Annotated in this window: 34 protein-coding genes and 1 pseudogene (1 of these 35 only partly in view); 24 read left to right on the plus strand and 11 right to left on the minus strand. The window is 69.5% G+C overall.

The annotated features are described in order from the left end of the window. The 7 genes from RNL97_RS00740 to RNL97_RS00770 form a co-directional block, all read right to left on the minus strand. Positions 1-155, minus strand: partial view of a 4-hydroxyphenylacetate 3-hydroxylase family protein gene (locus RNL97_RS00740; protein ID WP_158709177.1) — the 5' portion only. The gene continues 1,429 nt to the left of window position 1, outside the view; only the first 155 of its 1,584 coding nucleotides appear in the window; it begins with the start codon at positions 153-155; the stop codon falls past the left edge of the window. A gap of 41 nt (positions 156-196) precedes the next feature. Further along, on the minus strand, positions 197-406 hold the full coding sequence (locus RNL97_RS00745) for a DUF6052 family protein (RefSeq protein ID WP_030592601.1): 210 nt from the start codon (positions 404-406) through the stop codon (positions 197-199). Further along, entirely contained in the window at positions 375-1,685 is a 1,311-nt protein-coding gene (locus tag RNL97_RS00750) for a phenylacetate--CoA ligase family protein (protein WP_030592598.1), read from the minus strand. The genes RNL97_RS00745 and RNL97_RS00750 overlap by 32 nt, the downstream gene beginning before the upstream one ends. 82 nt (positions 1,686-1,767) lie before the next feature. Next, positions 1,768-3,321, minus strand: coding sequence for an MFS transporter (locus RNL97_RS00755; RefSeq protein ID WP_030592595.1), 1,554 nt, complete (start codon positions 3,319-3,321; stop codon positions 1,768-1,770). Positions 3,322-3,365: 44 nt separating this feature from the next. Beyond that, positions 3,366-4,364 carry a dTDP-glucose 4,6-dehydratase gene (rfbB, locus tag RNL97_RS00760; protein ID WP_030592593.1) on the minus strand — a complete coding sequence of 333 codons (999 nt, stop codon included), beginning with the start codon at positions 4,362-4,364 and terminating at the stop codon, positions 3,366-3,368. Next, positions 4,361-5,740: a nucleotide disphospho-sugar-binding domain-containing protein gene (locus tag RNL97_RS00765; RefSeq protein WP_030592590.1), complete on the minus strand. Its 1,380-nt coding sequence runs from the start codon at positions 5,738-5,740 to the stop codon at positions 4,361-4,363. Before RNL97_RS00765 ends, rfbB begins: the two co-directional genes overlap by 4 nt. A gap of 43 nt (positions 5,741-5,783) precedes the next feature. Further along, positions 5,784-7,139 (minus strand): FAD-dependent oxidoreductase, encoded by a 1,356-nt coding sequence (locus RNL97_RS00770; RefSeq protein WP_030592589.1) that lies wholly within the window; start codon positions 7,137-7,139, stop codon positions 5,784-5,786. A 251-nt stretch (positions 7,140-7,390) separates the two neighbouring features. On the opposite strand from RNL97_RS00770, the gene RNL97_RS00775 reads away from it, so the two are divergent. The 11 genes from RNL97_RS00775 (at position 7,391) to RNL97_RS00825 (ending at position 18,745) form a co-directional block, all read left to right on the plus strand. Next, positions 7,391-7,969: a dTDP-4-dehydrorhamnose 3,5-epimerase family protein gene (locus RNL97_RS00775; RefSeq protein ID WP_030592586.1), complete on the plus strand. Its 579-nt coding sequence runs from the start codon at positions 7,391-7,393 to the stop codon at positions 7,967-7,969. A 98-nt stretch (positions 7,970-8,067) separates the two neighbouring features. After that, the gene (locus RNL97_RS00780; RefSeq protein ID WP_243316624.1) at positions 8,068-9,390 is read left to right on the plus strand and encodes an acyltransferase family protein; all 1,323 of its coding nucleotides are present in this window, start codon (positions 8,068-8,070) and stop codon (positions 9,388-9,390) included. A gap of 18 nt (positions 9,391-9,408) precedes the next feature. Further along, the gene (gene sgcG, locus RNL97_RS00785; protein WP_030592581.1) at positions 9,409-10,080 is read left to right on the plus strand and encodes a 2-amino-4-deoxychorismate dehydrogenase SgcG; all 672 of its coding nucleotides are present in this window, start codon (positions 9,409-9,411) and stop codon (positions 10,078-10,080) included. After that, complete coding sequence (locus tag RNL97_RS00790; protein WP_030592578.1) at positions 10,077-11,531, plus strand: phenylacetate--CoA ligase family protein; 1,455 nt, start codon at positions 10,077-10,079, stop codon at positions 11,529-11,531. The genes sgcG and RNL97_RS00790 overlap by 4 nt, the downstream gene beginning before the upstream one ends. Positions 11,532-11,546: 15 nt before the next feature. Beyond that, positions 11,547-13,028, plus strand: a complete 1,482-nt coding sequence (gene sgcD, locus RNL97_RS00795; protein WP_313750226.1) for a 2-amino-4-deoxychorismate synthase SgcD — start codon at positions 11,547-11,549, stop codon at positions 13,026-13,028. Beyond that, complete coding sequence (locus RNL97_RS00800) at positions 13,025-13,687, plus strand: anthranilate synthase component II (RefSeq protein WP_030592571.1); 663 nt, start codon at positions 13,025-13,027, stop codon at positions 13,685-13,687. The genes sgcD and RNL97_RS00800 overlap by 4 nt, the downstream gene beginning before the upstream one ends. A gap of 73 nt (positions 13,688-13,760) precedes the next feature. After that, positions 13,761-14,918, plus strand: coding sequence for an epoxide hydrolase family protein (locus tag RNL97_RS00805; protein ID WP_030592568.1), 1,158 nt, complete (start codon positions 13,761-13,763; stop codon positions 14,916-14,918). A gap of 115 nt (positions 14,919-15,033) precedes the next feature. After that, complete coding sequence (locus RNL97_RS00810; protein WP_243316626.1) at positions 15,034-16,305, plus strand: class I SAM-dependent methyltransferase; 1,272 nt, start codon at positions 15,034-15,036, stop codon at positions 16,303-16,305. After that, positions 16,305-17,039, plus strand: a complete 735-nt coding sequence (locus RNL97_RS00815) for a class I SAM-dependent methyltransferase (protein ID WP_313750227.1) — start codon at positions 16,305-16,307, stop codon at positions 17,037-17,039. Before RNL97_RS00810 ends, RNL97_RS00815 begins: the two co-directional genes overlap by 1 nt. Before the next feature lie 11 nt (positions 17,040-17,050). Beyond that, positions 17,051-18,220: a DegT/DnrJ/EryC1/StrS family aminotransferase gene (locus RNL97_RS00820; protein WP_030592560.1), complete on the plus strand. Its 1,170-nt coding sequence runs from the start codon at positions 17,051-17,053 to the stop codon at positions 18,218-18,220. A gap of 93 nt (positions 18,221-18,313) precedes the next feature. Further along, a complete protein-coding gene (locus RNL97_RS00825) occupies positions 18,314-18,745 on the plus strand; it encodes an enediyne antibiotic chromoprotein (RefSeq protein WP_030592557.1) in 432 nt (143 codons plus the stop codon). Between the two features lie 131 nt (positions 18,746-18,876). Here the strand turns inward: RNL97_RS00825 and RNL97_RS00830 are convergent, their stop codons facing one another. Then, positions 18,877-19,944, minus strand: coding sequence for a glucose-1-phosphate thymidylyltransferase (locus RNL97_RS00830; RefSeq protein WP_030592554.1), 1,068 nt, complete (start codon positions 19,942-19,944; stop codon positions 18,877-18,879). A gap of 183 nt (positions 19,945-20,127) precedes the next feature. On the opposite strand from RNL97_RS00830, the gene RNL97_RS00835 reads away from it, so the two are divergent. The 3 genes from RNL97_RS00835 (at position 20,128) to RNL97_RS00845 (ending at position 25,388) form a co-directional block, all read left to right on the plus strand. Then, entirely contained in the window at positions 20,128-21,612 is a 1,485-nt protein-coding gene (locus RNL97_RS00835; protein WP_199814261.1) for a tryptophan 7-halogenase, read from the plus strand. Further along, positions 21,599-22,981 carry a cation:proton antiporter gene (locus tag RNL97_RS00840; protein WP_030592548.1) on the plus strand — a complete coding sequence of 461 codons (1,383 nt, stop codon included), beginning with the start codon at positions 21,599-21,601 and terminating at the stop codon, positions 22,979-22,981. Before RNL97_RS00835 ends, RNL97_RS00840 begins: the two co-directional genes overlap by 14 nt. 79 nt (positions 22,982-23,060) lie before the next feature. After that, positions 23,061-25,388, plus strand: a complete 2,328-nt coding sequence (locus RNL97_RS00845; RefSeq protein ID WP_313750228.1) for an excinuclease ABC subunit UvrA — start codon at positions 23,061-23,063, stop codon at positions 25,386-25,388. 91 nt (positions 25,389-25,479) lie between these two features. On the opposite strand, the gene RNL97_RS00850 is transcribed toward RNL97_RS00845, so the two are convergent. Further along, on the minus strand, positions 25,480-26,850 hold the full coding sequence (locus tag RNL97_RS00850) for an extracellular solute-binding protein (RefSeq protein WP_050500225.1): 1,371 nt from the start codon (positions 26,848-26,850) through the stop codon (positions 25,480-25,482). Between the two features lie 1,134 nt (positions 26,851-27,984). Here RNL97_RS00850 and RNL97_RS00855 point away from each other — a divergent pair. The 9 genes from RNL97_RS00855 (at position 27,985) to RNL97_RS00895 (ending at position 39,090) form a co-directional block, all read left to right on the plus strand. Then, positions 27,985-29,514, plus strand: a complete 1,530-nt coding sequence (locus RNL97_RS00855; RefSeq protein WP_030592539.1) for a DNA primase family protein — start codon at positions 27,985-27,987, stop codon at positions 29,512-29,514. 205 nt (positions 29,515-29,719) lie between these two features. Continuing rightward, positions 29,720-30,106 carry a DUF6009 family protein gene (locus RNL97_RS00860; RefSeq protein ID WP_030592536.1) on the plus strand — a complete coding sequence of 129 codons (387 nt, stop codon included), beginning with the start codon at positions 29,720-29,722 and terminating at the stop codon, positions 30,104-30,106. A gap of 137 nt (positions 30,107-30,243) precedes the next feature. Next, the gene (locus RNL97_RS00865; RefSeq protein WP_243316627.1) at positions 30,244-31,308 is read left to right on the plus strand and encodes a cobalamin-independent methionine synthase II family protein; all 1,065 of its coding nucleotides are present in this window, start codon (positions 30,244-30,246) and stop codon (positions 31,306-31,308) included. Positions 31,309-31,480: 172 nt separating this feature from the next. Next, positions 31,481-32,029 carry a carboxymuconolactone decarboxylase family protein gene (locus RNL97_RS00870; RefSeq protein WP_030592530.1) on the plus strand — a complete coding sequence of 183 codons (549 nt, stop codon included), beginning with the start codon at positions 31,481-31,483 and terminating at the stop codon, positions 32,027-32,029. 288 nt (positions 32,030-32,317) lie between these two features. Then, positions 32,318-34,219 (plus strand): FAD/NAD(P)-binding protein, encoded by a 1,902-nt coding sequence (locus RNL97_RS00875; RefSeq protein WP_313750229.1) that lies wholly within the window; start codon positions 32,318-32,320, stop codon positions 34,217-34,219. Beyond that, positions 34,220-35,467, plus strand: a complete 1,248-nt coding sequence (locus RNL97_RS00880; protein ID WP_030592526.1) for a putative PEP-binding protein — start codon at positions 34,220-34,222, stop codon at positions 35,465-35,467. Positions 35,468-35,901: 434 nt separating this feature from the next. Next, positions 35,902-36,993, plus strand: a complete 1,092-nt coding sequence (locus RNL97_RS00885) for a bifunctional DNA primase/polymerase (protein WP_243316629.1) — start codon at positions 35,902-35,904, stop codon at positions 36,991-36,993. Next, complete coding sequence (locus tag RNL97_RS00890) at positions 36,990-38,552, plus strand: DNA primase family protein (RefSeq protein WP_030592523.1); 1,563 nt, start codon at positions 36,990-36,992, stop codon at positions 38,550-38,552. Before RNL97_RS00885 ends, RNL97_RS00890 begins: the two co-directional genes overlap by 4 nt. 148 nt (positions 38,553-38,700) lie before the next feature. Then, positions 38,701-39,090: a DUF6009 family protein gene (locus RNL97_RS00895; RefSeq protein WP_030592521.1), complete on the plus strand. Its 390-nt coding sequence runs from the start codon at positions 38,701-38,703 to the stop codon at positions 39,088-39,090. Positions 39,091-39,310: 220 nt separating this feature from the next. Here the strand turns inward: RNL97_RS00895 and RNL97_RS00900 are convergent, their stop codons facing one another. After that, positions 39,311-39,826 (minus strand): winged helix-turn-helix transcriptional regulator, encoded by a 516-nt coding sequence (locus tag RNL97_RS00900; RefSeq protein WP_030592519.1) that lies wholly within the window; start codon positions 39,824-39,826, stop codon positions 39,311-39,313. Positions 39,827-39,910: 84 nt separating this feature from the next. On the opposite strand from RNL97_RS00900, the gene RNL97_RS00905 reads away from it, so the two are divergent. After that, positions 39,911-41,161, plus strand: a complete 1,251-nt coding sequence (locus RNL97_RS00905) for an MFS transporter (protein ID WP_032766731.1) — start codon at positions 39,911-39,913, stop codon at positions 41,159-41,161. Here RNL97_RS00905 and RNL97_RS00910 read toward each other — a convergent pair. Continuing rightward, positions 41,156-41,452 (minus strand): annotated as a pseudogene (locus RNL97_RS00910) (helicase associated domain-containing protein); the annotation flags it as partial. The gene RNL97_RS00905 and the pseudogene RNL97_RS00910 overlap by 6 nt on opposite strands. Between the last annotated feature and the right edge of the window lie 67 nt (positions 41,453-41,519).

The following is a 41,519-nucleotide window of genomic DNA, read 5'->3' on the forward strand; positions in this document are numbered from 1 at the left end:
AACGCGGGATGCGCGGTGACGTCCTTGACGCGGCTGCCGTCGAGGTACACCTCCCGCGCGTCCCGCAGACTCTCCAGGTACTCCTCGCCGGTCAGCGGCCGGGTACCGGGACTCTCCTCGGCCGGGCTCGCCTCGCGCTCTGCACCGTGGGACACCGGTCTCCCTTTCGTCTGACCCGGCGGACCGGGGGGTGGGTTCAGGCCACGAGACTGTCGTCGTGCCCCCGGTAGTAGTCGAACTCCACAGCCTGTCCGTCCAGGGCGATGCGAAGTTCCGCACGGGCTGCCCTGACCGCGGCGAGCACGGCCGGGACCGTGCAGCTCCGCTCCAGCAGGCCCAGGCTCCGGTAGTTCTCCAGGAGCTGCTCCACCTGCTCAGGCTTGAGGGGCGAGTTCGCGCTCGTCATGAAGTCGTGCCGCCTTCCACTTCGATCGGGGGAGGCTGCCCGCAGGGGTCAGCTCCACCTGGGGCCGTATGCCTATCTCGCGCTTGAACTCCTCGGTGATGCGGCCGCACAGTCTCTCGGCTGCCTCGCCCGAGATGTCTCCCGCCTCGACTTTGACGTGGATCGTGTCGAGTCCGCGGACGGTCCTGATGGACGAGTGGAACTCGTTCACCTCGTCGAAGCCGCGCAGCACGTCCTCGATCATCACCGGGGTGATCGAGACCCCGCGTATCTTGCGCATGTCGTCCACGCGCCGCAGGATGCCACCGTCGTAGAAATCCCACGTCCGGCCGCAGCCGCACTCGGTGTAGGGCCGCTTGATCACGACGTCCTCGGTCCAGTGCCGGAAGAGCTGCATCCCCTCACGGTTCAGCCCGGTGGTGACTCGGACGCCTTCCTCGCCGTAGCCGACGGGCTGCTCCGTCACCGGGTCGAGCACCTCCTCGATGCATGAAGGCTCGATGATGTGGCAGGCCTCGCGCCGGGCGGTGCACTCGAACATGAACACCCCCCCGAACTCGGTGGTGCCCGCGGCGTTGAAGACCCGGGCGCCGAAAGCCTCCTCGATGGTGCGGGTGGTGAACGCTGAGCGCGGCTCCGCCCCGGCCAGGATGATCTGGACGTTCGCCTCGCGGGCGAGGTCGATGCCCATCTCGCTGGCCGTCTCGATCAGCCGCATCGCATAGCTCGGTGTGAGGCCGAGCACCTCGATCTGGTAGTCGACCAGCAGCCGTACCCGGGAGCGGGAGTCGAGACCGCCGGCCGGGATGACCGTGGCGCCCATGCGCTCGAGGCCGTAGTGCATGCCCCAGAAACCGGCGAACAGCCCGTAGCCGAACGCCACCAGGCCCTTGTGGTGCGGGCGCACGCCCATGCTGTGCAGCGCCGTGCAGAACGTGTCCACACACCAGGCCCAGTCGCGTTCGGTGTCGAACGTCCGGATGGGGGGGTTGCCGCTGGTGCCGCTGGTCTGGTGGTGGCGCACTCCGAGCGCCGGATCCAGTGAGGGCCAGGTGCCGTAAGGGGGGGACGTGGCTTCCGCGGCAAGGAGATCGGCCTTGCGCAGGAGGGGCACCCGCGCCGCGTAGTCCTCCATGGAGGTGATGTGCTCGGGGAGGCGTTCTCGCCAGAAGGGGGAGAGCCTTCTGGCGTGATCCATGGCGGCCTGGAGCCTGCGCCACTTCCACTGTTCTAGTTCCTGGCGGGGCATGGTCTCCGCCGTGCTGTTCCAGTACTCCACTACGCCTCCGTTGCCGTGCATGTGCACCCCGGAAGGTGATCCTCATACCTCGACGGCGGCTGTTGCATCTCCGGAAGTGCGCTCATGTGGCCGGTTGGGCGTCGTTCTCGGCCGACTCCTCGCCGTGCCCGTGGTCCATCGCGGAGATGTCCCGCAGCCGGGTGCCGATGAGGACGGCCAGCGCGAGGGAGAAGACGGCGCAGACGGCTGCGACGGACTGCACGCCGCTGGTGAAGGCCGTGCGCGCGGAGTCCAGCAGGGCGTCGGCGCTGTCCGGTGCGAGCTGTCCGGCCGCGTGCAGGGCCCCGGCGATGCTCTCCTGCGCGGCGGGCCCGGCCTCGTCCGGCACCTCGACCCGGGCGCTGTAGACGACGGTGCCCAGACTGCCCAGGCCCGCGATGCCGAGCGCGACTCCGAACTCGCCGCCGGTGGCGGACAGAGACGAGGCGGCGCCCGCCTTCTCCGGAGGAGCGGCTCCCATGATCGCGTCCGTGGTGATCGGCCCCACCGGGGAGGCGCCGAAGTAGATCAGGGTGGTGGCCGTGATGAGGAGGACGGTGTCGTCGCTGTCGACCTGGGTGATCAGGAGCTGCCCGACGGCCGCGATCAGCAGGCCGCCCAGCAGCACCCGGGAAGGGGGCATCCGCTGGGACAGCAGGTTCGACAGCTGCACGCCCACGAGGAGCACGCAGGCGGGGATCAGCAGCCACAGCCCGGCCGCCAGCGGGGAGTGACCGGCGATCGTCTGGAGGTACAGGGCGACCATGAGCCCGGTTCCGCCCATGATGACGGCGTTGACCAGACTGACCGTCAGCCCCGCACGCAGGGTGCGGTCGGCGAAGAGGCCGAGGTCCAGCATGGGGTCGGCCAGCCGCCGCTGGCGCTGGACGAACAGCGCGCCGAAGATCACGCCGAGCACCACCGCGCCGGCTGCGAGCGGTTCCCACCCGCTCCGGGCGAGCTCCTTCAGACCGTAGATCACCGGCAGCACGGTCGCGAGGGAGAGCACCGCGCTCAGCAGGTCCAGCCGTCCGGCGTCCGGGTCGCGGGACTCGGTCAGCAGCACGGGGCCGGTGACCACCACCAGCAGCATTACCGGCACGGCGATGAGGAACACCGATCCCCACCAGAAGGCGGCAAGGACCAGGCCGCCGACCGCGGGCCCGATGGCGACCCCGGCCATCATCGCGCTCGCCCACATGGCGATGGCGGTGCCCCGCTCCTTGGGGTCCTGGAACATGTTGCTGATGAGCGCGAGCGTCGAGGGCATCACCGTGGCCCCGGCGACGCCGAGCACGGCGCGGCTGACGACGAGCATCGCCGCGCTGTCGGAGAACGCGGCGACGGCGGACACGACCGCGAACACGGTCGCACCGGCGAGCAGCAGCCTGCGGCGGCCGATCCGGTCGCCGAGGGTGCCCATGGTCACCAGGAAACCGGCGATCGCGAATCCGTAGACGTCGGTGATCCACAGCTGTTGCGTACTGCTCGCGCCGAGGTCCTCGCTCAATTGCGGCAAGGCCAGCATGAGGACGTTGATGTCCAGCATCAACAGCATCGTGGGCAGGGAGAGGACGGCGAGAGCGATCCACTCCCGCCGTCCGGCGCGGGGTGTCGGCTCCTTGACGGCTGTCACGGAGGTGGCTCCTTTCCTGGGGGTGTGCCGAGCGGTGAGTGCCGTCAGCCGACGGCGTCCAGGAGGCCGGCCGCATCCTTCAGCGGCTGCCACCACGAGCGGTTCTCGTGGTACCACTTCACCGTCGCGGCCAAGCCGTCCTCGAAGGCGACCAGGGGCTCGTAGCCCAGCTCCTGTTGGATCTTGGTGATGTCGAGCGAGTAGCGGCGGTCGTGCCCCTGCCGGTCGGCCACCCGGTCCACGCAGGACCAGCCGGCGCCGCACGCCGTGAGCAGCAGGCCGGTGAGCTCCTCGTTGGAGAGTTCCGTGCCGCCCCCGATGTGGTAGACCTCTCCGGCCCGCCCTGAGTTCATGACCATCTGGATCGCCCGGCAGTGGTCGGACACGTGCAGCCAGTCCCGGCGGTGGGCGCCGTCCCCGTACAGGGGCACCCGCATGCCGTCGAGGATGTTGGTGACGAAGAGCGGGATCACCTTCTCGGGGTACTGGAAGGGACCGTAGTTGTTGGTGCACCGGGTGACGACGACGTCCAGGCCCCGGGTGCGGTGCCAGGCCAGCGCCATCAGGTCCGAGCCCGCCTTCGACGCCGCATAGGGGACATTGGGGGCGAGCGGGGTGTCCTCGGTCCAGGAACCGGAGGCGATCGAACCGTAGACCTCGTCGGTCGACACGTGGACGAACCGGCCGACCCCGTGCCGCAGAGCCGCCTCCAGCAGCGTCTGGGTGCCGAGCACGTTGGTCGTGACGAACCGGGTGGCGGTGTCGATCGAACGGTCCACGTGCGACTCCGCCGCGAAATGAACGATGACGTCGTGGCCGGCCACCACCTCGTCGACCACGCGCGGGTCGACCGTGTCGCCCTGGACGAAGGTGTACCGCGGATGGGCCGCGACGGGGGTGAGGTTGGCCGGGTTGCCGGAGTACGTCAGCTTGTCCAGGACTGTCACCCGGGCGTCCTCGGAACCCGGCAGCTCGCCCCGCAAGGTGGCACGTACGAACTGCGAGCCGATGAAACCGGCCCCGCCCGTCACCAGTATCCTCATCGGTCCGCCTCCTCGTCACGGCGATGACGCTTCGTCAGTTCTACCAGGAGCGGCACGAGTTCGACTGGGCTAGGGGCAGAATTCCGGTCTTCCCGGATTCTCCGCGCGCCTTCACGGAAGGACGGTTCGGTGAGCACCCTGCGTAGTTGTTCGCGGATCTGTCCGGCGGACTGCTTCTGGTGGTCGATGCGCACCCCCGCCCCGTAGTCGGTCACGACGCGCGAGGTGAGCGTCGCGGTGAGCTGTTTCTGACAGGTGAAGTCCCACGCGATACCGCCGGGGGTGTCCTCGCCGAAGAGCAGGAGGGGCTCGTCGGTGTCGCAGACCACCTGGGGCAGCCCAGCCGCGCTCGCCGCGGCGAAGGTGCCCGTCGATCCGTGGTGGATGACGGCCGAGCAGGTCGGCAGCAACTGGTCGAGCGGTACGTAGTCGAGGGTGTGGACGTTGTCCGGCAACGGCCCGCTCTCCGCGAGTTGGTTGTCGTTGAGCGTGGCGATCACCTCGATGTCCAGCTCCGCGACCGCTTCCAGCAGTTTGGCGGTACGCCCCCAGTCCCCCTTGAGGAACGCCCGCGCCGATACCCCGAGCGACAGCGCCACCCGCGGCCGCGACGGCCGCGCGTACAACCACGTGGGCATGACGCTGGCACCGGTGTAGGGCACGTAGCGCACCGGGACGTTCGTGAGCCGGGTCGGCGGGTTCATGGGCGCCGGGAACGGATTGACCGTCCACTGCCCGAGCAGGAGATCGTCGTCGACCTCCACGCCGTACCGCTCGGCCAGCGGCCGCATTGTCTCGGCCAGGGGGTTGGCCACTGCCGGCGGCCCCACGGCGGCGAACCGCTCGGTGACCCAGCCGGTGTAGTCGGGGGCGACGAGCACCCGCGCGTGCGCCGCGCCGGTGACCCGCGCCGCGACCGCGCCGGAGGGGAACCAGGCGTCCCACAGCACCAGATCGGGCTGCCAGACCCGGGCGAACTCGATCAGCTGGTCCACGTCCTGCCGCGGCCGCGGCGGGTGGTAGTCGCGGATCGCCAGCAAGGTGAAATGGTAGAAGACGTCCCAGGTGGGGCGCTCCGTCTCGCTGATCCCGAGCGCGCGCACGAAGCTCTCCGACTCCGCCGCGGTCGGCAGCATCGCCGCGTAGCCGGGGTCGTCCCGGTCGTGGACCGCCAGCGGCTGCGGCTGTCCGCAGGTCACCGACTTCAGGCCGGCCGCGGTGACGGCCTCGTGGAAGTCGGGGTCGGCCACACCGGTGGGGTAGCCCGGGGGCGCCACGACGCACACCTCGTGGCCCGCGCTCTGCAGAGCCCAGGCATAGGGCACCAGGGGCAGGAAGTGCGCCCGTGCCGGGAACACCGTGATCATCACCCGCATGTCGGCTCCAGCCTCCGGCAACCGCCCCGGACGGCCCGCGCGGTCATGCGGCCGCGCCCGAAGGAGCCGACGGCTTCGCCGAGGAGTTCCGCATGACCCGCAGGGCGAGGGACGGCCGCAACAGGGCCTGCGGGGGGTCCACTAGTCCAGCTACGCGGAAGAACGCCCCGGTGACCGCACCGTCGACGGCAGCCGCCGCGTGCAGGCGGGCCATGTAGGCGTTGGCCACCTTCACCTTCATGGTCCGGGGGCCCTCCACCCCGGGGAAGTTCAGATCCGCTCCGGCAGCGATGTCCCACGGGACGTCGATGACCGTGGAGATCCGCCGGAAGAAGCGCAGGGCGTCCGGGACCGGGGCGTCACGCAGGTGGTCCCGCAGCGCCACGGCCTCCAGCGCGGCGACCGTCATGCCCTGGCCGTAGACGGGATTGAAGCTGCACACACCGTCGCCCATGACGAGGAACCCGCCGGGGAAACGGCGCAGCCTTTCGTAACGGCGGCGGACGCTCGCGGGGAAGCGGAAGGTGACCGGTTCGTCCAGGGGTTCGGCTTCACGGACGGCCCGGTAGATCTCCGGCGCGGCAAGCGATTTGGCGAACGCCAGGAAGCCCTCGTCGTCGGTGGGCGGGTGGTCGCCGAGGATTCCGGTGAGGGAGAGCTGGGAGCTGCCGTCGGCGAGCCGGGGGAAGAACGCGCCGCGCGGGTTGCTCGGCGATGCCACCGGGTTGATCGACAGGTCCGTGCCGTACGGGTCTTCCTTGAGCTTGAAGTGGCGCGTGGTGTAGGCCAGATCGATCTTGAAACGGTCCTCCGCGGGCCGCTCGTATCCGAACTCCTCCAGCCAGGCGGGAGTTCGCGAGCCGCGTCCCGTGACGTCGACGACGAGGTCGGCCTCCAGGCGTGCAGGGGTGTCCGTACCCGACTCGTCCACCACCTCGACACCGGTGACGCGGCTGCGGTCGGCCGAGGCGGTCAGACCGCGGATGACGCACCCGTCCATGATCGTCACCTGCGGCAGCGCGGCGACCCGCGCGCGCACGTGGGACTCCAGTTCGGGCCGCGTCGCCGAGACGCTGACCAGCCCGGTGTGGAAGGGCTGGAGCCGGCGGCCGTTGAAGTACCACCGCAGGTTCCCGGCGATGTCCCCGGCGGGGATTCCGGCGGAGGTGAGTTCGGTGTCGAGACCGGGGAAGAGCTCGTTGAGGATCTGCTGCCCCTTGGCCAGCAGCGCATGGGCGTGGCGTCCGTGCGGGACACCGCGGCGCTGCTCCATGCCACCCAACCGGTCCCGGTCGATCACCAGCACTTCCTGATATGTCTCGGACAGGACGCGCGCGGCGAGCAGCCCCGCCATCCCTGCGCCGAGGACTACCGCGCGGTCACGGGCGTGCTTGGTCATCTGCGGTCCGCCTCCGTTGGCTCCGATGGCTCCGATGGCTCCTGTGGGCCGTCGTCCGGGCAACCGGGCCTCGGACCGTTGCATCGTCACGTCGCGCGTCACCGACCTGCATCTCCCGGTGTGCTGAGCTGGAGCGGCCGGGAGCCGCACACCCCTGTCCGCCGTGCCGCCGCATCTAGACTGCGGCGTTCCTGCGGGCCCGGCGGACCGCTCGGCCGCCTCCCGCGAGTCGTCGAGAGAAGGGACGAGCGATGAAGCCGATCGGGATCTCGGGAGCATGGACGGACGAGAAGAAGATCTTCCGGGACGAACGGGGCTCGTTCCGCGAGTGGTTCCAGGGCGAGCCCTTCCGCCGCGCCGTCGGCCACCCCTTCGACCTGCGGCAGGCGAACTGCGCGATCTCCTCCCGCGGGGTGCTGCGCGGCATCCACTTCGCCGGAGGCGTACGCGGCCAGGCCAAGTACTTCAGCTGTCTGCGCGGCAGCGTGCTCGGCGCCGTGGTCGACATCCGGGTGGGGTCGCCTACGTTCGGCGATTGGCGGACCGTGGAACTCGACGAGGCCACCGGGCGGGCGCTGTACGTCTCCGCGGACCTGGGCTTCGGATTCCTCACGCTGAGCGACGAGGCGGTGATCGCCTACCTGTGCTCGGCGGCCTACGACCCCCGGCTCGAACATGGCTTGAATCCGCTGGATCCGGAGGTGGGTATCGACTGGCCGGCAGAGGTCACTCCGATCCTCTCGGAACGGGACTCCTCGGCCCCCGGTCTGGCCGAGGCGGGGCGGCTGGGGTGGCTGCCTTCCCACTCCGGCCGAAATAAGTCGTCCTGAGTACCGGAACAGCACGATTGGAGATGCGGCTCACACTCCGCAGACCTGACTATTTCGGGAAGTCAACGAGCAAGTGCCAAGGGAAAGGGGACTGTTCCATGGGGGACGTCCTTCGCGACACAGGTGGCGCAAAAAGTAAGCGAATACCGAAGTTCGAGGGACTGCGAGGTGTCCTCGCGCTGGGTGTGGTCGTCTACCACGTCGCGTTCCAGGCCGGAGTGGGCAGCTTCGTCGGTGAGCCGGGCAAACCGTTCTGGGGCGTCCTCGCGGACGGTCTGGGGGTATGCCTCCCTCCGTTCTTCGCTCTGTCCGGAATGATGCTGTACAAGCCCTACGCCCGCGTCACCATCAGCGGGACGAAGCGGCCCGCCACCGGACGGTTCCTCAAGCGCCGGGCCCTGCGCATCCTGCCCGCCTACTACCTGTTGCTGGTCTTCGCGATCCCCGGCTACAACTGGTTCGAGATCGACAGCGTCAGCGACGTCCTGCGGCCCGTGCTGCTCATGCACTTCTACCTGCCCGAGGGGCAGCCGATGCACGGCATCGAGCCCACCTGGACGGTCCCGGCCGAGTTCACGTTCTACCTGGTCCTGCCGCTGATCGCCTGGATCGGCCACCGGCTCGCGCGGGGCGGAAGCACCCCCGCGCAGAAGGCCCGCCGCCTGCTGCTGCCCCTGGCAGCGCTGGAAGTCATGGCGATCTGCTGGGTCACCTACACCAACCTCCCCTCCACCGGCGCGACGATGCAGTGGTACTGGCCGCCCTACTACGCCGGCTGCTTCGCCGCGGGCATGGCGCTGGCCATCTACTCCGCGTACGCCGAGGCGGCGCCCGGGACCCCGGGCTTCTACCGGTTCGTGATCCGGCGCCCGCTGATCTGCTGGGTGCCGCTCATCCCGCTGTACCTCCTCTACGCCACCAAGCCCATCGGCATCCCGGGCATGGGCGACAACGCGGCCCTGGCCCAGGAGCTCGTCGACCACTTCATCCTGACCTCCTTCACGCTGCTGCTCCTGGCGCCGATGACGGTCCCCGGCGCCGAGTCCCGGTTCTCGGACGCGCTCTTCACCAGCAAGCCGATCCTCTTCCTCGGCCAGATTTCCCTCGGCGTCTACCTCTGGCACGAGATCGTGATCAACCTCTGGCTCAGGAACGGCAGCATCTTCGGCAAGTCCCCCGTGCCAACGCCGGAGTTCCGAGGTGACATGGGGTTCTGGGAACTGTTCCTCTTCACGATCTCGATAAGCGTCGTGCTGGCGACCATCAGCTTCTACCTCGTGGAGAAGCCTCTCATCCGGTTCGGCGAACGCGGCGGGCCACCGCGGGGAAACCTTCCTCCCGCCCCCGCCGAGCCGGCTCTGCGGATCCCGGACCAGCGTCGGCCCGACAGTTCCCCGGAGCCGACCGCCGAGCGCACCTGACTCCCCAAGGAGGCCCCCGTGAGCGCACAACTCAAGATCCTCGCGATCAACGGTTCGGAACGTGACGGCAACACCGCCGACGTACTGCGGCACGCGGCACGCATCGCCGAGAACCGCGGCGTCGACTTCGAGGCCGTCGACCTTCGCTCGATCAAGATGGAGCGGTGCGGGCCGTGCGGGGACTGCAACGACAGGCCCGTGGCCTGCACCCTGGCCGACGGGGTGCCCGAGGTCGTGGCGAAGATGATCGCGGCGGACGGGATCATCTTCGCGGCGCCCGTGCACGGCTTCGGCACCGCCAGCCTCATGCAGACCTTCATCGAGCGCGCCGGTGTCGGATATCTGCGCTTCGACCGGCCGCTGAGCAACAAGGTCGCCGGGATCATCTCGGTCGCCCGGCGCTACAGCGCCGGTGAGGTGTGGGCCCAGCTGACCGTCAACGCCCTGCTCAACCGGATGATCCTGGTGGGCAGCGGCTTCCCGGCGACGGTGCACGCGCTGCACCGGGGCGACGCGCTCAAGGACGAGGAGGGCCTCACCAACGTCTCGCGCCTGGTCGAGAGGATGACGGACATGATGGAGCTGCTCGACGAACACCGCCGGCTTTCCGGCCGGCCGGACGCGCTGGCCTCCGGCGAGGTCAACGAGCGGGTCGGCCTCGCCCTCAACGAACTCCAGGCACAGCCGTGAGAGACGACCGGCGGCCCGGTCCCACCGGGACCGGGCCGCCGGGCACCGAAGCGGGCGACGACTTCTGGTCCGCCTACGGGCAGGTGAGCGACGCGTTCTACCGCGGTGACCTCACCGCCGCCGACCACGAACGCTGGCAGAGCGAGCGGCTGACGGCCGTACTGCGCCACGTCACCCTGCGCTCGCCGTTCTACCGCCGCCACCTGGCCGGCGTGGACGTCGAGGCCGTCACCCCCGCGAACCTGGCGGAACTGCCCTTCACCACCAAGGACGACCTGCGGCGGGAGATGCACGACGTCCTGTCGGGTCCGCTGCACGAAGCGCGCATCTACTACGAGACCACCGGAACCACCGGCGCCGCCACCCCGTGCCCGCGCGGCGAGAAGGACATCGCGACCAGCAACATCGCCGTCCGGGAGTCCTGGCGCCGCATGCTGGAGGCCCGGTTCCGGGACCGGATGCCCGTCGTGGGCCTGATGGGGCCGTCGGAACTGTACGCGTTCGGGGACGTGTTCACCGCGGTGGCAGCGGAGCTGGGAGCCTGTCACGTCAAGATCTGGCCCGAGTCCCCCAGGGTCGGGTTCCGCAAGGCGCTGCGGCTGATCGAGGAGCTGGAGGTCGAGGTCATCGTCTGCGCTCCGGCCCTGTGCCTGAGCCTTGCCAAGGCGGCCCTGCACTACGGCTACGACCTGGCCGAACTGCCGGTGAAGCTCTTCCTCACGCTGGGGGAGATCTGCACCCCGCAGTTCGCCGACAACGTGGCGACCCTGTGGCCGCAAGCCGTCGTACGGCCCACCCTCTACGGCTCCCAGGAAGCCCTGTGCATCGCCACCGGCGCGGACACCGGAGCGCTCCACCTCGCCCAGCCCAACTACCTGGTCGAACTGGTCGAACCGGACACCGGCACCGTGGTCGGCGACACGGGTGAGGGCGAACTCGTCCTCACCATGCTGGTGGACGGCATCAAACCACTGATCCGCTACCGCACCGGGGACCTGGTCCGCATCCTTCCGGCGAGCCCCGGGGACCCGCTGCCGGGACCGCGGATCCAGGTCATCGGCCGGGTCGCGGACCGCATCCCCCTGGGCGACGTGACCCTCCAGCCCGCCGAGCTGGAAGCCGCGATCCTCGACGGGGTCGGCGGCTGCCTCGGCTACCAGGTCGTCATCGACCGGCACGACGACGGCAGCGACGCCGTCACCGTGCGCATGGACCTGCTGGCCGGCGCCGACGGGGAACGGCAGGGCATCGGCGAGGCCGTCGCCGCCCGGCTCCGGGAGCGGACCGGCGCGCACGCCGGCATCGTCGTGGACACCGACCTCGACCCCGTGACCCACACCGGCTCCTTCGTCAGCTGGAAGGCCGCGCGCGTCGTCGACAACCGCTCCGGCCCCGACCGGGCGGTACTGACCGCCCGTCAGGTGGCACACCGCTACGCCATCACCACGTGATCCGGAGGACCCAGGATGACCGACCAGTGCACGGTCTCGGCCCCGGTGCGGGTGCGGACACGACGCCTCGATGTGAAGGAGACGGGCTCCCTGCCCGCCTACCGCGCGCTGGCCGAGCACTTCGGCCCCGACGAGGTCTACCTCCTGGAGTCCGCGGCAGGCCCGGCCCGCGACCGCAGGCACCAGTTCGTCGGCTTCGGCGCGCTGCTCTCGCTCTCGGTCACCGACCGGGCGGTGCGCGTCGAGGGCGTACCCGCCCTTCGGGGCCTGCTCCTGGAGCGGGCCGGCGCACTCCTGGAGGACGGCCCCCAGGGGCTGCGGCTGCGTACCGCGGGCGGGTTGTGGTCGCTGCTGCGGGCCATGCGGGACATGTTCGACGCCGAGGGGTCCGCGTCCGGCTTCCGCTTCGGGTTCCTCGGCTTCTTCGGGTACGACACGGCCCGCTACATCGAGGACCTGCCCCACCTCATCGAGACCCGGCCGGACCTGCCCGACGTACGCATGGTCCTGCACCGGGGCAGCGTGGTCACCGATCTCGCCAACGGCCGGAGCGAACTGCTGCTCCACGAGTCCCCGTACTGGCCCGGCCTCGCGGCGGAGACCGTCACCGGCCTCCTCGCCGACGCGGAGCGGTCCTGGCCCGATTCGTCCGTCGACGGCTTCCCCGCCTCGGCGGTCACCGACGACAGCGCCCCCGAGGTGTTCGCGAACGACGTCGAGCGGTGTCTGAAGCACATCGCCGTCGGCGACATCTACCAGGTGCAGATCGGCCACGAGCTCTCCATCCGCTCGTCGGCCGACCCCGCGGACGTCTACCAGCGCCTGCGTCGGCGGAACGCCTCCCCGTACATGTATCTGGCGGGCATCGACGGGCACCGCCTGATCGGCGCCAGCCCCGAGCTGTTCGTACGCATCGAGGACGGCGAGGTCACGATGCGGCCGATCGCGGGCACGGTGCCGCGGTCCGGCCCGGACGGCGGCACCGCCGCGGGAGTCCGGCTGCGGTCGGATCCCAAGGAGATCGCCGAACACACCATGCTGGTGGACCTCTGCCGCAACGACATCGGACGGATCGCCCGGCCGAACACGCTCGACGTACCCGACCAGTTGGACGTGGAGGGCTACTCCCACGTGATGCACCTGGTCTCCACGGTGGTCGGCCGGGCGCGGGTGGACACCGACGCCTTCGACAGCATCGCCGCCCTGTTCCCCGCCGGCACCATGACGGGCGCGCCCAAGATCCGCGCCATGGAGATCATCGAGTCTGTCGAGCGCAGCCGTCGCGGCCTGTACGCCGGGGCGCTCGGCCTCCTCGACGTGGGCGGTTACACCAACCTCGCGCTGTGCATCCGCACCCTGTTCCACCACGAGGGCGTCTACCGCACCCGGGCCTCGGCCGGGATCGTCGCCGATTCCGAACCGGGGGCGGAGTGGACCGAGACGCTGGCCAAGATGAGCGCCACGCACTGGGCGGTCACCGGAGAGGAGTTGCTGTGAGCTTGCGGTCTCCCGACGGATCCGGCGGAGGCGCCGACGCCCCGCGGGTCCTGGTGGTCGACGCCTTCGACAGCTTCGTCGACATCCTGCGCCAGTACCTGATGTCCGCCGGCGCGGAGCCCGTCATGGTGCGGTCGCACCGCATGACCCCGGACGAGATGGGGCTGATGCGACCGGACGCGGTCCTGCTGGGACCGGGCCCCGGCCACCCCGACACCTCCGGGCACGTCGAGATCGTCCAGGCCTTCGCCGGCCGGGTCCCGCTGCTCGGGGTCTGCCTGGGGCATCAGGCCGTCGCCCGCGCCTACGGCGCCGCCACCGTCCCCGCCCGGCATCTCATGCACGGAAAGACGAGCCGGATCACGCACGACGGGCGCGGAGTGTTCACCGGGCTGCCCGCGGGTTTCTCCGCGACCCGCTACCACTCGCTGATCGTGCCGGAGGGCACGGTCCCGCCGTCCCTCGAGGTCACCGCGCGCTCCACGGACGACGGCTACGTGATGGGCCTGCGCCACCGTTCGCTGCCGGTGGAGTCCGTCCAGTTCCATCCGGAGAGCTTCCGCACCGAACACGGAATGCCGATGATCCGCAACTTCCTGGCTTCCGTGCGGTCCTTCACCGCACGGGACTGCGCGGCCGCGCCGGCCGAAGCAGCCTGAGCACGGTCCCCGATCACCTCGGGACGGCCGCTTCGCGCCGCCCCGCTCCCACAATCACGAGGGTGGATTCACTGTGCGTCCCTTCCGTATCGAGATCGCCCAGTCCGACATCGACGACCTGCACCGCCGGATCGACGCGACCCGGTGGCCGTCGGAGATACCCGGATCCGGATGGGACCGCGGAGTACCGCTGTCCTACCTCAAGGAGCTCACCGGGCACTGGCGCCACGGCTACGACTGGCGGGCCGCAGAGGCCGAACTGAACGCGTTCCCCCAGTTCATCACCACGATCGACGGTGCCGACGTGCACTTCCTGCACGTGCGCTCGCCCGAGCCGGACGCCGTCCCGCTGATCCTCACCCACGGCTGGCCCGGCTCGGTCGCCGAATTCCTCGACGTCATCGGACCGCTGAGCGACCCGCGCGCGCACGGCGGCGACCCGGCGGACGCGTTCCACGTGGTCGTCCCCTCCATGCCGGGCTACGGGTTCTCCGGCCCGACGACCGAGCCGGGCTGGGACGTGCGGCGCATCGCACGCGCCTGGGCGGAGCTGATGAACCGCCTCGGCTACGAGCGCTACGTCGCCCAGGGCGGTGACTGGGGCAAGGTCGTCTCGCTGGAGCTTGGGCTGGCCGACCCCGAGCACGTGGCCGGCGTCCACCTGAACATGCTGGTCACCTTCCCACCGCAGGACGACACGGAGGCCATCGGGCGCCTGGACGAGAGCGACCTGGGCAAGCTGGCGCACAGCGGAGAGTTCGCCGACACCGGCATCGGCTGGCAGCGTATCCAGGCCACCCGCCCGCAGACGCTGGCCTACGGCCTCACCGACTCCCCGGTCGGCCAGCTCGCCTGGATTCTCGACAAGTTCCAGGAGTGGAGCGGCGGCAAGAACGTGGAGGAGGCCATCCCGCGCGACCGGCTGCTCACCCACGTGATGATCTACTGGCTGACCGCGACCGCCGGGTCCAGCGCCCAGCTGTACTACGAGTCGGCTCGCGGCATGGCGGACTTCGCCCGCACCTGGGGCGGACCCTGGCCCCTGACCGCCCCCGTCGGCGTCGCGGTGTTCCCGGATGACGCCACCCGGCCGATCCGGTCGTTCGCCGAGCGCATCCTGCCGACCCTGACGCGGTGGACCGAGTTCGACCGCGGCGGGCACTTCGCCGCCATGGAGCAGCCGCAGCTCCTCGTCGAGGACGTCCGGGCGTTCACCCGTCCGCTGCGCTGAGGCACTAGGGAGCACTAGGGCACACACGAAGTGGAGCGCCCGTCGGCCGGAACTCTAGATTGACGTCCCCGGACCGACGGGCCCGATGCGTCGGCTTTCGCCGTCAGGAGACTTCATGCTGGAGAAATGCAGGCGGGACGAGACCTGCCGTGTATGCGGTGCGGACGACTGGACCGAGGTCATCTCGTTCGGTTCGCTACCGCTCGCCAACGGTTTCGTCGACCCGGCCGACGCCGACGAGGCGCAGGACGTCTTCCCGCTCGACGTCATCGTGTGCCGGTCGTGCCGGCTGATGACGCTGCGGCATGTCGTCGACCCCGAGGCGCTGTTCAAGCACTACGTCTACGTCTCCTCCGACTCCGACCAGATCCGCGAGCACATGGCGCACATCGTCGAGCTGGCCACCCGCCGGGCGGGCCTCGCCTCCGGCGACCTGGTCGTGGAGCTGGGCAGCAACGTCGGCACCCAGCTCGCGATGTTCCAGGCTACGGGCATGCGGGTGGCCGGGGTCGACCCGGCGGCCAACCTCGCCGAGATCGCCAACGCGCGGGGCGTCCCCACCGACCCGGACTTCTTCGGCCCCGGCCCCGCAGGCCGCATCGCCTCCGAGCAGGGCCGGGCCAAGGCCGTCATCGGCCGCCAGTGCTTCGCGCACATCGACGACGTACACCGCATCCTGGACGGCGTCGACGCGGTGCTCGACGACGACGGCGTCCTGATCATCGAGGTGCCGTACCTGCTGAACCTGCTGGACGAGAACCAGTTCGACACGATCTACCACGAGCACCTGTCGTACTTCTCCCTGCACACGCTGCGGCACCTCTTCGGCGCGCACGGCCTGCGGATCATCGACGTGGAGCGGGTCGCCGTCCACGGCGGTTCGATCGCCGTCGTCGCCGCACGCGAGTCGGCCGCGCGGACCCCGGAGCCGTCGGTCGCCGCGCTGCTCGGCCTGGAGGAGGAGCGCGGACTGCTGACCGAGGCCCCCTACCGGGCCTTCGCCGAGCGGGTGACGCACGTGACCGAGGCGGTCCGCACGCTCGTCCGCGGCCTGGCGGCGGACGGCCACCGCGTGGCCGGCTACGGGGCACCGTCCAAGGGCACCCAGCTGCTGATGGCCTGCGGTCTGACCGCTGACGACATCACCGTCTGCGGCGACACCACGCCCCTCAAGCACGGCAAGCTGTTGCCGGGGAACCGCATCCCCGTCCTTCCGCCGGACGAGGTCGCCGCCACCGAACCGGACTACTACCTCCTCCTCGCCTGGAACTACACCGACGAGGTCGTCCGCAAGGAGCACCGCTTCCTCGAGGCGGGAGGGAAGTTCATCGTTCCCATCCCGGAGCCCAGGATCATCTCCGCCCAGTCAGCGAAGGAGCTCGTCTGATGGAGTACGGCCCCGAGCACGCGAAGTTCTACGACCTCGTGTTCCGCAGCCGCGGCAAGGACTTCGACCTGGAGGCCCGCGGGCTCACCGAGCTGATCCTCGCCGCCCGCCCCGACGCCGTATCGCTCCTGGACGTGGCCTGCGGCACCGGCGCCCACCTGGAGACGCTCGCCACGCTCTTCGGCCACGTGGAGGGCCTGGAGTACGCGCCCGCGATGCTGGAGCAGGCGGCCGGCCGGCTACCCGGCGTCCCGCTGCACGCCGGTGACATGCGCTCGTTCGACCTGGGCCGCACCTTCGACGCGGTCACCTGCATGGGCAACGCGCTCGGCGAGATGGGATCCGTCACCGAGCTCAAGGCCGCGGTGTCGGCCATGGCCCAGCACCTGAACCCCGGCGGTGTCCTCGTCGCCGAGCCCTGGTACTTCCCCGAGAACTTCCTCGACGGGCATGTCGGCGGCCATCTGCACCGTGAGGAGGGCCGCGTCATCACGCGGATGACGCACTCCGTGCGCCAGGGCGACAAGTCACGTCTGGAGGTCCGGTTCCGGGTCGCCGACGCCACCGGATTCAGCGAGTTCTCCGAGGTCCTGACCTCCAGCCTCTTCACCCGCGAGCAGTACGCCGACGCCTTCGAGTCGGCGGGCCTCTCGGTGAGGTTCGTGCCGGGCTTCCGGCTGGCCGACGGCCGGCCCAACAGCCCCGGCCTCTTCGTCGGCGTGCGCACGGCATGAGCGGCGGCCCGGTGCGTCTTGAATCCCTGCCCACGCCCTACTTCAGCGAACCGCTGCACGTCGGACGCCCGAACGTGGGCTCCCGCGACCGGTTGATCGAACGGATCGACGGAGCGCTGGAGCGGCTGTGGTTCACCAATGACGGCCCCCTGGTCCGGGAGTTCGAGGCCCGCGTGGCCGAGGTCACTGAGGTCAGGCACTGCGTCGCCGTGTCGAACGCCACCACCGGCATCCAGGTCGCCGCGAAGGCCCTGGGCATCGGCCCGGGGGACGAGGTGATCGTCCCCTCCTTCACCTGGGTCGCCACCGCCCACGCGCTGGACTGGATCGGTGCGGTGCCCGTCTTCTGCGAACTGGACGAGGAGACCGGCACCGCCGACGTGGCGCACGTGGAACGGCTGATCGGCCCCCGCACCCGCGCCATCCTGGACGTGCACGTCTTCGGCAGGCCCGCCCGGATCGACGAGCTGACCAAGCTGGCCGAAGAACACGGGCTGCCGCTGCTCTTCGACGCCGCCCACGCCTTCGGCTGCACCTACCGGTCCAAACCGATCGGCGGATTCGGCACGGCGGAGATATTCAGCTTCCAGGCGACGAAGTTCGTGAACAGCTTCGAGGGCGGTGCGATCGTCACCGATGACGACGCGCTGGCCGACCGGCTCCGGGCCATGCGCCACCAGGGCCTCAACGCCGCGCACGAGATCACCGGCAGCGGAACGGTCGCCCGGATGCACGAGATCAGCGCGGCCATGGGCCTCACCTCCCTGGAGTCGGCCGACCACTTCACCGAGGTCAACCGGCGCAACTACCGGCTGTACGAGGAGTACCTGGACGGGCTGCCGGGCGTCCAAGTCCGCCCGCAGGAGCAGGGCGAGCTGTCGAACTGCCAGTACGTCGTCATCGAGGTGGACGCCGACCGGGCCGGACTGCACCGCGACGAGCTCCAGGAGGTGCTCAAGCGGCACAACGTGCTGGCCCGCGCCTACTTCAGCCCCGGCTGCCACAGTTGCGAGCCCTACCGGTCCGACCCCGCGCGCCACGCGCCCGATCCGCTCCCGAAGGTGGAGGCGCTCACCGAGCGGGTCCTCTCACTGCCCACCGGCACGGCCGTGGGGCCCGAGGAGGTACGGGGGGTCTGCCGCATCGTCCGCGCGGCCGTCGACGGGAGCACGGTGCCGTAGAGAAACGACAGCACAGAAGAAGATGCAGGCGGCAGCCATTCGAGGTGATCCTTTCAGGGAGTGATCAACCCCTCCTCGAAATGGAGTATCCGCATGTCGTTACGTCACATGTCCCGCCGTGCCTCCAGGGTCGGCGTCGTGGCTGTCGCCTCCATCGGCCTGGCCGCCGCCGCCCAGTCCGTGGCCTTCGCCGCGCCCTCCTTCTCGGTCAGCCCCGCCTCGGGCCTGAGCGACGGACAGAGCGTCTCGGTGTCGGTCAGCGGTGCGGCCGCGGGCGAGACCTACTACATCGCCCAGTGCGCGCCGGTCGGTGGCCAGGACGCGTGCAACCCGGCGACCGCCACCTCCTTCACCACGGACGCGTCCGGAGCGGCGTCGTTCAGCTTCGTCGTGCGCAAGGCGTACACGGGCAGCACGCCCACAGGCACGCCGGTCGGCAACGTCGACTGCGCCACCGACGCGTGCAACCTCGGCGCCGGCAACTCCGGTCTCGACCTCGGCCACGTGGCTCTGACCTTCGGCTGACCGAACCGTGGCCCCCGGTTCCGCGGACCGGGGACCTGCGTGCTGCCGGGGCGGGTCGCACCCGCCCCGGCAGCACATTTCGCGGCCTGACGCCCCTGCCGTACCTCCCCCGGTGTCCCGGCAGGCGTGCGTCAGGCCGCGATCTCGATCTGCACGTGGTCGCCGACGACCAGGCGGTGCCGGGCCTCGCCCCGGGCCCCGGGTGCGACCCGGGCGCCCCGTCCGATCAGCGAGCCGTGCAGCCCTGCCACCGCGAGGATCGAGGCGTCGTCCAGGACGATGGAGTCGGAGAGCCGGGACGCCCGCACCGTGCAGTGCCGGCCGATGGAGGCGTACGGCCCGATCTGGCTGTCCTCGACGACCGTCCCCGCCCCGATCACCGCGGGCCCCACGATCCGCGAACGTGTCACGCGGGCGCCCTCCTCGACGACCACACCGCCCACCAGTTCGCTGTCCGGGCCCACCTCGCCCGCCACCCGGCGGGCCAGCCGGCCGAGCATCCGGCGGTTGCACTCCACGACGTCCTCGACCCGGCCGGTGTCCTTCCAGTAGTCCGTGTAGCGGCCGGCCTCGACCCGCGAGCCGTGCTCCAGGAGCCACTGGATCGCGTCGGTGATCTCCAGCTCCCCGCGGGCGCTCGGCCTGATCGCGTCGACGGCGCGGTGCACGTCGGCGGTGAAGAAGTACACGCCGATCGCCGCCAGGTCGCTGCGCGGTTCACGGGGCTTCTCCACCAGGCGCAGCACCTGTCCCTGGGCGTCCAGCTCGATCACGCCGAAGGCCCGGGGGTCGGGCACCTGGCGCACGACGATCCGCGCGGCGGGGCGGGCCCGGAGGAACTCCCGGGCCTGTGCGGACAGGTCCCCGTCGAGCATGATGTCGCCCAGGTACAGGACGAAGTCGTCCTCGTCGAGGAACTCACGGGCCAGTTTCACGCAGTGCGCGATGCCCAGGGGCTGCTCCTGGCATATGTAGGTGATGCGCAGACCGAAACGGCTGCCGTCCCCGATCGCCTCAATTATTTCCTGAGCCCAGTCGCCGACGACAATACCGACCTCTTTGATATCGAGGTCGCGAATATTCTCCAGAACGTATTCCAGGACCGGCTTCCCGGCGATCGGAACAAGCTGCTTCGGCATGGCGTAACTGATCGGGCGCAGGCGGGTCCCCGAACCGCCCGACAGTACAAGTGCCTTCATTGTGTTCCGCCCTTCAGCGCAATCACTGAAATTCCACGTCACTGTAGACCGGACCGCGTGGTACACGCTTCTCGCAGAATGCCCACGACTTCGCAATCCCGGAGATGCGGCGGCCCCTCGGCGGGCCGGAGGATTCCAGCGAATGTGAGATGCCCGCTTCCCGATGCGCGAGAAGGAGACTCCGTGGACGTGTCAGCGCAGTACGACGTCATCGTGGTGGGCGGTGGCCCGGCGGGCTCGACCGTGTCCACGCTGGTCCGCAAGAGGGGCCACCGGGTGCTCCAGCTGGAGAAGGAGACCTTCCCGCGCTACCAGATCGGCGAGTCCCTCCTGCCCGCCACCGTCCACGGCATCGCGCACCTCCTCGACGTCTCCGACGAGCTGAAGAGGGCCTCCTTCACGATCAAGCACGGCGGGACGTTCAAGTGGGGTGCCAACCCTGAGCCCTGGACGTTCGACTTCGCCGTCTCTCGCCGGATGCCCGGCGCGACGGGGTACGCCTACCAGGTCGAACGCATGAAGTTCGACAAGATCCTCCTCGACAACGCCCGCAAGCACGGTGTGGAGGTACGGGAGAAGAGCGACGTCCTCGACGTACTCAAGGCCGAGGGCGGCCGGGTGCGGGGGGTGCGCTACCGGGACGCCGAGGGTCGCGAGCACGAGGTGAGCGCCCGCTTCGTCGTGGACGCCTCCGGCAACACCGGCGGGCTGTACAAGAAGTCCGGCTCCAAGCGCGAGTACTCGCCCTTCTTCCGCAACCTCGCCCTGTTCGGCTACTTCAACGGCGGCAAGCGGCTGCCCAAGCCGAACTCCGGGAACATCTTCACCTGCGCCTTCGAGCACGGCTGGTTCTGGTACATCCCCCTGACCCCCGACCTGACCAGCGTCGGCGCGGTGGTGAACCGGGACTCGGCGAGCCTGGTGCAGGGCGACCCCGAGAAGGCGATGGAGTCGTTCATCGCGGCCTGCCCGCTGATCGCGGAGAAGCTCTCCGAGGCCACCCGGGTGACCGAGGGCCCCTACGGCGAGCTGCGGGTCCGCAAGGACTGGTCGTACAGCAACACGAAGTTCTGGGCGCCGGGCATGGCGCTGATCGGGGACGCCGCGTGCTTCGTCGACCCGGTGTTCTCCTCCGGGGTCCACCTCGCCACCTACAGCGGGCTGCTGGCCGCGCGCTCGCTCAACTCCTGCCTGGACGGGACTGTCGACGAGACCACCGCGTTCGAGGAGTTCGAGGCCCGCTACCGGCTGGAGTACAGCCGCTTCTACGAGTTCCTCGTCGGCTTCTACGACATGCACCATTCGGAGGACTCCTATTTCTGGCAGGCCCGAAAGATCTCCAACACCGCGGACTCCGACCTGGAGTCGTTCGTCGAACTGATCGGCGGGGTCTCCTCCGACGAGTTCGCCGATGCGGCGCGGGCCAGACAGCGGTTCTCCGAGGCGTCGGACGAGATGGCCGGCATGACGCACACCGCCGCGGACGACGCCGACGGGCCGCACGGCGCCGTGCCGGGGAAGGTGGTCGGCCGGCTCATGGAGCAGGGCGCCGCCCTGCAGGCGCGGGCTCTGCTCGGCGACGAGGCGGGGGCCGAACGACCGGTCAGGCGGGGGGGTCTGGCCGCGTCGACGGACGGACTGGGCTGGGTTCCCCATGCACGGTCCTGACGGGGCGGCGCTCGCCGCCGCGTCGCCGCTGGGCGGGGAGCCGTTGACCGTCTTCCTGCTCCAGGTAGGCGTACTCCTCGTCTGCGCCTACGGCCTGGGGCGGCTGGGCGCCCGGGTCGGCCTGCCGCCCCTGGTGGGGGAGCTGACCGCGGGGGTGCTGCTGGGGCCGACCCTGCTGGGGCAGATCGCGCCGGGGCTCTCCGGCCGGCTGTTTCCCGCGGACATGTCGCAGGCGCACCTGCTCGACGCGTTCTGCCAGTTCGGCATCCTGCTGCTGGTGGCCATCGCCGGGGCCCAGTTCGACCCCCTGATCCTGCGCAGGCGCGGCGGTCTGGCCGCCCGGGTGAGCCTGGCCGGTCTCCTGGTGCCGCTGGGGCTGGGGATCGCCACCGGGTACCTGGTGCCGGTCTCGCTGCTCACGGACTCCGGGGAACGGGGCGTCTTCGCGCTGTTCCTCGGGGTCGCCATGTGCGTCACCGCTCTCCCGGTGATCGCCAAGACGCTCGCTGACCTGAACCTCACGCACCGCAACGTCGGCCAGTTGCTCATCGCGGCCGCCGTGTTCGACGACGCGGTGGGCTGGCTGATGCTCGCTCTGGTGACGGCGTTGGCCAGCGGAGGGGCCGGCGGGCCCGTGGTCCTGACCACGATGGCCTGGACCGCCGTGTTCATCGCCGCGGCGTGCGCGGTGGGCGGCCCGATCGGTAGGCGGATATCCCGTACCGGGAGCAGCCGGGTCCCGGTATCGGCCATCACGGTCGGCGTGGCCGTCGTCGTCCTGTACGGGGCACTGACCGCGGCGGCCGGGATGGAAGCGCTGTTCGGGGCGTTCGTGGCCGGGGCCACCCTGCTCCGGCACATCGACCCGGCGCGCCTCGCTCCGCTGCGCACTCTGGTCATGGCCGTGTTCGCCCCGGTGTTCCTGGGCAGTGTGGGGCTGCGCATGGACCTGACAGCGCTCGCGGAGCCGTCGGTCCTCCTCACCGGCGTCGTCGTCCTGTTCGTGGCCACGCTCGGCAAGTTCGCCGGCGCGTACGTCGCCGCCCGCAGCGGCGGGATGAGCCGGTACGAGGGGCTGGCGCTCGGGGCGGGGATGAACTCCCGCGGGATGATCGAGGTGGTGATCGCCCTGGTCGGGCTGCGCATCGGCGTACTGGACACCGTCACCTTCACGATCATCGTGCTGATCGCCCTCATCACCTCGGTGTCAGCGCCGCCCATCCTGCGCTGGGCGAGCAGCCGGATCGCTTTCGACAGCGAGGAGCAGGAGCGGGAGGAGCGGCTGGCCGGCTGGAGCACCGAGCCCGCCTTCTCCGGTGGGCCGACGCCCAAGTCAGCACGGCAGGAGAAGACCGTGGACACCTCCTGAGTGCAGGCTAGGTGGTTACCGTTCCGCCGGTCCGTCCGGCGGAACGGTGACTCATGTACGGAACCAGGAGGAGAACTCTGTGAGCGTCACCGACCCCACCCCCGGCGCGGACACCGCATCCGGTCCGGGAGACGGCATCCGTATCGCGGGCGCGCGGATCCACAATCTCAAGGATGTCTCACTGACGATTCCCCGCAACCAGATCACGGTCTTCACGGGGGTCTCGGGTTCGGGCAAGTCGTCGATCGTCTTCGACACGGTGGCCGTGGAGGCCCAGCGGCAGCTGAACTCCACCTTCAGCTGGTACATCCGCAACCAGCTCCCGAAGTACGAACGTCCGCAGGCCGAGACGATCGAGAACCTCACCACGCCGGTGATCGTCGACCAGAAGCCGGTGGGGGGCAACGCCCGGTCCACGGTGGGCACCATGACCGACGTGCAGCCTATGATCCGGGCCCTGTTCGCCCGGTTCGGCACGACGAAGGACAAGAACCCGTCCTCGCTCGGCGTCTCCGCGTTCTCGTTCAACGACCCCCAGGGCATGTGCCCGGACTGTGACGGTCTCGGCCAGAGCATCGCCCTCGACCTGGACAAGATGCTGGACCGCTCGAAGTCCCTGGACGACGGGGCGGTCCTTTTCCCCGAGTACAAGGTGGGCAGCCCGGACTGGCAGATCTGGGCGAAGTCCGGCCGTCTGGATCCGGCCAAGCCGATCGCCGAGTACAGCGCCGAGGAGCTGGACACGCTTCTGCGCGGCACCGGCGGGAAGGTGACGCTGAAGACCAAGAGCACCGAGTTCCAGACGAACTACGAGGGGCTGGCCGACCGCTTCGAGCGGCTCAACCTCAAGCGCGACCTCAGCGCCCTGAGTGATCGCAAGCGCGAGGTCATCGAACGTTTCGTCACCGACGGCGTCTGTCCCTCCTGCCGGGGCGCGCGGCTCAACGCCGCCGCGCTCGACGTCCGGATCGACGGCAAGAACATCGCCGACTACTCGAGCATGGAGGTCCGCGACCTCACGGAGGTGCTCACCGGCGTCACGGAGCCGGCCGCCGCCCCTCTCGCGAAGGCCGCGCGCACGGCCCTGGAGCGGATCGTGTCCATCGGGCTCGGCTACCTGACCCTGGACAGGCCCACGGCCGACCTCTCGGGGGGCGAGGGGCAGCGGCTGAAGATGGTGCGCCACCTCGGCAGTGGTCTGGCCGGGCTCACGTACATCTTCGACGAGCCCAGCATCGGCCTGCACCCGCGCGACGTGGGGCGGCTCAACGAGCTGCTGCGCGCGCTGCGCGACAAGGGGAACACCGTGCTGGTCGTCGAGCACGACCCCGATGTGATCGAGATCGCCGACCACATCGTCGACGTCGGCCCCGGGGCCGGGGTGCACGGGGGCGAGATCGTGTTCGAGGGGTCCTTCGCGGAGCTGCGGAAGGCGAAGACCCGGACCGGCGAGGCGCTGCGGCGCGGGGCACACGTGAAGGAGGAGGTCCGCCCGCCCACGGGGGAGCTGACCGTGGAGAACGCGGATCTGCACAACCTGAAGCAGGTCTCCGTGGCCGTGCCCACCGGGGTGCTGACCGCGGTGACCGGGGTGGCGGGTTCCGGCAAGAGCAGCCTGATCTCCGGGGCCTTCATGGCGGCGCACCCCGACGCCGTCTTCGTCGACCAGTCCGCGATCGCCGCCTCTTCGCGCTCCACACCGGTCTCCTACCTCGGCCTGATGGACCCGCTGCGCAAGCTGTTCGCGAAGGAGACCGGCGCGAACGCCTCGCTGTTCAGCTTCAACTCCAAGGGTTCGTGCGAGGAGTGCCAGGGCCGCGGGGTCATCATCACCGAGCTCGCCTTCATGGACCCGGTGACCACGCACTGCGGTGTCTGTGAGGGGCGCCGCTTCAAGTCCGAGGTCCTGGAGCACCAGCTTCGCGGCAAGTCCATCGCGGACGTCCTGGAGCTGCCCGCCGACGAGGCCGTCGAGTTCTTCACCGAGAAGGCCCTGCTGCCGAAACTGCGTGCTCTCGTTGATGTCGGTCTTGGATACCTCAGCCTGGGCCAACCACTTTCCAGCCTCTCCGGCGGTGAACTGCAGCGCATCAAACTTGCTGACCAGCTGCACCGCACGGGCACGGTCTACGTCCTGGACGAGCCCACCACCGGGCTGCACATGTCCGACGTGGACACCCTGCTGGCACTCTTGGACGGTCTCGTCGAGGCGGGCAACACCGTCGTGGTCATCGAGCACAACCTCGATGTGGTGCAGCAGGCCGACTGGATCATCGACCTGGGCCCCGATGGCGGACGGGAAGGCGGCGAGGTCGTCTTCACCGGCACGCCGAAGGACCTGCTCGCCGCAGATTCGTCCCTCACCGGCGAGTACCTGCGCCGCCACCTGAAGGCGCAGGCCGGCTGACCGGACGCCTGACGGTCGTCCGAAGGGCGCGTGCTCTTCGGACGACCGCCCTTGGTTGGGGCCGCTCCCCCCTCTTTCCCCCCCGGAGGGCTCAGACGCCCGAGGGGGCCCCGGACCGGGACCGCGCGTTATAGGCGTCGAGCAGTTGCTGGGCCGCCACACCGGCCTCCGCGAATGCCTTCCCGGGGTCTGCTCCGTTGCGCAGGACCTCGTCCATCGCTCCGGTGATGACCTCGTTGACGGCCGCGAAGTCGCCGAGGAGCGCGCCGAGCGCCGCCGGTGAACGGTCAGATGCCTTCAACTGCTCCCCGGCCACCCGCTGCTGCGGCCGGCGGTCGAACCACCCCGACGCCTCCAGCAGTTCCCGGGCCGCGACGGTCACCGGTACGAAACCGTTGGTGCGGTGCCAGTCCGCGGCGTTGGCCGGACTGATCAGGTACTGGGTGAGGGCTAGCAGTCCGTCCTGCGTGGCCTCGTCGAGTCCCGCGGCGAGCCACAGGGAGTCCCCCGAGACAGGCTGCCCCGCGACAGGGGCCTTGGCGTTCCTCGGCAACGGGAACACCGCGACCTCGAAGCCCGCCTGTGCGCCGGCCTGGATGAGTTCCCGGGCGGCCTTGGAGGAGTCGAAGGTGAAGGCGACCTTCTGCTGGACGAAGGCCTCGAACGCCCCGCCCCAGTCCGAGGGCCCGCCCGTGTAGAGGTAGTGGCCGCGCTCGTGGAGGTGCGTCCACCAGCGGACCCAGTCGAGCATTTCGTCCGATGTGACGTCCACAGTCCCGGCGCGGGCGGACCGGCCGTTGTCCTGATCGGTCAGCAGCCCGTTCTGGAGGGCGAGGGCCTGCTGGAACACCCAGCCGTCGTTGGCCCAGGTGATCCCGTGACCGGGGGCGCCCTTGATGCGGGCCACGGCCTCGCAGGCCGCTTCGGTCTCGTCCCAGGTACGGGGCAGCTCCGGGACACCGGCCCGCTCCAGGAGGGAGGCGTTGGCGTAGCAGAGCATGGTGGTGACCGTGAGCGGCAGTGACACCAACTCGCCCCCGAACGAGTAGGAGTCGCGCACCGTAGGGTCGAGGTCGTCCACGACCACCGGGTGCCCCAGTATCTCCGTACGGCCGGCGAGCGCGGCCCCGACCGAGGTGAAGACCGGTGTCCCGTCGGGCCTGCGGGCGTCGCGCGCCAACTGGCTGTCGGTGGTGTAGTAGCCCGCGATGTGCGGGGGCCTGCCCTCGGCCGCGGCGCGGGCCACCTGATCGGGCATGGTCCAGAAGTCGTGGCCGGTGATGTCGACTCGGTACCGGGGATGGGAACGCTCGAACTCGGCCGCCCTCTCGCGCAGCGGAGCGAGGAAGTCCCGCCCGTCATAGGTGGGGAACGGGTAGTTCGCCAGCCACACGTCCAGGACGATCCGCTCCTCCTGCGGCTGCTCCGGGATCTGGCCGTTCTTCGCTTCTGGAGCCTGCAAGGTCTGCCTCCTGAGGATCAGCGGACGCTGGATAGGGGTCGGGGGACATCGTCGATTCCCGGCCGTTGTCGGGGCATCTCCTGCTATGCGCAATCCGGCCCCTTCTTTCAGAGCCGCCACAAGCCTCCCTGAGGCCCCGAAGCGCCTCCCGTGAGGGGAAACCGCAACAGGAGAGCAAAAGGGCCGTAGAGCGCGCCCTGGGGGGCTTGGGGGGCGCTTCGATCACGAAGGAAGTCACCGCCACTCAACCTGGCGAGGGCTCCGGCACCCGGTGAGCACCGCCGCTTCCCCCCAGGGACTTGGTCCCTCCTTGGTCCCTGCGTTTAGTCCCTGCCATCACCGCAGGTCAGAAGGGGTATGCCCCCTCGAAAAGGGACTGAAGGGACTCAACTTCCTAATTATAAGCTCACTACGTACGCGCGCATGCGTGTGCGCGCATATCGTCATACTGCTTTCTTCTACTCAGCTCATAATGGGGAAGTTGAGTCCCTTCAGTCCCTTTTTCACCTCCCAAACATGCTCTGACCTGCACTGATGGGCAGGGACTAAACGCAGGGACCAAAAGCCCCTCCACCCCTTCAGACCCTCTTTCTGCTTCGTTCAGCCCCTGACCCCCTCGGCTGGAGACGCCCTGCCGGGCCGGTCCCTTGGGTCCCTGGCCCGATCGGGCCAGGGACCCAAGGGACCGACGGAACAGATCCCCCCGTGGGGGAGTCGAGGTACGACCAACCCGCCAGGGCCCCTACACTCATTCCGAAAGACAGTCCCTTCAGTCCCTCACCGAGGATCCCGAAAGAGCTTGAACAGCATCTTTCGCCTCATTCAGGGTCAGAAGGCCGAAGCCAGACGCAAGCTGACGGACGAGGACCACGACGTGCCGCGCCACGCAGAGACAAGCCCTCCCGCCCGTACCGGGCGGCTTGTGACCTCGCTCGCGCCGTCCGCCCGCCCCTGCCCGGCCTTCCCCCCGGCTGCCCCCGCCCCCCGCTTCAGGCCGTCCGCCGGTCCTCGCCTGAAACGGGCCGTCTCCCCGACGCACATCCCCTGCCCCTGGCAATCTGTCCGCAACGAGAAGATCATTCATGCCGGCCCAGCAGCAGGGGCCGCCCGACCGCTCCATCTCGAAGGACGTCCATGAGCAGCAGCGCCGAGAGCCCGCGCTTTGACGCAACTGCTGCCGCTCAGCAGATGCTCGCCCTCGAAACCACCCAGGCCCCGGCCCCGCTCTTCCCCGTCCAGGCTGCTCCCGAGGCCCCCGCCGCCCAACCCGGCGGGGCGGGGGGCGAGATCCCCGTGAGCCTGACCGACCGGGGCAACGCCAAGCTCTTCGTCCGTCTCTACCGGGATCAGTTCCGGCACGTGGAGGGCCTGGGCTGGTACTCCTGGGACGGCTACCGGTGGAAGCGGGCCGGAGGCGAGAAAGCGGCCCTGTGGGCGGCCGGCGAGATGGCCGAGGAGATTCCCGACACCGATCCCCGAGGGCTGTTCACCGACCGGGAACTGCACCACCACAAGCGCCGCACCCTGTCGACGACCGGTATGAAGGCGCTCCTCACCCAGGCCAAGGCGTCCCCCGACCTTTCCCTCGACCCCGACACCCTTGACGGCGACCCCTACGCGCTGTGCACTCCGGACGGGGTGGTCGATCTCCGCAACGGCCACATGCGCAAGCCCGATCCCACCCGCGACTTCCACTCCCGCGCCACCAGCGCGTCCCCCCAGGACATCCCCACCCCCCGGTGGCATCGGTTCCTCGAAGACACCTTCGGCAGCGACGCCGAAGGCCGGGAGATGATCGACTTTCTCCACCTGCTCCTCGGCTACTCCATCACCGGTGACGTCGGGGCCCAGGTGCTGCCCTTCCTTCACGGGCAGGGCAAGAACGGCAAGTCCGTTCTCCTCGACGTGATGATCCAGATCCTCGGGGACTATGCCGACGCGGCCCCGCCGGGCTTCCTCATGGACCGTGGCGCATACTCAGAGCACTCCACCGAACTCACCGAGCTCCACGGCCGTCGTCTGATCGTGTGCAGCGAGCTCAAGCCCAACGACCGGTTCGACGAGGCCCGGGTGCGCCTGCTGACCGGCGGAGACAAGATCAAGGCCCGCCGCATGCGGCAGGACTACTTTTCCTTCACCCCCACGCACAAGCTGTGGCTGCTGGGCAACCACCGCCCCGAGGTCTCCACCGGCGGCTTCGCCTTCTGGCGCCGGATCCGCCTCCTGCCCTTCGAACGGATCGTCCCCGACGAACGGAAGATCGACAATCTGGCCGTCGAACTGGTCCAGGACGAGGGCCCCGGGATCTTGCACTGGCTCACCGAAGGGGCGCGCCGCTACCTCGCCACCCGGGACACCCTCGCGGGCCCCGACCGGGTCCGCATCGCCACCACCGCCTACGCCAACACCGAGGACCACATCGGCCGCTTCCTCGCCGAGTGCTGCTTCCACGACCCCGAGAACAGCGACCTGCGGGTCGAACAGGGCCTGCTCTACGCCTCGTACAGCAACTGGTGCGCGACCAGCGAAGGCATCCGCCCCGGAACCGCCCGTGCCTTCGCCACCCGTGTCCGCCAGGAAGTCGGCCTCGCCTCACCCGCCGACATGATCAAATCCAACGGCCGCAAGTTCTACCCCCACCTCGCTCTGGCGGCCGACGAATGAACGTCCCCGAACCGGAGGCACTGCCGCGCGAAAGCGGGCCCCCTCTACGATATGAGTGCCCCCTGGACGTACCTGGCCGCGATCCCCGTCGGGAACCGGTGCCAGGGGCGGCCCGCACCACTGCGGCACCGCACCGCAGATGAACACACGCACTACGCAGGCACCGCCCCACCCGGTGCACGCCGACGAAGGAGAGGTCGCCGCCATGAGCTCGCTACTGACCGACAGCGATCTCGTCCACGAGGCGAATGTCGTGTGGCTCGAAGACCCCGAGGGCCTCGACTACGTCCGCCAGGCCCTGGACAAGACCCCCCGGCGCAAGAACAAACCGCGCTACGCCCGCGACGGCCGCATGATCGGCTACATCGAACTCGGGGCCGACGCCGAGGCGGACCCGGACAGTGGCCTGTACCGGCGCAGGGTGTTCTTCCTGCTTCCGCACGACCGGGACTCCGACCCCGAAGGCGTCTACCGGCAAGGTGCCCCCGGAGAGGCCGTCGACCCCCGCACCATCGAGCCCAACCGCGTCGGCGAGAAGACCCCCCGCTCCCAGCTGGGCACCTCCTCCGCCGTGGCCACCACCGGATCCTAGAACCCCTCCGGCTCTTCCCTCCCGCCCTACACCACCACGTCCCGCCGCGGGGCGATTTCGCATCAACTTCCCCTGTACATAAGGCAATCAGGGCTTTCCAGTGGTCCGGGCCCCAGCCTGTTCCTATTCTTCCGACCATGACCATCGCCACTGAGCCGATCGGCAGCCTTCCGCGCTCCGCGACCCTCATGAACGCCCTCACCGCACACGCCCAGGGAACCCTGGACGACACGGACCTCGCCAAACAGCAGGAGCAGGCCGTCGCGGACACCCTGGCCCAGCTGGAACGAGTCGGCAGCCCTGTCCTCGTGGACGGCGAACAGTCCAAGCCGAGCTTCGCCACCTACCCCGTGGCCGGCCTCGACACCCTTTCCCCGGACGGTGCCGTCATCCCCTTCGCCGACGGGCACACCCGACAGCTCCCCAGCATCACGCAAGGGCCTTTCCGCTACCAGGTGCGGGCCGAGACCTATTTCCGCGCCGCACGGCAGTACACGGACCGCCCCCTGAAGCAGGCGGTCATCGCACCCTCCGCCCTCAGCCTCCTCTACCCCGCCACGCCCATCGAGGGCTACCCCCGCGAGGAGTTCCTGCGCGACCTCGCCGACGAGGCCGAGGCCGACATCCGCGGCTGCCTGGACGCGGGCGCACACGTCGTCCAGCTCGACTTCACCGAAGGGCGGCTCTCCCTCAAGCTCGACCCCAGCGGCGGCGTCCTCGACGACTTCATCACCCTCAACAACGAGGTCCTGGGACGCTTCAGCGCCGAGGAACGCACCCGCATCGGCGTACACACCTGCCCCGGCGGTGACCAGGACTCCACGCACAGCCTCGACATCGACTACGCCGAACTGCTGCCCAAGCTCTTCCAGCTCAAGGTGGGCAACTTCTACCTCGAACTGGCCGGCGAACCGGACCCGGAGCGAGTCCTGAGTATCGTCCGCGAACACCTGCCCCCCACCGCCCGCGTCTTCGTCGGGGTGACCGACCCGATCGACCCCGTGGTCGAGACCCCTGAGCAGGTACGCGACCGCGTCCTGCTCGCCGCCCGCTACATCCCCGCCGAGCAGCTGGGAACCTGCGACGACTGCGGCTTCTCCCCGTTCGCTGACGACGCCTCCACCACACGCGAACTGGCCTTCGCCAAGATCGAGGCCCGCGTACGGGGCACCGCCCTGGCCGAAGAGGCGCTCGGCCTCTGACCCCGGCATCCCTCCCGGTTTCCGGCGGCCCGGCACGGGGACGTCCCCGTGCCGGGCCGCCGGCCGACCTGCCTAGAAAGGGCCGGAGGGCGGCGAAGACAGCTCGCAGGCGCAGTGCTTGGGCAGACTGCTAGGACGAGGAACTCCCACCACTACGAGGAGAGGCATATCCATGCCGCGGATTCCCGTCCACACCATCGACACCGCACCCGCAGCCGGCGGAGAGATTCTGCGCCGGCTGGAGAAGCGATTCGGGCGAGTGCTCAACATCCACGGGGGAATGGCCCATTCCCCCGTGGTCCTGGAGACCTACGCCGCGATAACCGGAGCCGTCGCCGAGCACGGGACCTTCGACGCCCGCACACGTGAGGCGATCGCCCTCGCCGTGGGCGCGGTCGACGCATGCGTGTACTGCCAGGCGGCGCACACGGTGTCGGCGAAGGTGGCGGGCTTCACGCTGGAAGAGACCGTGGCGATACGCCGCGGGGCGCCCGGGAACGACGCGAAGCTCGAAGCACTGGTCCAGGTCGCCCGGGAGATCGCCGGCGAGGTGGGCGAGGCGTCGGACGCCTCGTGGGACGCGGCCGTGGCACAGGGATGGACGGACACCGAGCTCGCCGAGGTCTTCGTCCATGTGGCTGTGAACCTCTACACCAACTACTTCAACCACTACGCCCGCACCGAGATCGACGTCCCCTCCGTCCCCGACATCGACAGCTGACGCTCCGCCCGCACGGCCCCGGACAGGCTCCGGCGGACCACGCGGCCGCCCCTGCCGGCGACCCGCCCCCTTCGAGCTCCGGGGCGGGTCGCCGGCAGGGGCATCGTCGTCCGCTGCCTTCGGGTATCGTCGGCGCCACGATCGTGCACGACCCTGTCCCGGCATCGTCTTTCGGCCCGATCCCTGTACGGAGCAATCGAGTTGATGTCCAGTCAGGGAACTTCCAGTCAGCGAAGACACCGACGGGGAGCGCACGACGGCGCGCCCCTGAGTCAGCGGGGAGGCTTCATGGGCAAGACGGGTGCGCGCCCCAGGGTGCTGGTCGTAGGGGCGGGCCTGGCCGGCACGGCGACCGCGATACGACTGCTCCATTTCGCGAGAAGACCACTGGAGGTCATCCTCCTGGAGCGGCGTCCCCACTACCGCTCGGCGGGCGTCGCTTACCACCGTGACGGCAACCCCTGGGACCACGTCTTCAACATTCAGGCCGGCCGGATGTCGGTGTTCCGCGAAGACGTGCTCGACTTCATCAACTGGGCCAACCAGGAGGCCGACCGCCGTGACTGGCCCCAGCGCTGGGCCTCCTGGAAGTTCACCGAGCAGGGCCCCGCCCCCCGCCGCATCTTCCAGGACTACCTCGACGACCGGCTGATCGAGGCCGCACGGGAATCCTGCTCCGGGGTCGTCCTCGTGGAAGCGGACGGCGAGGCACTCGACACCCGGCCCTGCGACCGCGGCTTCGAGGTGACTGTCAGGGGCCTCACCTCGTACACCACCCAGGGACTGCGTCCCGGGCCGCTCCCGCACACGCAGATCCTCGACGCGGACCACGTCGTCCTCGCCACCGGCCTCGAACTCAAGGAACCGCCTTTCGCCGCCGGCGTGGCCGGGCACCCCTCCTTCGTCCGCAACCCGTACTCCGCGCCCGGTATCCGCAAACTCGCCCAGCTGCCGCCCGACGCCTCCGTCGCCATCGTCGGATCGGTGCTCAGCGCGTACGACTCGGCGGGCCTGTTGCTGCGCAACGGACACGTCGGCCGTATTCACCTGATCTCCAGGTCAGGGACGATCTTCCGCACCTACCCCGACACCCACGAACACGGAGTGTTGCGGCTGCCCCGCCCCGACACCCTGATGGAGCCCTACCGCGACCGCGAGGAATTTCTCGCCCGTGTCAGGACCGCCTGGCAGGCCGCCTGCACGACCGTCAGGGACCGGCATCCCGAGATCGAAAACGTGATCGTCTCCGAACGGGTCGCCAAAGCCTGGGAGCCATACATTCCGGAGGTCATCGACCGCATCCCGACCGATGACCTGCGCCGACTGCTGGACGAGTTCGCCACCAGCCTCGCAGCCCTGCGCGTCGGAGCCGTGGAATACACGATGGCGATCATCGAACGGGCGATGCGCCCCCAGGACGGTCGGGTGGAACTGGTCGTCGGCCGGGTACAGGACATCACCCCGGCGGAGTCCGGGCGGCTGACGGTCTCCGTCGCCGCACAGCACGAGCGGCACAGCGTCGAAGCCGACCTCGTGGTGTCCAACTTCGGCAGGGAGTTCGACTACGCCAAGGTCGAGCAGCCCCTCTGGCGCAACCTTCTCCGCAAGGGCATCGCGGTCCCCCACGAGCGCACAGGGCGCGGCGTGGAGGTCGACGAGTGCGGAACTCTTCTGAGCTCCGACGGCACACCGGCAGGGCCGATCTCCGCCGTCGGCGTACCGAGAGAAGGAGACGAGATCGTCCGGCACGGCCGGACCGGCGCATTCGCGTTCAACCTCGCAGCCATCAAGAACCACTCCGTCTCCGTCGCTGCCCACGTCGTCGAACAGCTTGAACTGCGACAGGACGGCTTCGATGACCTCGCCGCACGGCATCTCCACTACCGGAGCTATGTCAGCAACCCGGAGGAAGCGGTCCGGGAGGCACTGGAGGAGTCTGTGGTACTGGAAGTGCGCAGGCTGGCCACCCGCGAACGAAGGAGCAGGGAAGCACTGGAATCCCTCCTGAACGCCCGCATTCGCTCCATGGGCAGCCTCCCCGTACTTCCGACGGGCGTCCCCCGCGACGAGCGCCTGATGAGGGCAGTCGTCAACCGGGTCGCCGTGGAACGGCTCAACGACGTCTCCGTGACACCACGGCAGCTGCGTCGAAAACTGGGGTTGGAGAACGCCGAACATCCGGAGGACTAGTTGAACGGGAACGGGCGACGGATCCTGGGATCTCTCCTGGCCGGCGGTACCGAGAGTGTGCTTCAGGGCACCTGCAACCGAACGCGAAGTCCGCGCGAAGGAACCATCCTCATCGCCCCTTCCCTCGAAGCAGGGCTGTACGACGCCATCGTGTCCGCACGGGCCGTGGTGTGTGGTTCCGGGGGACTCACCGGCCACATGCAGTCCCTGTGCCGCGGCAGGGGGATCCCGGTACTGCGCGTCGAGGAGGCTGACCTCGCCGACCTCGTGGGCGAGGTGACGCTCTACCTGGAGAGCGCGTCCATCGTCGTCGGGCCCCGCCCCGCCCCGCCGCCCGGGACCGGCAACCCCACGTTGGACGCCATCGGCTCGGCCTGTGCGGTCATTGCGGACCTGCAGGACATCACGACGATCAACTCCTGCGGGCCGGACGCCGCCCGCGTCGAGTCCTTCTTCATCAGAGAGGAGTTCCTCTGCCTCGCACTGGGGCTGAGCCCGCTCGACGCCATGGCTGGCGACACCGCCGACATCACCGCCTACGGGCAGGCAATCGGAGAGCGGCTCTGCGGCTTCGTCGAGGCACTCCTACCTGCGCAGCGGCTCGTTCTGCGCATGCTCGACCTGCGCTCCGACCACGCGGCCGACGTCACCGAGACCGCCCCCGTCGCCGTCGAGCCGAACCCGGAGATGGGCATGCACGGCGCTCGCTGGCTCCTCGGGTCCGTCGGCTACCGGGAGGCCCTGCACGCCGTACTGGCGACCCTCCGCAAAAACCTGGGCGACGCAGCGGACCGGGTGGGGCTCTCGGTGCCGTTCGTCAGCGACGAGAATGAGTTCGCACAACTCAGAGCCCATCTCGACTTACCCGACGGCACCCCTTTGTCCGCCTTCGTCGAGACGCCTTCCGCCGTCCACGCCACCACCGCGCTGTGCGCCGCCGGCGCCAGTGAACTGTTCGTCGGTCTCAAGGACCTGGTGCAGTTCTACCTCGCTGCGGACCGGGGCAACCACCTGGTCGCCGATTCCTACCGCACCCGCCACCCCGCCGTCCTCCACGGCGTTCGCAGCGTCGTGGAGGACGCCCGCGCTGCGGGCACACCTGTACGGGTTTTCTCCCTGGCATCGGACCTGGACCACTACCTCGAACACCTGCCGACACCCGACGGCTACATGATGTGCACCGCCGAACTCAAGCAGCTTCTCCTGGCGTCCCGCTCCCGCTCCACCGGGGGAACGCCAGAGCTTTGAATCCCGGAATGCTTTGGTCCCGTTTCAGTCCCGGAAGAGAAAGTCCAGGTCAGAAGGGATCTGCACAGAATAACGGGACTGACGGGACCAAAGCGGGGAGTTATCACCGCACGAGGTGTCTTCAACACGCGGGCGCGTGTGGGAAGGACGCAAGTAGTCGTGAGCAGCCGATAACTACCGGGTCGGGTCCCGTCAGTCCCGTCGCTCTGAGGGAGAGCTCTCTGACCTGGACTTTTCCTTTCGGGACTGAAACCGTCCGACCCCCCGCGGGACTGAAACCCCCGGGGCGCTGCTGCCGCCTGCGGGACTGACGGGACCCTGATCCGCCGACACGTCCCGGGCCTTCCCTGCCCCTGCGACCCCGTGGGCTACGCTCGTCCCGCAAACCCGATGCTTCAGTCCCGTCAGGCCCGTTGCATCTGCCGGAGAACGGCATGAACCGCGAAAAGGACAATGCGTTGACCCGCCACCCCTCGAACCCACCTGATTCCCCGGGCGAGGCCGTGCACGGAAACGCGGTCGCCCGGTGGTTGGCGGGGGCGGGGTGGCCGGTCCACCCCCTCGCCCCGCAGCAGAAGGTCCCGCCGGCGAACTGCCGGGCGTGCAAGGAGGACCGGCACGCGCCCGCACTCTGCCCGTGCCGAAAGGCAGGACGCTGGTGTCACGGCTTCCACGCCGCGACCACGGACCCTGAGCTCATCGATGCCTGGTGGCACGCCGGCTCCCGCTTCGGGGTCGGCGTCTCCTGCGGTCCCGCGAACCTGGTCGTTCTCGACGTGGATGCCCACGCCGCACAAGTCCCCGACCGCTCGCGTCTCTTGCCGGGCATCCCCATCGCCCCCCAGGTCAACCTCTCCGGACTGGCCACAGGCTTTGACACCCTGGCCCTGCTCGCCGCGCTCCGCGGCAAACCGAGCCCGGCCACGGACACCGGCACGCTGAGGGTGCGCACCCCCTCCGGGGGACTGCACATCTGGTATCGAAACCCCCACCCCGAGACCCGCTACCGGTCCTCGACGGGCTCCAGCCCGAGAACAGCACTGGCCTGGCAGGTTGACGTGCGTTCCGACAACGGCTACATCGTTGCCCCCGCGACCACGACCACCGCGGGCAGCTACCAGCCGCTGGGAGCAACCCGCATCCCGGCGCCACTGCCCCGATGGCTGGCAGCGGAACTCGTACGCACCCACCACGTGCGAGCCGCGATCCCCCGCCCCGCCGCGAGCCACCGCCGCCGCCACTCGGCAAAAGGAGCCGAACGGCTCCTGACCCCGCTCCTGGACGAGGTGTCCGCATGCGCAGCCACCCCACAAGGGGCGAGCTTCACTGAGAAACTCAACCGCGCCGCTTACACCGCCGGAGGGCTCGTCCAAGGAGGCCACCTCCCCGAGGAAGAAGCGCACACCCTGCTCCTGGAGGCGGCCCGCGCGGCCCGCCCCGCCCAGGAGAGCCGTAACCTCACGATCATCGAGACAGCTCTGTCTGCGGGTGCCCAGCGCCCACTCCACCCCCGAGGACGTTCATGAGCGCCGAGTCCACACGCTTCGACGCGCAAAGGGCCGCAGCGCAGATCCAGCAGCAGACACTTGCCTGGGATCCGCCCGAGTCGCACGCGAACCTGCCCGCTCAGCAGACCGACCCCCGCCCACAGCCCGTCCCGGAGCCGGACGGACTGCTTCCCAACTCGTTGACGGACAGGGGAAACGCCAAACTGTTCGCCCGCCTCTACCGCGACCAGTTCCGCTACGTGATCGGCATGGGGTGGCATTCCTGGGACGAGTACCGGTGGAAACTGACCGGCGGCGACGAGGCAGCGGTCTGGGCTGCCGGGGAGATGGCCGAGCAGATCGCCCAACACGACCCGCAGGGAAGATTCACTCCCCGACAGTTGGCCGCGCACCGACGGCACTCCGAATCCACCTCAGGACTCAAAGCCCTGCTCTACCAGGCGCAGGCCGCCCCCGGGCTGCGCCTGGACCCCGACGTCCTTGACGGCGACATCTACGCCCTGTGCACCCCATCCGGTGTCGTCGACCTCAGAACAGGAACGCTGCGCAAGCCCGATCCGCTTACGGACATGCACTCGCGGGCCACCTTCGTGGCGCCACATCCCATGCCCATCCCGCGCTGGGACAGCTTCCTGCGCGACACCTTCGGCGAGGACACCAAAGGCAGGGACACCACCCACTTCCTGCACCTCCTTCTTGGCTACTCCATCACCGGCGACGTCGGTGCGCAGGTTCTGCCCTTCCTCTACGGCTCCGGAGCCAACGGCAAGTCCGTGCTGCTGGAAGTGATGATGCAGATCCTGGGCGACTACGCCAACGCAGCCCCGCCCGGTTTCCTCATGGAGAAGGGCAAGTTCACCGAGCACTCCACCGAACTGACCGAACTCCACGGCCGACGCATCGTGGTATGCAGCGAGCTCAAGCCCAACGACAGGTTCAACGAATCCCGCGTCAAGCTCCTCACCGGCGGCGACACCATCACCGCACGCCGGATGCGACAGAACTTCTTCACCTTCACCCCCACGCACAAGCTGTGGCTGCTGGGCAACCACCGCCCCGAAGTCGGCACCGGCGGCTACGCCTTCTGGCGCCGCATGAGGATCATCCCCTTCGAGCGGAGCGTCCCCGACGAACGGAAGATCGACAACCTGGCCGCCGAACTCGTCCGCGACGAGGGCCCGGGCATCCTCCACTGGCTGATCGAGGGAGCCGGACGCTACCTGACGACCCGCGACCCGCTCACCGGACCGGCCTCCGTGCGGCTGGCGACCGCCGCCTATGAGACGACCGAAGACCACGTGGGCCGCTTTATCGCCGAATGCTGCACCAAGGGCGAGGGCGGACGCCCCAATCCGGAACTGCGCGTCGAACAGAAACTGCTGTACGAGACCTACGGCCGGTGGTGCTCGGAGGAAGGCATCCGGCCCTCCACCAGCCGTGCCTTCGCCAGCCGCATCCGCCAGGAACTCGGCCTGTCCTCACCCGCAGAAATGATCAAGAACAACGTCAAGAAGCTCTACCCCGGCATCGCCCTGCTCCACAACGGAAACACCGATGGCCCGAGCGGGACGCCATGACGACCTTCCGCACCCGGGAGGGGCGCACGGCCCGACCGTACGATGGACGATGCTGGCCGTCCCACCTCGCCCCGCGAGCCGGCAAGACGAACAGCATGAAAGCCCCACCCCCAGGCCGGTGCCCGGCCGCCAAGACCCAGGAGGCCTGATGAGCGCGATTCCGCAGGAAGGCGATCTCGTCCAGGAAGCCGAGGTCGTATGGCTGGAGGACACCGAAGACCTCGACTACGTCCGCCAAGCCCTGGACAAGGTCGGCACCCGCAGAGGGAAACCCCGATACGAGCGCGACGGGCGGATGATCGGCTATACCAACCTGACGCCCACCGCGCCACGCAGCGCGGACAGCGGCCTCTTCGCGCGCCGTACGTTCTACCTGTTGCCGCACGACCGCCCCAACCAGCCCGGTGATCCCGAGTGCCCCTACCGGGTGGGCTCACCCCTGGAAGCCGTCGACCCCCGAACCGTTGCGGCGGGAAAGGTCGGAGCCAAGACCCCTCGTTCACAGGCCTCGGGGGAGATAGTGTCCGTCCGCCCGTAGAAGGGCGGCTCGGATGGAGGCTCGGGAGTGCCCCATACCAGCACCGGGAATGCGCGAAGGGGCGGTGGTGGGGCGCGTTGGCTGTGGCTTTCGTGGGCCTCTTGGTGCCGGGCGGGTGTCCTGAGCAGGGCGCCTGGTGCCGCGCCTGTGCCTTGCTCGGGCCTTTCGCTGTACGGGTGGCTGCCGCGGCAGGCGCGGGGAGCTCAGCTGACTCAGGACGCTAGGCGGCCCTCCGTACGTGGGTGGTGTCGGAGTCGAGAAGAGCACCGTCGGCCCCCACCGGCGCGAGGTCTGGCACCGGGGTGCCGTGCCGGTCGAGGAGGACGGAGTGGCTCTCGCCAAGTGCGAAGGCGTGCCGTTCGCCCCACTGCCGCAGCGTGAGGACGACGGGGAAGAGATCGCGGCCGGCGTCGGTGAGGACGTATTCCTGGCGCCGCCCCGATGGTGCGGGGCGCTGGACGAGGAGTCCGTGGGCGAGGAGCTTGCGGAGGCGGTCGGTGAGGATGTTGCGCGCGATGCCGGTCCGCCGCTGGAAGTCGGTGAACGAGGCCGCGCCGTCCATGGCGTCACGGATGACGAGAAGGCTCCACCGGTCGCCGACGAGGTCGAGCGTGCGGGCGACGGGGCAGTCGGGGTCGGTCCAGTCGGAGGCAGCCCTGTCGGTTCTGGCGGTCTCGTCTGTCCTGTCGGTCTTTGCTGGGGCGGGGTCCGGGGTGTCCAGGGGTGTGCGGGCCATGACACCTTCCAATCAGTTGCGTATTGAAACCATCATGCCGTAGCATCCAATCAGTTGCAAAATGCTACCAACTGGATGGGTGTAATGAACACATGGCGGCGATTGCTGGTCGCGGTGGTGTGCGGTGTCGCGGTGGCGAGCATCTATGCCGCGCAGCCGGTTCTGGAGCCTATGGGGCGTGACCTCGGTGTGCCGCCGGAGCTCACGGGCTGGATCGTCGCCACCGGCCAGTTCGGCTATCTGGCAGGGCTGTTGCTCCTGGTGCCGCTCGGCGACGTGGTCGACAGGCGCCGCCTCATCGCCGTGCACCTGGCGGTCGCCGCAGCCGGAATGATCGTGACCGCCTCCGCGTCGTCAGCGTCGCAGGCGTTCGTGGGGCTCGCGGCGGCCGGGCTGTTCGCGGTCGTGGTGCAGACTACGGTGGCCTACGCCGCGTCGGCTTCCCCGCCTGCCGAACGCGGGCGGACCATCGGTGTCGTGACTACGGGCGTCGTGATCGGCATCCTGGGCGCGCGGATCGTCGCCGGCGCCCTCGCCGACGTGGGGGGCTGGCGCAGCGTCTACGTCGCGCTCGCGGCCCTCTCCCTCGTGCTCGCGGCCTTGGTACTCGCCGTCCTGCCGCCGGAGACACGTACCAGCCCCGTCGCGGGATACCGGCAAGTCGTCGGCTCGCTCGGCGGACTGTTCGGGCAGCGCGCCTTCCTGACGCACGGCCTCATCGCGTTCTTCCTGTTCGCGTCATTCGGCACGCTATGGAGCGGCCTGTCCCTGCCGCTGGCGGACGCACCCTGGCAGCTGAGCGAAAGCCAGATCGGACTGTTCGGCATCGCCGGACTCGCGGGCGCACTCGGCGCGGCCCGCGCGGGTCGGTGGGCGGACGCGGGGCACGCGGCCCCGGCCAGCGGCCTCGCGCTCGCCCTCCTCGTCCTCTCATGGGTGGCGATCGCCCAACTCCCCCGGTCCCTGGGGCTTCTCATCGTCGGCATCGTCGTTCTCGACTTCGCGGTCCAGGTTGTGCACGTGAGCAACCAGCACGTGCTCACTGCCACGCATCCCGACTGCGTGAGCAGCGTGATCGGCGGCTACATGGTCTTCTACTCACTCGGCTCCGCCCTCGGCGCGGCCACGACCACCCCCGTCTTCACCGCCTACGGCTGGGCAGGATCCAGTCTCCTCGGAGCCGGGTTCGCTACCTGCGCGCTGGTCGTCTCGGTGGTCGGCAGGCACGCCCACCACCTGGGCTTCAGAGGTCCCGCCGAACAAGTCGGCGGAGCGGCCAGCGGTGCGTCGCCGCGTTTGCGACCGGAACCCGCGGCAGACATTTCCGCTTCATGAGCCATCGATGAATTCCTTTGGAGCTGCTCGCCGGTGAGCGTGACCCGGCGGCTTTTCACGTTCGACAGCCATACTCCGAGCCGCACAGACGTCCATCGCGGTGTTTGGAGCGGCGAGGGTTTCGTACGTGGTGGCGTAGGCCCGGGCCGCACTGAGGTTTTCCTCCCATGCCGCGTCCGCCGGGTCCCAGACGATGCCGAGCGCTTCCAGGTCCTCGGCCCGCTCGGGGAGCATGATCCCGGCCCGCATCGCGCGGCGCTGATCGGACAGCCACCGCCCCAGCGGGAACCCGCCCTCACCCGCCTCGTCCCCGCCTTCACCCCGTACGCCACGACCCTCGACGTGGTTGTAGGGGACG

It is taken from the genome of Streptomyces parvus (genome assembly GCF_032121415.1).
GTDB lineage: Bacteria > Actinomycetota > Actinomycetes > Streptomycetales > Streptomycetaceae > Streptomyces > Streptomyces globisporus_A.

Bases quoted from the DNA above. Each gene is read 5' to 3' on its own strand.
- RNL97_RS00905 (WP_032766731.1), top strand. From the start codon at position 39,911: ATGAACACATGGCGGCGATTGCTGGTCGCGGTGGTGTGCGGTGTCGCG.
- RNL97_RS00765 (WP_030592590.1), bottom strand. From the start codon at position 5,740: ATGCGGGTGATGATCACGGTGTTCCCGGCACGGGCGCACTTCCTGCCC.
- RNL97_RS00775 (WP_030592586.1), top strand. From the start codon at position 7,391: ATGAAGCCGATCGGGATCTCGGGAGCATGGACGGACGAGAAGAAGATC.
- RNL97_RS00830 (WP_030592554.1), bottom strand. From the start codon at position 19,944: ATGAAGGCACTTGTACTGTCGGGCGGTTCGGGGACCCGCCTGCGCCCG.
- RNL97_RS00885 (WP_243316629.1), top strand. From the start codon at position 35,902: ATGAACCGCGAAAAGGACAATGCGTTGACCCGCCACCCCTCGAACCCA.
- RNL97_RS00825 (WP_030592557.1), top strand. From the start codon at position 18,314: ATGTCGTTACGTCACATGTCCCGCCGTGCCTCCAGGGTCGGCGTCGTG.
- RNL97_RS00895 (WP_030592521.1), top strand. From the start codon at position 38,701: ATGAGCGCGATTCCGCAGGAAGGCGATCTCGTCCAGGAAGCCGAGGTC.
- RNL97_RS00890 (WP_030592523.1), top strand. From the start codon at position 36,990: ATGAGCGCCGAGTCCACACGCTTCGACGCGCAAAGGGCCGCAGCGCAG.
- sgcD (WP_313750226.1), top strand. From the start codon at position 11,547: ATGACCGACCAGTGCACGGTCTCGGCCCCGGTGCGGGTGCGGACACGA.
- RNL97_RS00900 (WP_030592519.1), bottom strand. From the start codon at position 39,826: ATGGCCCGCACACCCCTGGACACCCCGGACCCCGCCCCAGCAAAGACC.
- RNL97_RS00855 (WP_030592539.1), top strand. From the start codon at position 27,985: ATGAGCAGCAGCGCCGAGAGCCCGCGCTTTGACGCAACTGCTGCCGCT.
- RNL97_RS00770 (WP_030592589.1), bottom strand. From the start codon at position 7,139: ATGACCAAGCACGCCCGTGACCGCGCGGTAGTCCTCGGCGCAGGGATG.
- RNL97_RS00745 (WP_030592601.1), bottom strand. From the start codon at position 406: ATGACGAGCGCGAACTCGCCCCTCAAGCCTGAGCAGGTGGAGCAGCTC.
- RNL97_RS00810 (WP_243316626.1), top strand. From the start codon at position 15,034: ATGCTGGAGAAATGCAGGCGGGACGAGACCTGCCGTGTATGCGGTGCG.
- RNL97_RS00865 (WP_243316627.1), top strand. From the start codon at position 30,244: ATGACCATCGCCACTGAGCCGATCGGCAGCCTTCCGCGCTCCGCGACC.
- RNL97_RS00780 (WP_243316624.1), top strand. From the start codon at position 8,068: ATGGGGGACGTCCTTCGCGACACAGGTGGCGCAAAAAGTAAGCGAATA.
- RNL97_RS00870 (WP_030592530.1), top strand. From the start codon at position 31,481: ATGCCGCGGATTCCCGTCCACACCATCGACACCGCACCCGCAGCCGGC.
- RNL97_RS00875 (WP_313750229.1), top strand. From the start codon at position 32,318: ATGGGCAAGACGGGTGCGCGCCCCAGGGTGCTGGTCGTAGGGGCGGGC.
- RNL97_RS00815 (WP_313750227.1), top strand. From the start codon at position 16,305: ATGGAGTACGGCCCCGAGCACGCGAAGTTCTACGACCTCGTGTTCCGC.
- RNL97_RS00840 (WP_030592548.1), top strand. From the start codon at position 21,599: ATGCACGGTCCTGACGGGGCGGCGCTCGCCGCCGCGTCGCCGCTGGGC.
- RNL97_RS00860 (WP_030592536.1), top strand. From the start codon at position 29,720: ATGAGCTCGCTACTGACCGACAGCGATCTCGTCCACGAGGCGAATGTC.
- rfbB (WP_030592593.1), bottom strand. From the start codon at position 4,364: ATGAGGATACTGGTGACGGGCGGGGCCGGTTTCATCGGCTCGCAGTTC.